This window comes from Pseudomonas sp. B21-015, from assembly GCF_024749285.1.
Lineage (GTDB): Bacteria > Pseudomonadota > Gammaproteobacteria > Pseudomonadales > Pseudomonadaceae > Aquipseudomonas.
Genome location: NZ_CP087196.1, coordinates 2,745,565 through 2,803,235 on the forward strand (window position 1 = coordinate 2,745,565; position 57,671 = coordinate 2,803,235).

Consider the following 57,671-nt stretch of genomic DNA (forward strand, 5'->3'; position numbering starts at 1 on the left):
AGAAGGCCTGAACCGCGGCGCGCCCATCGCGGGCAAGCCACGCTCCCACAGGGATTGATGATGTGCCTGCAATCTGTGGCAGCACATAGAACCCTGTGGGAGCGGGCTTGCCCTCGAAGGCGGCCTAACGGTCGCCACCGCACTCTGGGTAAACTCCCGGCACTTTGAATGGGAACCTGAAGACATGACCGAAGACACCATCAAGCGCCGGGCTCGCGGTCTGGATCGGGCGTTCGACATCCTCGATTTCCTCAAGGAAATCGGCCAGCCCCTGCGCCCGAATGAGATCGCCAGCGGCATCGGCAGCCCGAAATCCACGGTCTATGAACTGGTCGCGTCCTTATTGGAGCGGCGCATCCTCGAGCCCGTGGGCAAGGACGGTCACGTTTACCTCGGTCGTCAGCTGTACTTCCTCGGGCAGGCGCACTTGCGTCATTTCGACCTGGCCCGCGAGGCGGATCATGCCTTGCAGGAAATCGTCAGCCAGACCCGCGAAACCGCGCAGATGTGCCTGCTCAACGGGCGCAAATACACCGTGGCGTTGATGAAAGAGGGCGAGCGGCATTTCCGTATTTCCTCGGACATCGGCGAGAACGCGCCAATCCCCTGGACCGCGTCCGGGCGCCTGCTGCTGGCGCACCTGAGCGATCAGGAAATCGTCGATTTGATCGACCCCGACGACTTCATCCTGCCCGACGGCGAACGCCTGCCGCTGGAGCGGTTTCTCGAGGAAATCCGCCAGGCCGGTATCGATGGGTTCTTTTCCTTCGACAGCGTCGCCGACACCTTTACCCATTGCTTCGCCGCCCCGGTCAAAGACCCGAACGGCGTGGCCATCGCGACCCTGTGCATCGTCGCCCCACGGGCCGATGCGAAGAACAATTACAACGACTATCGTCGGGTGTTGATCGACAGCGCCAACAGTCTCGCCCGGCGTATCAACGAATAACGGCGGCTGCCTGCGGCCGCGTGTGTGAGGAGATCGACCATGTCTACTGCCATCAATACCGCCGCCGTGGAGAAGGGCGACGCCCAAACCGGCGCCAATCTGGTGCGGGACGTCAGCCTGCCGGCGCTGGTGCTGCACCGCGACGCGCTGGAACACAACATTCGCTGGATGCAGGACTTCGTCAGCAACAGCGGCGCGGAACTGGCGCCCCACGGCAAAACCAGCATGACCCCGGCGCTGTTTCGTCGCCAACTGGACGCCGGTGCCTGGGGCATCACCCTGGCCAGTGCCACGCAAACCCGCGCGGCTTACGCCCATGGCGTGCGCCGGGTATTGATGGCAAACCAGTTGGTCGGCACGCCGAACATGGCGCTGATCGCCGATCTGCTGGCCGATCCGACCTTCGATTTCTACTGCATGGTCGATCACCCGGATAACGTCGCGGACCTCGGCGCGTATTTCGCTTCGCGCGGCGTGCGCCTGAACGTGATGATCGAGTATGGCGTAGTCGGCGGTCGTTGCGGTTGCCGCACCGAAGCCGAAGTGCTGGCGCTGGCCAAGGCTATCGTCGCTCAACCGGCATTGGCGCTGACCGGCATCGAGGGCTACGAAGGGGTGATTCATGGCGATCACGCGGTGAGCGGCATCCGCGAATTCGCCGCCTCCCTGGTGCGTCTGGCGGTGCAGTTGCAGGACAGCGGCGCGTTCGCCATTGCCAAGCCGATCATCACGGCGTCGGGTTCGGCCTGGTACGACCTGATCGCCGAGTCGTTCGAAGCGCAGAATGCCGGCGGGCGTTTTCTCAGCGTGTTGCGCCCCGGCAGTTACGTGGCCCACGACCATGGCATTTACAAAGAAGCGCAATGTTGTGTGCTCGACCGTCGTAGCGACCTGCACGAAGGTTTGCGCCCGGCGCTGGAAGTCTGGGCTCACGTGCAGTCGTTGCCGGAGCCGGGTTTTGCGGTGATCGCCCTGGGCAAACGCGACGTCGCCTACGACGCCGGTTTGCCGGTGCCGTTGCTGCGTTACAAGGCTGGTGTGGTGCCGGCAACCGGCGATGATGTGAGTGCCTGCAAGGTGACGGCAGTGATGGACCAGCATGCGTTCATGACCGTGGCGCCGGGGATTGAGTTACGGGTGGGCGATATCATTTCGTTCGGTACTTCGCACCCGTGCCTGACGTTCGACAAGTGGCGTATTGGGTGTCTGGTGGATGAGCAACTGAATGTCATCGAAACCATGGAAACCTGTTTTTAAGGTTCCGGACCGAGGTGCGGCCATCGCGGGCAAGCCCGCTCTCACAGGTTTTTTGGTGTGGTTGCAATTTGTGGCAATTCACAAATCCCTGTGGGAGCGGGCTTGCCCGCGATGACGGCCTACCAAACAACATCGCAATACCAGAGCCCCCACAACCATGAACAATATCAGCCCCCTCGGCCCCAACTCCCCGCGCATCGCCCTGATTGGCGAGTGCATGATCGAATTGCAGCAGCGCGCCGATGGCACGCTGCAACAAAGCTTCGGCGGCGATACCCTGAACACCGCGGTCTATCTGGCCCGTGAGCTGGGCGATGGCGGCACGGTGGATTACGTCACCGCCCTGGGCGATGACAGTTTCAGCGATGCGATGTGCCAGAGTTGGGCCAGCGAAAACATTGGCCTGGGCATGGTCCAGCGTTTGCCCGGTCGCTTGCCCGGCCTGTATTGCATCCAGACCGACGCGGCCGGCGAGCGGCGTTTTCTCTACTGGCGCAATGAAGCGGCAGTGCGCGATTGCTTCACCACCCCGGCGGCCGCGCCGATCCTGGCGGCGCTACCGGATTACGACGTGTTGTATTTCAGCGGCATCACCTTGGCGGTGCTCGGTGTGCAGGGGCGGGAAAAACTTCTGGAAACCCTGATCGAAGCCCGGCAGCGGGATGCGCGGATCGTGTTCGACAACAATTATCGACCACGCCTGTGGGCCTCGATCGAGGACGCGCGGGCGGCTTATCGCAGCGTTTTGCCCTATATCGATTTGGCGTTGCTGACGGTTGACGACGAGCAAGCGCTGTTCCACTTTTCCGATTGCGCGGCAGTGTTTGCCGCTTACGAACAGATGGGCACGCCCGAAGTGGTGCTCAAGCGCGGTGCCGAGGCGTGTCTGATTCGCTGTGACGGTGAGTCGTTCGAAGTGCCGGCGCAGGTGGTCGAACGGGTGGTGGACACCACGGCGGCGGGGGATTCGTTCAGCGCGGCGTATCTGGCGTGTCGGCTTGAGGGTGGAAGCCCGGTCGAGGCTGCCGAGGCCGGGCATCGGTTGGCGAGTCGGGTGATTCAAGTGCCGGGGGCGTTGATCCCGAGATAAGCGGTGGATGGCCGCTTGCTGCGCAACCGGATCGCGGGCAAGCCCGCTCCCACAGGGATTTGTGAGTTACCCACGATTGCAGTCACATCACCGCACCCTGTGGGAGCGGGCTTGCCCGCGATGAGGCCCTGAAGCCAACCCCTCAATCTCGGTAAAACACCTGCACCAGGTGATACCCGAACTTGCTCTTGATCGGCCCATGCACCACCCGCAGCGGTTTTTTGAAGATCACCGCATCGATCGCCCCGACCATCTGCCCGGGCCGTACTTCGCCAAGATCCCCGCCGCGTTTGCCGGACGGGCACGTGGAGTATTTCTTGGCCAGCACATCGAAGGCTTCGCCCTTGGCGATGCGTTGTTTGAGCTGCTCGGCTTCTTCCGAGGTCTTCACCAGAATATGGCGGGCTTGGGCTTTCATTGGCAGTACCTTGCAACGGTGGTGGCTATGTTGGTGCCAGCGTGGGCGCGCGATTATGCCTTAACTCAGCTGGCTTGGCCGATCATCGTGCGAATCTTGTTGGCCAACAGGTCAATGGAAAAGGGTTTGGCCACCATGTCCATGCCTTCCTCCAGAAAACCCTGGCGTTCGGTGGCCTTCTCCGCATAAGCGGTCATGAACAGCACCTTGAGGTCCGGGCGGTGCTGACGAGCGATTTCCGCCAGTTGCCGACCGTTCATGCCCGGCAGCCCGACATCGGTCACCAGCAGATCGACCCGCAGGTCGGATTCCAGCAAGGGCAGGGCGCTCTTCGCGTCTTCGGCTTCATGGGCGTGATAACCCAGTTCATTGAGCAGGTCGAGCACCAGCATGCGCACCGCCGGATCGTCTTCCACCAACACCACGGTTTCACCGGCAACCGCTGCCGGTGTTTCGCCGGTGACCGGCACCAACGTGGGTTCCGGCACCGCGACGTGCAACCGTGGCAAATACAGGCGAACGCAGGTGCCCTGGCCCGGCAGGCTGTGCAGGCTGACGTGCCCGCCCGACTGCTGGGCGAAACCATAGATCATCGACAGTCCAAGGCCGGTGCCCTGGCCGATAGGTTTGGTGGTGAAGAACGGGTCGAAGGCCTTGGCCAATACCGACGGGGTCATGCCGGCGCCATTGTCGCTGACGGCAATCATCAGGTAATCCCCGGCCCTGACCGGTTCCAGGGGAGTGATGTCGCTGCCGTCGAGGTGAACGTTGGCGGTTTCGATCAACAACTCGCCGCCATCGGGCATCGCATCCCGGGCATTGATGACGAGGTTGAGCAAGGCGTTTTCCAGTTGACTGACGTCAGTGCTGACCGGCCAGACCTCATCGGCCAGCTTCAGTCTGAGTTCGATGTGATCGCCCTTGGTCCGGCTGAGCAAGTCTTCCAGAGAATGCACCAGATGATTGGCATTCAGCGGCTTGCGATCCAGCGACTGACGCCGGGAGAACGCCAGCAGGCGATGGGTCAAGGCGGCGGCGCGGTGGGCCGAGGACACCGCGGCCTCGGTGAAGCGACCGACCTCGGCGGCACGCCCGTCGGCGATGTAGCGTTGCATCAAATCGAGACTGCCGATGATCCCGGTGAGCATGTTGTTGAAGTCATGGGCGATGCCGCCGGTGAGCTGTCCGACCGCTTCCATTTTCTGCGCATGCCGCAAGGCATCTTCGGCACGCTCGCGCTCGAACATCTCGTTCTGCAGCCGCTGGTTGGCTTCGGCCAGTTGCCGGGTGCGGGCGCTCACACGTTCTTCAAGGGTTTCGTTGAGGTTGCGCAGGGCTTCTTCAGTCTGTTTGCGCTCGGTCTCGTCGATCACGAAGATGTAGAAACCATTCACCGCGCCGTCCGCGCCATGGCGTGGCAGGTAGTTCATCAAGGCCTGGCGGGTGCTGCCATCGCGGTGCGCGGCGCTGATGCTGAAACTGCAGGCCTTGCCTTTCAACGCCTCGGCAATGTATTCGGCGCGCAGGGCATAGGCTTCGTCGCCCAGCACTTCACGGACGGTGCGGCCGTAAAGCTCCTGGGGCGTCAGGCCGTACCATTCCAGGTAGGCGGCATTATTGAGGCGAAAGCGCTCCTCGCTGTCCACATAACTGATCAGGATCGGCATGGCGTTGATGATCAGTTGCAGCTCGGTCTGGCTCTGGCGCAAGGCCTGTTCGATGTGTTTGCGTTCGGTCAGGTCCAGCGCCGCGCCGAGGAAACGGATCGGCCGGCCATGGTGGTCCTTGTAGCAACGGCCTCGGGCAAACACCCAGCGCAACTGGCCGTCGGCTTGCAGCAAGCGATATTCCTCGGCGTATTCGCTGCCATGGGTGATGCAGTGCTTGATGCTGCGGGCAATCATCGCGCGGTCTTGCGGGTGTACGCCGTGGAGGTAATCGCTGATGGGCAACTGGCTGGCCAGGCCTGCGTCGATGCCATGCAATTGGGCGAAATGGGCGTCGGCGATGAAACGGTCTTCGCCGATGTCCCAGTCCCAAGTGCCGACGGCATCGGTGGCGGCCAGCGCCAGTTGTAGGCGCTGCTCGGTTTCCTGCTGGGCCTTGAGGCTGGCGGCGGAGCGTTGCTCAAGTTCCAGAGCGATGCGGCGGCGTTCGTTGGTTTCGATGGCCGTGACCAGAATCCCGGCGACCTCAGCGTTTTCATTGCGAATGGGACTGTAGGTCAAATCCAGCCAGAAGTCGGAATCTCGCCCGTCGCGCTGCAAGGTAAAGCGCTGTTCGCTGTAGGTTCGCACCTGGCCCTGTAGGACGGCGCTGTAAATCGGGTCGGTAAAGTCTTTGAGTTCAGGCCAGATCAGGTGTGTCGGCTGTCCGAAAGCGTGAGGGTGTTTGCTGCCGGCGAGGAAGGCGAAGCCGTCGTTGTAGATCTGGGTGAGCTGCGGGCCCCACAGTAACAGCATCGGCATCGGTGAATGAATAACGATATCCACGGCGGTGCGCAGGCTCTGCGGCCAGTGATCGGCGGCGCCCAGCGGGTTGCTTGTCCAGTCCAGTCGGGCAATCAGGGCCTGGGCATCGCTGGCGGTTGGTGGTGCGTTCATCAACATGTCCTGCGCGTGAGTCAGTGTGGCGGCGTCTACTATCCTTGCAGGGCGGTAGACGCTGGATGACCCGTTTTGGGTCATTTTTTCAATTGAATGCTTCGCGGGTGTTTTTTGCCATGGAAATCGATGCACTGTTGCAAATTCTGGCCAGCCGCAATGGCTCCGATCTTTACCTGTCCACGGGCGCGCCACCCAGCGCGAAATTTGACGGTGTGCTCAAACCCCTGGCCGAGCAACCGTTCAAGCCGGGAGAAGTGGCAGCCATCGCCGCGTCCATCATGGACGCCGAACAGCGCCTGGAGTTCGATCGGGACCTGGAAATGAACCTGGCGCTTTCCCTGCCCGGGGTCGGGCGTTTCCGGCTCAGTATCTTCAAGCAGCGCAATGATGTGTCGATTGTGGCGCGCAACATCAAACTCGACATTCCACGTTTTGAAGACCTCAAGCTGCCGCCAGTGCTGCTCGAAACCGTGATGCTCAAACAGGGGCTGATACTGTTCGTCGGTTCGACCGGTTCGGGTAAGTCGACTTCGCTGGCGGCGCTGATCGATTACCGCAATCGCCACAGCAGCGGCCATATCATCACCATCGAAGACCCGGTCGAGTTCATCCATCGGCACAAGAAGTCTATCGTCAATCAGCGTGAGGTTGGCGTCGATACCCGCAGTTTTCATGCCGCGTTGAAAAATACCCTGCGCCAGGCACCGGACGTGGTGCTGATCGGCGAGATCCGAGACCGCGAAACCATGGAGCACGCGCTGGCGTTTGCCGATACCGGTCATCTGGTGATTTCCACCTTGCATGCGCATAACGCCAATCAGGCGTTGGATCGGGTGATCAATTTCTTTCCCGAAGAGCGCCGTGGGCAGTTGCTCAACGACCTGGGTAACAACCTCAAGGCGTTTGTTTCCCAGCGTTTGGTGCGCACCCGCGATGGGCAACGCCGGGCAGCGGTGGAAGTGATGGTGGGCACGCCGACTATCGGCGACCTGATCCGGCGCAACGAGTTTGGCGAGCTCAAGGGGATCATGGAGAAGTCTTCGGAGGCGGGGATGCAGACGTTTGACGGGGCACTGTTCGCGCTGTTTGCCGAGGGCGCGATCGATGAGGCAGAGGCGCTGAAACATGCGGACTCGGTGAACAACTTGCGCCTGCGCCTGAAAATGCACGCCGAGGCCACGCCCGGGCCCCATACACCGCCGGGTGAATGGGGTTTGGTGGACTAATGCCGGCAACGACGATCAAATGTGGGAGCGGGCTTGCTCGCGAAAGCGGTCTATCAGCCAACATCAATGTTGAATGTGAAATCGTCTTCGCGAGCAAGCCCGCTCCCACAGGGGGTCTACGTTTCAATCGTTCAATTCGGGGCGGTCGCGAAACTGCTCCAGCGCTTCGGGATTGGCCAGTGCATCGGTGTTCTTCACCTTCTGGCCATGCACCAAATTCCTCACCGCCAGCTCGACCACCTTGCCGCTGATGGTCCGCGGAATGTCCGTCACCGCGACAATCTTCGCCGGTACATGCCGTGGTGTGGTGTTGGCGCGGATGACCTGGCGAATCTGTTGTTGCAGGGCTTCGTCCAGCTCGACGCCATCACGCAACTTCACAAACAGCACCACTCGCACGTCATCCTGCCATTGCTGACCGATGGCCACGCTGTCCAGCACCTGCGGGACTTTCTCCACCTGACGGTAGATTTCCGCCGTGCCGATGCGTACGCCGCCGGGGTTGAGCACCGCGTCGGAGCGGCCGTGGATCAGCATGCCGCCGTGAGGCAGTTGCTCGGCGTAATCGCCCTGGGCCCAGACGCCGGGGAACAGGCTGAAATAGGATTTTCGTAGCTTCTCCCCGTCAGCGTCATGCCATAAGCCGATGGGCATCGCCGGAAAATGTCGGGTGCACACCAGCTCACCTTTTTCGCCGATCACAGGTTGCCCGGCGTCGTTCCACACTTCGACCGCCATGCCCAGGCTCTTGCACTGCATCTCGCCACGGCGTACCGGCAGCACCGGATTGCCGATCACAAAGCACGAAACGATGTCGGTGCCGCCGGACATCGAAGACAGGCACAGGTCGGACTTGAACGCGCGATAGACGTAATCGAAGCTTTGCGGCGACAGCGCGGAACCGGTGGACAGCACGGTTTTCAGGCTGCTCAGGTCATGACTTTCGCACGGCTTCACGCCGTTGCTTTCCAGTGCGGTGAGGAACTTGGGGCTGGTGCCGAAGACGTTGATGCGTTCGTCGTCGATCAGGTCAATCAAGCGCTCCGGACCTGGATGAAATGGCGAGCCGTCGTACAGCACCACAGCGCTGCCGACAGCGAGGGCCGAAACCAGCCAGTTCCACATCATCCAGCCGCAGGTGGTGTAGTAGAACAAACGGTCGCCGGCGCCGAGATCGGTGTGCAGACCATGTTCTTTGACATGTTGCAGCAGCACGCCGCCGGTACTGTGAACAATGCATTTCGGCACGCCGGTGGTGCCGCTGGAATAGAGGATGTACAGCGGATGGGCAAAGGGCACGGACACGAATTGCGGCTCGCCGCCCGGGTCGTAAAAATCGTCCCACAGCGTGACGTTGGCCTGGCTATGGAAGTCCTCGATGCGCGCCTCGGGTCGTGCGTAAGGCACGACGATCAACTGCTGCAAGGACGGCAGTTGTCCCAGGATTTCATTGACCTTGGTGGTCTGGTCGATCTCTTTGCCGGTGTAGCGGTACCCGGCGCAGGTGATCAGCACTTTCGGCTCGATCTGGCCGAAGCGGTCGATCACCCCGTGGGTACCGAAGTCGGGTGAAGAACAGGACCAGATCGCGCCCAGACTGGTGGTGCCAAGCATCGCCACCAGGGTTTGCCAGGTGTTCGGCATGCACGCGGCCACGCGGTCGCCAAGGCCGACACCGGCGGCTTTCAGGCCGTTTTGAAAACCGGCGACATGGCTCGCGAGTTCGGCCCAGGTCAGTTGTTCCCGTTGGCCGTTTTCGCCGATGGCCACCACTGCCACGGCATCGTCGCGACGGCGCAGCAAGTGCTCGGCGAAATTCAGCGTGGCGCCGGGGAACCACTGGGCGCCGGGCATTTGTGCGCCCTCTATCAGCACCGCGTCTGGCTGATCGTGAAAACGGATGTCGAAGAAATCGACGATCGCCTGCCAGAAAGCTGCCCTCTGATCGATGCTCCATTGGTGCAAGGCAGGGTAGCCGGCGATCTCAAGGGTATGGCGCTGATTGACGAAGCGCCGGAAGGCCTCCATGCGGGTCTTGCCGATGCGCTCGGTGCCGGGTTGCCAGAGAATGTCGGACATGGCTTGGCCTCTCTCGTTCCCACGCTCTGCGTGGGAATGCCTCAATGGACGCTCCGCGTCCGCTTTGGGACGCGGAGCGTCCCGGGCTGCATTCCCACGCAGAGCGTGGGAATGATCATGCAGGCTGGCGACTGGTTACTGCGCCAACCACCCACCATCAATATTCCACGCAGCGCCCCGCACTTGGCTACCGGCTTCGCTGCATAAAAACAGCACCAACTCACCCAGCTGCGGCGGGGTCACGAACTCCAGCGACGGCTGCTTCTCGGCCAGCAAATCATGTTGCGCCTGCTGCGGCTCGATCCCGGTCGCGGCGCGATCATCGATCTGCTTCTGCACCAGCGGCGTCAGCACCCAACCCGGGCAGATGGCGTTGCAAGTGACGTTCGTCGTAGCGGTTTCCAGACCGACCACCTTGGTCAGGCCGATCACACCATGCTTGGCCGCGACGTACGCCGCCTTACCCACCGAACCGACCTGGCCATGCACCGAAGCGATGTTGATGATCCGTCCCCAGCCCTTGGTGCGCATGCCCGGCAAGCTCAAACGGGTGCTGTGAAACACCGACGACAGGTTGATCGCAATGATCGAGTCCCAGCGCTCCACCGGAAAATCTTCCACCGACGCCACGTGCTGGATGCCCGCGTTGTTGACCAGGATATCCACGCCGCCGAACTCACGCTCGGCGTACTCGATCATGTCGGCGATCTGCGCCGCGTCGCTGACGTCGGCTGGATGATGGCCGACCTTGCCGCCGAATTGCTCCACTTCGGCAATCACCCTGGAGGCATCGCCGAAACCGTTGAGAATCAAGTTGGCGCCGGCCTTGGCCAGGCTCAGGGCGATCCCCAGGCCAATGCCGCTGGTGGAACCGGTGACCAGTGCGGTCTTGCCCGAAAGAGTCGTCATGAATACCTCACACAATGCCAGTGGCGTAGAAAGTACCGATCACCACAAAAACAGCGAGTGTCTTGATCAGCGTAATACAGAAAATGTCTTTGTAGGCCTCGCGGTGGGTCAAGCCGGTGACGGCCAGCAAGGTAATCACCGCGCCGTTGTGCGGCAGGGTGTCCATGCCGCCACTGGCCATCGCGGCAACCCGGTGCAGCACTTCCAGCGGAATATTGGCAGCGTGGGCGGCACTGATGAAGCTCTCGGACATCGCCGCCAGGGCGATGCTCATGCCGCCCGACGCCGAACCGGTGATACCGGCCAGCAGAGTCACGGTAATCGCTTCGTTGACCAGCGGGTTGGGAATGCTCTTGAGCCAGCCGGACAGCACCAGAAAGCCGGGCAACGAGGCGATCACCGCACCGAAACCGTATTCCGACGCGGTGTTCATCGCCGCCAGCAACGCGCCGCTGACCGCACTTTTACTGCCTTCGGCCAACTTGCCGCGAATCGCCTGAAAGCCGAACACCAGCACCATGATGATGCCCACCAGCAAGGCCGCCTGGACCGCCCAGATCGCCGTCAGCTTGGCGATATCGGTGGTCACGGGAGCGGCCATGCCCGGCAGTGAGAGGCTGTGAGTCTTGCCATACCACACTGGAATCCAGCGGGTGAACAGCAGGTTCATCAGGCCCACCATCAACAGTGGCGACAGCGCGATCCACGGGTTGGGCAGTTGGATGTCCGGCGCGGTTTCCGGCTCGTTGCGCAGCTCTGAACCATAACCTTCACCGCTGTGCTGGGCCTTGTTGCGCTGGCGTTGAAGAAACAGCATGCCGGCGCAGAACACGAAAATCGTGCCGATCACCCCCAGCCACGGCGCCGCCCAGGCGGTGGTGTTGAAGAAGGTGCTGGGGATGATGTTCTGGATCTGCGGCGTGCCGGGCAGGGCATCCATGGTGAACGAGAATGCGCCGAGGGCGATGGTCGCCGGGATCAGGCGCTTGGGGATATTGCTCTGACGGAACATCTCGGCGGCAAACGGGTAGACCGCAAACACCACCACAAACAGCGATACGCCGCCGTAAGTGAGCAGGGCACAGACCAATACGATCACCAGCATCGCCTGGCGAGTGCCGAGCAAGCGAATCGCCGCCGCGACGATGGAGCGGGAGAAACCCGACAGCTCGATCAGTTTGCCGAACACGGCACCGAGCAGGAATACCGGGAAATACAGTTTGACGAAGCCGACCATTTTTTCCATGAACACCCCGGTGAAGACAGGGGCAACGGCGGAAGGGTCGGTAAGCAGGACGGCGCCGAGGGCGGCGATCGGGGCAAAGAGGATAACGCTGTAGCCACGGTAAGCAGCCACCATCAGCAGCGTGAGGGCTGCCAAGGCAATGATCACACTCATGGTGTGTCTCCTTCGATTGTTATTTTTGTAGGGTGAAGCTTTGTGGGAGAGGGCTTTAGCGAGTTTCGTGCCAGTCTGTTAACGCGTTGAAATATAAGGAGATTATCTATTTTCAGGGTGGGATTTGAATTAATTATCTCTATTTTGAGACTTCTATTGACTGGTCTGCCCCTTTCGCGAGCAAGCCCGCTCCTGCAGTTTGACCGAGTCGCTCAATGGAATGCGGTCGAATGTGGGAGCGGGCTTGCTCGCGAAGAGCGCGCAGCGCTCACGAGGCTATGTCTAATAATTGAGATTAATGTCTCTTCATTGAGACTCGGCAATCCCCAACGCCACCATTTTCTTGTACAAGGTCGATCGCCCCAACCCCAACCGCGCCGCCGCTTCGATCACCTTCCCGCCGCATTGCACGAGGGTGGATTCAATCAACTGCCGATCAAACCGCTCGCGAGCCTCACTGAAGGTTTCATGGGCAATCGGCTCAAGGGGCAGAGGCGCTGCACGCTCTACCGGCGTAAAGCTACCAATCGCCGCACGGATATCCGTCGCGTTCAGCATCAAATCATCACTGAGCAACGCCGCGCGTTCCAGCACGTTGCGCAGTTCCCGAATGTTCCCCGGCCAGGCGTGTTGCCCCAACAAATCCAGGGCTTCGCGGTTCAGTTCATGCTGACTGCGCAGTTCCTCGAGAATGGCTTCACTGAGGGCCGGCAGGTCGTCGAGGCGATCACGCAGGGGCGGGACCTGGATCGGCAGCACGTTGAGGCGGTAATACAAATCGGCGCGAAACTCGCCGCGTTTGATCGCTGCTTCCAGATCGGTGGAGGTGGCTGCGATCACCCGTACATCGCTCTGAATCACTTCGTTGGAGCCCACCGGCTCGAACTCCTTTTCCTGCAGTACACGCAGCAGCTTGCTTTGCAGTGGCAGCGGCATGTCGCCGATTTCGTCGAGAAACAGTGTGCCACCCTGGGCGATTTGCAACTTGCCGGTGCGACCCTTGCGATCGGCCCCGGTGAACGCGCCGGGTGCTGTGCCGAAGAACTCGGCTTCCAGCAGCGATTCGGGAATCGCCGCGCTGTTGATGCTGACGAAGGCTTTGTGGGCTCGAGGCGATGCACCGTGGATCGCCTGGGCCAGCAGCTCCTTGCCGGTACCGGTTTCGCCGAGCAACAACACCGGTGACTCGGCACTGGCACTGCGCCGGGCGCGGCGTTTGACTTCCAGGCTGGCGGCACTGGTGCCAATGAAATGGGCGAAGTTGTACTTGGTTTGTCGTGCACGCAGCAACGAACGGGTCGATGCCAGTTCTTCCTGCATGCTCAGGTAGCGCTTAAGCATTGGCGAAAGGCTGCGCAATTCGTCGAACAGGGCAAAACCGATGGCGCCGATCACCGCGCCTGCGTCGTCGTGAATCGGCAGGCGCATCACCACCAGCGGTTCCTTGGGGGTGTCCTGCATGTCCAGCAGGATCGGTCGTCCGGTGCGCACCACCTCACGCAACAGGCTGCCGGGGATCACGCTTTCACAGGCCCTGCCGATGGCACCTGAGGCCGACTCCAGACCGAACCGCCGGGCATAACGCTCGTTCATCCAGACGATGTTCGCGTCACGGTCGACAATCACCGTGCCTTCGCTCGATTGCTCGATGATTTCGAACAGCGAACGGATCGCCAGGGTGCGAACGCGCTGGTAGTCCTTGAGGCTTTCGGTGGTGTTCATGGGTGTCCTATCCAGAAAGTGTGGTGTCTGTGCGGGCCTCATCGCGAGCAGGCTCGCTCCCACAAGGGATTTGTGAACGACATAGATCGACTGTGGGAGCGAGCCTGCTCGCGAAGGCCGCAATAGGGTGTGACCGTTCGTCGTAAGCAATCGCTGACCTGTTATTTCTGACAGTTGTGCCTGCACTGAACCAGGTGTCGAATGAGTTCATCCAACGGCGATGTTTGTTCCTCGCTTGTGCGCCTCATTTAAAGACAGGAGACTGCAGATGACCACTGAAGAGTTGTTGCCGGAATTACTTTCAGAACAAAGCTCGGGAGTTCTGGCGCTGGCGCCGATTTACATTCCGGGCCAGATTCCGGAAATCCACGATGCCGACGGTACACCCAACCCAAACCGGTTTGGCGTCAACCGCAGCATGATCACCTCCAATGCCAATGGCTTGTTGGTGAACGTGGACCCTTACACCGATTCCAAACCGGGTGACAACATCCAGATATTCTCCAGCCTCGATCCAACGCCCTTGTTGTCGTTCTACCTGATGGCCGGTCAGGAAAATGAAATCTCCCACGTGTTCTTACCAGGGCATTTGCTCGTAGCGGGTTTTCAGACCTTCTGGTACGTCATCACTCGCAATAGCCAAAACTACGGAACATCTCCACCGCTGGAGGTATTCATCAGAACGCTGCTACCCGGCGGTACGGATCCACAGCCGGATCGCCCCGGTCACTACCGGCTTCTGGCGCCTGTGTTACTCAATGTTCCGGCTGGCGGAGTGACCAAGGAACTGGCGGAGTCCGCAGAAGGGGTGAGGTTCGCTATTCGACCTTATCCGAACATGCGGCAATTCGACGTCATTACCTGCAGTTGGGGCGGGTACGAGTTTCACATCACGGTGGGGCTTGATCAGGTCGGTCAGGAAATCCAGGAAAAGGTACCGTTGGACGTCATTCAGAAGGCCGGCAACGGTGACCAGATTTTCATCTGGCGTCCGCTTGACGAGGTGCATAACCGTGCCAGCGACTGGTCGCTGCGCACTACCGTGTATGTCGAGGTGATTGGTGATCTATTGCGTCCGGTCATCCTGGAAGCAGTGCAGGTCGACCCGGACACCGGTGAGTTGTTTTATGATCTTGCAGCGTTGGGTAACAAGGACATCCAGGTCGACGTTGTCACCCGGCCGGTGACCTTCGAACTGCAGGACACCGTCAAGCTGTCGGTCTCGCAGATCAAGGACGGCGTTGAGTCTGTGGTGTTCACCGAGACCAAAACCGTTACGCAAATTGATAGTACGGTGAGATTTTTCCTGCCCAGTGCCACGGTTCAGCAACTGGCTCGGGAACACATTTACTTTCGCTATGAACTGACCAAGAGAAGCAGCGGCAAGACTCGACGCTCCAGTCGAACCACTGTATGGATCAAAGGGACGGCAGTGAATCTGCCAGCGCCAAAGATCCTGCCGATCAATGGTGTCGTGGTGGACCCCACTAAAGCGGCCACCGGGATTGTCTCCCCTCATGCGGCGATTGCACCTCAGGTCTGGTTGCACTTCTATGCCATTGGTACGGCCCCTGGCGGAGTTGTGCATCTGTATGACAGCGGGCGGCGCATCAGCAGTTCTCAGGCCACACGCGACATGACCTTTCCAATGCAGGCGAGTTTTATTGGCAAGATCGATGGCGGGCCGCTGGACGTGTATTACAAGGTGGGTTCCAGTCAGGACGATCCACTGGCCGTCGAATCATTGCGTCACAGCGTGCGGGTGGGCGAACCCAAGCCCGATCTGGAGGCCGTTTTCGTGGTGGATGCTGTGGATGGGGTGCTGGATCCCGAACAGCTGCCTCCCTTCGCGGATGCTGAGGTTCAGGTCCTGCCGTTCAAGGATATGAAGGGCCATACCGTCTATCTGTGGTATCAGTCGGATAACCCGGTGGACTCGCAACGCTATGAAGACTCGGTTGATATCGACGACCGCGATATTGACATCCCGGTATCGTTTTACCTGGCTCAGGATTTCCTCAACGAACACAAAGGCTACAGGTTGGCGATTGGTTACTCGGCTGAACCCACAAACGGCTCGGGCACGGAACGTTTTGGTGCCACTACCACCGTGAGCATCGGCAACGCCGAGCTGCCGCTTCTACCCAAACCGAAGGTATTGGAGGCCGATGCGAACGGTGTGGTCAAACCGAGCGATACCATTGTCAATGGAGCCTCTATCCGGATCAATGATGCAGACTTGAAGTTTGGCGACTTTATAAAGCTTTGGTGGGATGGTGCTGCCGGCAACGATGCGAACACGGACTATTACTACGAACAGCCCATTTCATTCAATGATGACGGGAAACCTTTCGTGCATCAGGTGCCCTACAAGCATGTGCAGGCAAATCAAAATGTTGGTGTGCAGGTTTGGTATGAGGTCGAGCGCGAAGCAGGGGGCGTACAGGAATCAGAAGTGCTGCTCCTGAACATACAGGAGGCGGCTCTACCTCTGCCGGCAATCAGCGAGGCGAAAGGGCCCAATCAGGATCAGATCAATCCTGATGATGTTCTTGCTGATGGCGCAAGCGCGTTAATTGGCGTGACCGCACAGCTTAAAGAAGGGGATGTGGTCACGCTCATACCCAGTGGTGGTTCTCCGATTGTTTACACCGTACTCAAGAGTGACGAAGGTCAGGAACTGACCCGAAAGATTTCCCGGACATTCATCGAGCAGAATAACGGCGGCAGTTTTACGTTGGGATACACCATCAAACGTAAAGTCGGCGGCCCCATTGAAGCATCGGAGTTCAAAAACTTCGATGTACGTCGGGTGATCGGATCGGGAACTTTGAAAGTCATGGGAGCCCGCCATAACTCCAACACCTATCGATCTTCAAGTTTGCCTTGCCTGATGTGGGCGTTCAATGCACAGACGCTTCAGCCGATGTTGGCAGAGTGGCGCTATGTCGGCGATACCGCGTGGATAGCAGGCACTCGATTCATCGATACGGACTCCGAACGGGCGTTGCAGGTGCGCTCTTCGACTGATCAGGTGACGCTCAATCCCGTCAACATCTGTGGCAATGGTGTGGACGCCAACATCAGCGGCGCTGCAGCGGTCGCCGTGCTGCGCGATTCCCGGAGGTCGGGTAGTGGGGCCGTTGGTGGTCGTGATCTTGTCGGATTCGGTAACGCCTCATATGGCGGCAACATTCCACCGGTGTATTTGATTCAGGAGAATCTGCGCGCAGTTTTTTGCTCCGGTGGTGCTTTCGTCGCATTGACCCGGGAAGGCGCCGCGTTGCCGTGGGGGGAAGCAGGCAGTGGCGGCAATATGGGTGCCATCAATCCTGACGGGTTCAAAACGATCGCCAGCAACAGTTACGCCTTTGCCGGGCTGACCACTACCGGTGACGTACGATGCTGGGGCAGAGCCGCAAACGGTGGGACGCTGCCAGCGGGGGGGCTGAGCAATATCAAGCGTATTTTCAATGGTGGCCTGGCGTTCGCGGCAGAACGGATGGACGGCAGTATCACTGCCTGGGGCGCTGCTGCTGCGGGCGGTGTGGCTAACCCGGTCCCTGGCATCAATAACGTGGAAAAGCTCATCTGTTCCTACCAGGCGTTTGCCGGCATTACCCAGACAAAGCGTCTGTTTGCCTTCGGTGGCGCAGCTTATGGCGGCAGTATTCCGGCGGCAATCGCCAATCGTACGGACATCCAGCGACTGTGCTGCGCTAACGCCCGTGCTTTTGTTGCGCTAACCAGCGGAAAAAATGTCGTCGCCTGGGGAGATAACGCTTATGGCGGCAATCTCACCAGCTATCCGGGTATCGCAGCGTTGCGATTCGTGGATGTCGCTTCTACCTGGCAGGCATTTGCCGGTATCACAGAAAACAATCGCGTCGCCGCGTGGGGAGCCGCCCCGGCCGGGGTTGTCCCCGCCCAAATTGCCAGCCTGACCAATGCGATTCAGGTTGTAGGGTCGGCCCATGCCTTTGCAGTGCTGTGTGCCGATGGTCGTGTCTTTGCGTGGGGCAACGCAACATTGGGCGGCAATACCGCACCGGTGGCCGCGCAATTGGTGAACGTTGTGGCCATTTACACCAACTCGCACGGGTTCATTGCGCTGACTTCCGACAACCGTGTAGTCACCTGGGGACATGCAACGGCCATCGGGGGCGCCACCGGTCTCAATGGCTTTGTTTCCTACATCGACAGCACAGCCACGGGTATGGAAATGGCCAGTACCCAGGCCGATGGGATCACCGAGTCTCAATAGAACCCCCCAATCAACTCCTTTGTCACTCGTCGCCTCGTGAGGGCGCCGGGTGCCTGACCGACTTTGAGGTATCCGAAAATGCTTGAAGAAATCAATGGTGTCATGACAACCCTGATTGCCCCGACTGTTGACGGTTCCAGTCCCGAGGGAACGCTGGATCCGCAGTCGCTGCCAGAGAGAACGGCTGTCCGTCTGGCCTCGTACATCGGGATGAAATTCAATGATGAGGTGCATCTTTACTTCACCCCGGACGGCGCCTCTAGGGTGCTGATCGACAAGATCAAAATCAGGGCGAACCAGGGTGAGACACCTCCGTGGTTCAGTGTTCTCTCTGATGAATTCGCCAAGCACTTGGGGAGCGTGATTGGGGTGAGTTATGAAGTCTGGTTTGGCAACCAGCGACTGCACACATCCCGGGAGTTGCAGCTTGAGATCAAGACCGGTTTCGAAGGTGAGCACACGCTGGATCTACAGACTTACAACTATGTGGTAGTGACCGGTAAACCGCCACTCACCTCGCCTGCGTTCTCCCGTTTCACCCGAGAGGCCACATGGGGTGTCGCACCATATGAATACACCAGCAGCGATACCACGGTTGCCAGCGTTGAACGACAAGGGGAGGTGACTGCCACGGGTAACGGCATCTGCACCCTCCGCGCGACCGATAGTGTCGGCCAAGCCAAGAGCTACAACCTGACTGTTACCGGAATAGGTCAACTGCACTTCCTGACGGCTACCGCCAATTGGTCCGGCATGCGCAACGCCTGCACGGCAGCCGGGTTGGAACCGGCCACACTGGCCCAGCTGCGACAACTGATGAGTATCTACAGTGCCAATGCAGGCTCGCTGACCGATTACTTCGAACTGTTGCCTTATCCGTTCTGGACCGGTGAACTCAACGGTGCCAACACCGCCTGGATCGTCGATCTGGATAAACGCGAAAACGATCCGCTGGATCCCCACTTCACCTCGGCCGACCTGAGTGAGTTGCATCAGGTATTGGGTATTTCCATTCGCTGAGAAAAGCTCATGGCGTAGCGCCAGGGGGAGATTACATGAACGTCTATCGTTTGCTGATTCACAGCACGCTATTGCTTTACCTGCAATTTGGTGGAATTGCCCAGGCTGTCACTGGCCCGCAACATGATTACTTTCGGGCGACGGGGACGTGGCAGCCCGCTCTGCGTCTTGATCTGGGTGATACCGGGCAACGGATATTTGGTTTCAATCAACAAGATCAGTTGTATTTCGGATACCAGGTGGCGTCCCGCCTCAATGCACGGTTTCGCGATACCGCCATCACCTGTCGCGACGGCAGTGCGGCCTTCCATTGCAACGGTGTATTGATACGTGGCACTGCCGCTTCGACCCAGTTTCATGCATGGAACCCCAGCCCCAACTCGGTGGGGCGTAATGGTGTTTCGTTCTCTTGGGCAAGAGCCACTGTGGGAATGCTACAGATCGCCGGCAACCAGGGGTTGATCTTCAAGGAATCGGCTGCCGCCACCCGGACGGTGCCGATCGTTCGGGTCGCGCTCAACTCACCCGGCGCGAATGTATTTTTCTACGAGCCATCGGACCAGAGCACGTAGTGAGCAGCCGTCGCAATCGGAATGTACTTTCAGGAGGAGGGTTCGTTATGGAACGAGGGAAAGGATACATGAGGTGGTTTGTCGGGCTTTTTCTGAGTCTGTTCTTTACCCACGGTGTCTGGGCGGTCACAGGACCTGAAGTTGCGCAGTTGCTCAATGCCCGTTATCGGCTGTCCGTCAGTGAATGTGTCGGTGCCACTGCGATTCATTATTGCAGTGGCGTGTTGGCACGTCGCTCGCAGAATGCGCCGACAGTGGGATTCTGGAAACTCAGCGCGGAAGCGGTTTCCTCCGGCGTTGAACGGTTTGACTATTGGCGGGTTGATCGTGCCCCGGTACTTGCAAATCGACCTAACGGTTTCGTGTTTACCGATGTGTTCACAGCGATCGGCCTGGGCAAGCAGCTTGATGTATTGCCGGCAGCGTCGAATTCCGAGGCCTCGGTCAAGAATTGGGATGATGGGGCCCCGGCCCGAGCTCCATTGCAGGCGCTGTTCTATGACTTGGGCACCGCAGGTGCGCTGCGTGGAGCACAGAGGGATCAACTGGCGTATTTTCGGGCAACCGGTGAGTGGCTGCCGATCCTGCGGATGCAGCGCGATGATGCACAACAGAGCCTCTTTGGTTTCAATCAGGCTGATCAATTGTATGTGGGTTATCAAGTAGCCGCCCGATTGAATGCACGGTATGCCGATACGTCACCGACCTGCCGGGATGGTCGGGCAGCGTTTTATTGCAATGGGGTACTGATCCGCACGACTGACCAATCGACGGCGTTTCATTCGTGGAATCCCAGTCCTGGATCGGTGCGCGGCAACGGTGCCTCTTTCAGTTATCTGCGAGCCGACGCCGGTGTCATCAGGCTTTACAAGGTCCAGGGATTCGTCATCCGTGAACAGGCTGCACCGGTAGGCAACCCCATGAGCTTGCGATGTGCTTATCCATTTGATGGCGGTACCAGTGGTTCAGCGGACGCTTGTAGAGTCCGCGGCGGAATGTGCGGTGAATTGGGGGTTACCAGTGTCCAGGCATGGACTGCGCGGTATGCTGCCCGTCCGAACTCCTCATGTGCATTCAACCTTGATCCACAGCAGTTCCAGCTCAGCATCGACGTGCGTTTGAATCGCAGTGATTATTACGGCTGGAACGAGTTTATGGTCGCTGCCTGGCCTCAGGACAATCCATCACAACTGCCCATCGAAGCGTTCATCTACACCACTCAAGCGCTTGGCGGTGGAAATGGATTGGCTGGCGCGCAATATGACCAAAAGGACTATTTTCAGGTGTCCGGACGATACATACCGATCATGCGAGTGACATTGAACGCGGCACCCGGTCAGGTATTTGTTTTTGACCCTCAAGAGCAGGGCGTTCAGTAAGCCCACCCCGGATGCGCCGCCGCCAACAGTTCTTTGGTGTAGGGATGCTGCGGCGAGTCGAACACGTCGTGGCTGGCGCCGCTTTCCACCACTTTGCCGTCCTTGATCACGATCATGTCGTGGGCCAGGGCGCGCACCACCGCCAGGTCGTGACTGATGAACAGGTAGGTCAGGCCATGTTTCTCCTGAAGCTGGCGGAGCAGGGCGACCACTTGTTTTTGCACCGTGCGGTCGAGGGCCGAGGTCGGTTCGTCGAGCAGGATCAGCGCCGGTTTCAGCACCAGCGCGCGGGCAATGGCGATGCGCTGGCGTTGGCCGCCGGAGAATTCGTGCGGGTAGCGATGACGGCTTTGCGGGTCGAGGCCGACTTCTTCCAGCACCCGGATCACCTGGGCCTCGCATTCGTCAGGGGTGGACTGGCTGTGAACCTCAAGGCCTTCACTGATGATCTGCGCCACGGACATCCGCGGGCTGAGGCTGCCGTAAGGGTCCTGGAACACCACCTGCATCTTCTTGCGCCATGGCCGAAGTTGCTTTTGCGTCAGGCCATCGAGGGCCTCACCCTGAAAGCGAATGCTGCCTTCCGAGTCGAGCAAGCGCAGGATCGCCTGACCGAGGGTGGATTTGCCCGAACCGGATTCACCGACAATGCCCAGGGTCTTGCCGCGTTGAACGTTCAGGCTGATGCCGTCCACCGCGCGCAGGTAAGTTTTACGCTGAAACAGTCCGCCACCGATGGCGAACTGCACCTGTAGATTATCCACTTCCAGGACTTTTTCACGTTCGTCCCGTGGCAGGGCTTCACCTTCTGGCTCGGCATTCAACAGCACACAGCTGTAAGGATGTTTCGGCTCGGTGAACAGTGTCTCGCAGGGCGCCTGCTCGACGATTTCCCCGGCGCGCATCACGCACACCCGCTGGGCGATGCTGCGCACCAGATTGAGGTCGTGGCTGATCAGCAGCAGTGACATGCCGAGCCGCTGTTGCAGGGATTTGAGCAGCAGCAGGATCTTGCGCTGCACCGTCACATCCAGCGCGGTGGTCGGCTCGTCGGCGATCAGCAGCTCCGGCTCGCAGGCCAGGGCCATGGCGATCATTACCCGTTGCCGTTGGCCGCCGGACAGTTGATGGGGATAGGCCTTGAGCCGCTCTTCGGGCTTCTGGATGCCCACCAGTTGCAGTAACTCGAGAATCCGCGCTTGCGCCGCTTTGCCCCCCAGCCCTCTGTGCAACAGCAGGGTTTCGCCGATCTGCTTTTCGATACTGTGCAGCGGGTTGAGGGAGGTCATCGGCTCCTGGAAGATCATCGCGATCCGGTTGCCGCGCAGCTCGCGCAAGGCCTTGGTGTCGGCGCCAATCAATTCCTGGCCGCGATAGCAAATGCTGCCGGTGGTTTGCGTGCCATTTTCGGGCAGCAGTTGCAGGATCGAGTGGGCGGTCACTGATTTACCGGAGCCCGACTCACCGACCAACGCCAGGCATTCGCCGGGGCGGATGTCCAGGCACAGGTTGCACACCACGGTCTGGCCACTGAAGGCTACGTTGAGGTCACGGATTTCGATCAGGTTGTCACTCATATCAACAGTCCGCTTCAAGAACGAGGGTCAAAGGCATCACGCAACGCCTCGCCAATGAACACCAATAAAGAAAGAATCAGCGCCAGGGTGAAAAACGCCGTCAGCCCCAGCCATGGTGCTTGCAGGTTCTGCTTGCCTTGACCGATCAATTCGCCCAGGGACGCGCTGCCGGCTGGCATGCCGAAGCCGAGGAAGTCCAATGCGGTGAGGGTGGAAATCGCCCCGGTCAGGATGAACGGCAGATAACTCAGGGTGGCGTTCATCGCATTGGGCAGAATGTGCCGCACGATCACCTTGCGGTCGGTCAGGCCCAGCGCGCGGGCGGCCTTGACGTATTCGAGGTTTCGCCCGCGCAGGAACTCGGCGCGCACCACGTCCACCAGGGCCAGCCAGGAAAACAGCGCCATGATCCCCAGCAGCCACCAGAAATTCGGCTCGACGAAGCCCGACAGAATGATCAGCAGGTACAGCACCGGCAACCCGGACCAGACCTCCAGCAAGCGCTGACCGAGCAGGTCGACCCAGCCGCCGTAATAGCCTTGCAGGGCACCGGCGGCGATGCCGATCAACGCGCTGATAAAGGTCAGTGCCAGCGCGAACAGGATCGACACCCGCGCCCCGAAAATCACCCGGGCCAGCACGTCCCGGGCCTGATCGTCGGTACCCAGCCAGTTGACCTTCGACGGCGGGCTCGGCGCCGGTTGATTGAGGTCGTAGTTGGGCGTGTCGTCGCTGAACGGGATCGGCGCAAACAGCATCCAGCCGCCATCCTTGTGAATCAGCTTCTGCACGTAATCGCTGCGGTAGTCGGCCTGAAAGGGCAGTTGCCCGCCAAACTCCTGCTCGGTGTGGCGTTTGAGCGCCGGGAAGTACAACGAGCCCTGGTAGCTGACCATCAGCGGTTTGTCGTTGGCGATCAGCTCGCCGCCCAGGGTCAGCAGGAACAGGCCGACAAACAACCACAGCGACCACCAGCCCCGGCGGTTTTTCTTGAAGCGTTCGAAGCGGCGACGGCCCAGTGGCGAGAGCTTGAACATCAGGCATTCCTCGCGGCGAAGTCGATACGCGGATCGACCAGGGTGTAGCAGAGGTCACCGATGATTTTTATCAGCAGGCCGAACAAGGTGAAGATGAACAGCGAGCCGAATACCACCGGATAGTCCCGTGATACAGCGGCTTCGTAACTCATGCGGCCCAGGCCATCGAGGGAAAAAATCACTTCGATCAGCAGCGACCCGGCGAAAAATACGCTGATGAAGGCCTGCGGAATTCCCGACACCACCAGCAGCATCGCGTTGCGAAACACATGGCCGTAAAGCACTCGGCGTTCACTCAACCCCTTGGCGCGGGCAGTGACCACGTACTGGCAAGTGATTTCATTGAGGAAGGAGTTTTTGGTGAGGATGGTCAGGGTGGCGAAACCGCCGATCACCAGCGCCGTCACCGGCAACACCAGGTGCCAGAAGTAATCGGCGATTTTGCCCACCGTCGACAGCGACTCGAAGTTGTCCGAGACCAGGCCGCGCACCGGGAACCAGTTCAATGAGGTGCCACCAGCGAAAACCACGATCAGGAACATCGCGAACAGGAACGCCGGCATGGCGTAACCGATGATGATCGCGGTGCTGCTCCAGATGTCGAAATGACTGCCGTGGTGCACGGCCTTGCGGATGCCCAGCGGAATCGACACCAAATAAGTGATCAACGTCGCCCAGAGCCCGAGGGAAATGGTCACCGGCATTTTTTCCAGGATCAGGTCGGTGACCGTGGCGCCGCGGAAAAAGCTCTTGCCGAAATCGAGATGGGCGTAGCTCTTGAGCATCAGCCACAGGCGTTCCGGCGCCGGCTTGTCGAAGCCGTATTGCTTTTCGATCTCCTTGATCAGCTGCGGATCAAGCCCGCGGCTGGCCCGTGAGCTGCCGTGCATTGTCTCGCTGGAACCGCCGCCGACCCCCGCGCCGCCGATGCCTTGCAGCTTCGCGATAGCCTGTTCCACCGGGCCACCGGGCGCCGCCTGGACAATGACGAAATTGACCAGAAGAATGATCACCAGCGTCGGAATGATCAGCAGCAAACGCCGCAGTATGTAAGCCCACATCAGTGCGGCCCTCCGGGTTTGCCGCGCTTGATGAGTTCGGCGGTCATCTGTTCGTTGGTCAGGGGTGTGGAACTGACTTCCCACCAACTCTCGATGGCTTCGTCATTGCTCGCTTGCACAGCGGGAATGCCGAAGCGGTTCCACCACAGGGTCGAACTGCCTGGCGGGTAATAGTTGGGAATCCAATAGAAGTTCCATTGCAGAACACGGTCCAGGGCATGTGCGTAGCGCAGCATGTCGGCCTGGGTGTTGGCCCGAACCAGGCCGTTGATCAACGTATCGACCGCCGGATTCTTCAGCGCCATGTAGTTGTTGGAACCCGGATCGTTGGCCGCCGCCGAGCCAAAGTAGTTGTACAGCTCGTTACCCGGCGAGTTGGTGACCGGGTAGCCGGTGACGATCATGTCGTAATCCCGGGACATCAGGCGGTTGACGTACTGGGAGGCGTCGATGTGGCGAATGTTCAGGTCGATGCCGATTTGTTTCAGGGTGCGCTTATAAGGCAGCAGCAATCGGTCCATGCCGTTCTGGCTGATCAGGAAGGTGAAGCTCAGCGGTTGACCTTCGGCATTGACCAGTTGATCGCCATCGGGTTTCCAGCCCGCCTGTTCGAGCAAGTCCAGGGCTTGCAACTGTTTGTCGCGAATCACGCCGCTACCGTCGGTTTTCGGTGCTTCGAAGACCTGGGTGAAGACTTCGTCGGGGATCTGCCCGCGCAGCGGTTCGAGAATCGCCCGTTCACCCGCGTCGGGCAGTTGTCGGGCGGCGAGGTCGGTGTTGGAAAAGAAGCTCTGCTGGCGGATGTACAGGTTGCGCATCATTTGCCGGTTGCTCCACTCGAAATCCCAGAGCATGGCCAGGGCCTGGCGCACACGGCGGTCCTGAAACATCGGGTTTTGCAGGTTGAACACAAAGCCCTGAGACGATTGCGGTGCCTCTTTGGCCAGGTGGGCCTTTTGCAGGCGACCGTCGCTCAGGGCCGGGCTCTCGTAACCAATGGAGTAGGCGGTGGCGGAGAATTCGCGGTTGTAGTCATAGGCACCGCCACGCAGCACCTGACGGGCGACGTCGGTGTCGCCGAAGTACTCGATGCTGAAATGATCGAAGTTGTAGAGGCCACGGCTGACCGGTAAATCCCTGGCCCACCAGTCGGCGTTACGCTCGAAGGTGATGCTGCGCCCGGAGTCGACCTTGCTCACCCTGTATGGCCCGCTGCCCAGTGGCGGTTCGTAACCGCCACCATTGGCGAAGTCGCGGGTCTTCCACCAGTGTTCGGGAAATACCGGCAAGGTGGCGATGTCGAGGGGCAGGGTGCGGTTTTCATTGCTTTTGAAGTCGAAGCGAATGGTTCGCGGCGACTCCACTTCGACGCCTTTGACGTCGGCGAATTGCGTGCGATAACGCAGGCTGCCCTGGGTCATCAGCAAGTTGAAGGTGTAGCGCACGTCTTCGGCCGTGATGGGCTTGCCGTCGGCGAAACGGGCGTTCGGGTTCAGGTAGAAACGCAGAGACAAACCGTCGTCGGAACGCTCCATCTGTTGCGCCACCAGGCCGTACACGGTGTAGGGTTCGTCCAGCGAACGCAGGGCCAGGGGCGAGTAGATCAAGCCGTCGATCTGCGTGACACCAATGCCTTTGTCGATGTACGGCAGGACATGGTCGAAATGACCGATTTCCAGCGCTGAGCGACGCATCGTGCCACCCTTCGGCGCTTGCGGGTTGGTGTAGGCGAAATGACTGAAGCCGGCGGGATACTTCGCCGGTTCACCGTATACGGTCAACGCCTGTTGCGGTGCAGCATTCACACCGGCGGCGCCCAACAACAGGGCCGCGGCAGTGAACAACCAAGTGGGGAAAGCCAGTCGCATTGTCAGCCTTATAGCCGGATGATCGATAAGCACAATTTGTACGCTAGCGGCGCGTCCCTCGCCAGCCGTATCACGTAACGAAAACACAACGGCCCACCAAAAGGCGGGCCGTTGTGTAGAAAACTCAAGGGTCGATCAGTCCTGACGGCTGGTCACTTCCAGCAGGTGGTAACCGAACTGGGTCTTGACCGGGCCTTGCACCACGTTGATCGGTGCGCTGAAGACCACGGTGTCGAATTCCTTGACCATCTGGCCTGGGCCGAACGAACCCAGGTCACCGCCCTGGCGGCTGGACGGGCAGGTGGAGTTGGCTTTGGCGATTTCGGCGAAATCGGCGCCGGCTTCGATCTGGGCCTTGAGTTCGTTGCACTTGGCTTCGGTGGCAACCAGGATGTGACGGGCAGTGGCTTTGGCCATGGGAAAATACTCCATTCAATGTTCAGTAAAGTGCGGAGCCTACCGGATTCAGTGGGCTATTTCTCTCTCAAAGTTTCGTCCGGCTTTTATGGCATGGCTTAAAGGCCGGCATTCCTCAAGCGTTCGGCATGCTGCACATACAGGGCGATCGGGTCGATACCCTTGCGCACCTGACCGGTTGTCTGGCAGAGGCTCTCCAGATGGTCGAGTGGATAGTCCGAACGGATCACTTTACCCAGATGGGAGCTGAACCGGCCGACCATGCCGTCATTCTGCTCGGCTTCGGTGGTGAAATAGTGGGAAAAGGCCCGGAGGAACCCGTGCAGCGGATGGAGTGCATTGAGCCCCTCGTCGAGGATGTTTCCCGGCAGGGTGCCGCTCCAGGAATAGTAGCGCACGCCGTTAACCAGTTCGCGACCCTTGCCCCCCCAGGTTTTCGGCAACCCTTGAGGGTATTTGTCGTTGAATGCGCCGACGCCTTCGGTAGTCATTGTATTGAGCGCGGCGATGGCGTTCTGCGGCAGGTGCCGGTTGCCACTGAGCAACGACAGGAAGTCGGCGAACAAAGTAGCCACCGCTCCGGCGACATGTTCTGGCAGGCGTCCGGGGGTCAGTGCCTTGCGCAGGAAGTCGGCCAGTTCCGAGCCATGATTCGGCCCGCTGACCGATGTCACTGAAGCGACCGCCTCTGGCGCCAGCGCCCCCGCATAACGTGCAGCCAGTGCGCCCTGGCTGTGACCGATCAGGTTGACTTTTTCTGCACCGGTTCCTTGCAGTACCCGCTCGATCTGCGCCAACAGTTGTTCGCCGCGGGTTTCATTGCTGTGGGTAGCCGACAGGTGCGGGATGAAAACCCTTGCACCAGCGTTTCTCAGGGCCAGTTTGACGTCATGGAACAGTTCCAGATTACCAATGCGATCGAAGCCGAAGAGCCCGTGGACCAGCAGGATCGGATAGTGAGTGTTTGCATTCCGTAGCATGTGCATTCCTTTTTCGCAGTAGGTCAGGTGTGTGCTTAAGGGCGCACTCTAAAGCACACCAGCCGCCCGGTGATGTATGAAAAAGCCGCTGTAACCTGATGAAAACGGAATAGAAATGGTGCGAAAGTTCGGATGAACATGAGGTCTTGGTCGGAATATCTGGACATCTTTTTAGCGATGACTGGACGCTTCTTCGTAATGACCTACTTATGAAACGTCTTTTTTCCGTACAAACCGACGCGATTGTCCGGCATCGCGGATTAACGCCGTGGGTTTCAATGGGCTTTGTTCGATGCCGACCTTCAAGGCGGCATTTATTCCAGGGACTGGAGCGTGTGAATGACTTTTTATGAAGCGGATAGCCTCAATGTTGTAGAGCAATGCATGGCGGCACCACAGCTGGAGCAGGCGGATAACTCGGTGCTCGATCCGTCGGAAAGTAAAGCCATCGTCACCGTTGCGCCTTACCCGTATATGGCCTGCGGAGACAAACTGGAAATGTTCTGGTCAGGTATTGATGCAGAGGGGGTTGCGTATTGGCACGACGTGTCGCGTTTCGTCAGCGAAACTCAGGTGGGCAGGGCGGTGGTCTTTCGCGTATCGGGTGAACACATTGCCGCACTGGATGGAGGATCGCTCGAGGTTTACTACAGGCTCTACAGTGCGCTCCTTTGTGAGCCAGTGGAGTCCGAGCGTTTACACCTGTATGTCGGTGATGCACGGCCAGATTTGCTGCCTGCGATTGTGGACGATGCAGTGGGCGGCACGCTCGACCCGGGCAGGGTCGCCGAGGGCGCGAGCATAACGATCAGACGGTATGCCCGGATGGCGGCTGGAGATCGGGTCTTGCTGTCTTGGGCAGGGGGTACGCCACAAGCGAGCTTCAATGACGCATTGACAGTCGAATCCTTTGCAATAGAAGGCGAACTGTCGTTCTGGATACCTCCCGACTGTATTGCACCCAATCTCGGGGCAGTTGTTACGGTCAGCTATTGCGTCGAGCAGAAGGGGCAAACATCACGTTTCTCTGAACCTGCGAAGCTGTTGATCGGCCCTCTGGAACGAGGACCGCTTTTGCCACCCTCCGTGCTGGAAGCCGATGAGGGTTGGCTGGAGCTGCAAGATGCGATCGATGGTGTCCCCGTCGTGATCGACAATGTCCAGGCCGAAGAGGGCGAACTGGTCTACCTGAAGTGTGACGGCGAGCATTTCAGTCACCGCGATGAACGTGAGGTTTTCAGGGAAATGGCCGGCCAACCGTTGGTGTTTGTCGTTCCCTACAGGTTCTGGCGCGAGCATCGGGACTTGACGGTCCGAATAGCCTATTCAGTCGAACGTCTCGACGATGTGAGCCAGCAGTCCGAAGTCACGTTAGTGCGAGTGCAGTCGTAAACTGATTTAACGTCAACAGCCTTCCAGTTTTCTATTGAGAACTGGAAGGCTGTCATTGGTCATTTCGGCTGTTGAGTGCGGCGCTGCACACGGAGTTGTTCGGCGGCCTGCAGCAACAACTGTTCCGTCCCGCTCCAGCCAAGGCAGCCGTCCGTTACCGACACCCCGTAACGCAACGACGGGTTCAACGGCTGGCAGCCTTCGAACAGATGGCTCTCAATCATCATGCCAACCAGCGAGCGATCGCCTTGCAGGCGTTGTTCGAGTACGTCGTTGAACACGGCTGGCTGACGCAGCGGATCTTTACCGCTGTTGGCGTGGCTGCAGTCGACCATGATCCGCGCCGGGATCTTGAGTCTGGTCAAATCGCTTTGCACCTTGGCGACGCTGTCGCGGTCGTAGTTCGGGCCGTGATGGCCGCCACGCAATACCAGGTGGGTGTCGGGGTTGCCCGGCGTCTGAATAATTGCAGGATGCCCCTGGCTATCGACACCGAAATGGCGATGCGGATGGGCGGCCGAGCGCATGGCATCGCTGGCGATAGCCACACCGCCATCGGTGCCGTTCTTGAACCCTACCGGCATGCACAGGCCGCTGGCCATTTCCCGGTGGATTTGTGATTCGGTGGTACGGGCGCCAATCGCGACCCAGCTCAGCAGATCGTCAAAGTAGCCGGCGGCCATCGGTTGCAGCAGCTCGGTGGCAACGGGTAAACCCAATTGGAGCATTTCGCGCATCAATTCGCGGGACAGCGTCAAACCGCCCGCCATGTCATCGCTGCCATCCAGATGCGGGTCGTAGGCCAGGCCTTTCCAGCCGACCGTGGTGCGGGGTTTTTCGACGTAGGCGCGCATCACCAGCAGCATCTCATCGCTGACTTGTGCAGACAGGTGGGCCAGGTTAGCGGCGTATTCGAGGGCTGAGCGGGGATCGTGAATCGAGCAGGGACCAACGATCACCAGCAGACGGGAATCCTCACCGTTGAGGATCGCGCGGACTGCCTGACGGTGGGCGGCGACTTGTTGGGTCAGGGCGTTGCTGAGTGGCAGTTGCTGTTTGAGTTGCAATGAGCTGGGCAGACGCAAGGTCAGCGCTTCATTGGCAGGGCTCAAGGTGGACAGCGGCAGAGCAGAGACGGACGAGTTCATATTCGGGCTTCCTGGGCTGGCGGCGGGTTCGTCCCGCACGCTCGGCCCTACTGGGGTGTTCGACAATTGGCCGGATTGGCTGCGTGTGTGTGCTTGCCACCTGTGGGTGACCGATCGGAGGCGGCAGGCTGTCCCGAGCGGAGGCTGGTAAATCGCCAGGCGGTAAAACTGTCGTAACGGTAATAAGTGGCGTAATTCATGTTCAAAACTCCTGGATGTCTGGTGTGACGCTAAAAATGTTCAGGGCTGAAAAAACAAAACCCCCGGTCGGGAGGCCGACCGGGGGTTGAGAATTCTCTGGTGGCGACCCGTTTAAAGTGGGCGCCGTGTGGGTATCAGGCGCGCCAGTGGCTAAACCAATACCCAAAATAAGAGCTGACCGAAGCACAAACGTCATTCGCCCGGGCAGCCGCAACCGAGCGCGGGGCGCTGGCGGTACGAAGCTGTGAGAGGGCGTTGAACATGGTCTGTCTCCGATGAGTGAACCGAGCTTACTAGAGGCCGGTACGCGGATTCAATCAGAAAATGCTATCGATGATCATGGGCTTTTCTATCGCTTGAGTGCGTCGGGCGTTGTGACACACTTTGCGCTGCGCCCAACCACAACAACGTCACAAGGACGAAACCATGACGACACTGACCATTGCCGCCGCTCAGTCGATCTCCATCGCCGGTGATCTTGCCGCCAATATGGTCTGGCATCAGCGCTTCATGCAGGTTGCCGCGGAGCAGGGCGTGCAATTGCTGGTGTTTCCGGAACTGTCGCTGACCGGCTATGAGCGTGGTTTGGCGCAGGAGCTTGCCATCGCGCCAGACGCCAGGGTGCTGCAACCGCTGCGCGATTTCGCACGGGAAGTCGGTGTGACCAGTGTCGTCGGAATGCCGATTCGTCTGTCGGAAGATTCGCCGGTATTGATCGGTGCTCTGGTATTGGGTGCCGATGGTTCGCTCGGAATTTACAGCAAGCAGCATTTGCACCCGGGCGAGGAGGCGGCGTTTGCCCCGGGAACGGGCGGTTCGACATTGACGATCGGCACCGATACCGTCGCGCTGGCGGTATGCGCCGACTTTTCTCACGCCAGTCATGCGGCAGCAGCGGCACGGCAGGGCGCTGATCTTTATGCCGCGGGCGTGTTGATCACAGAAAACGGCTACGCTCCTGATACCGCACTATTGCAAGGCTATGCCCGCACCCACTCGATGATGGTACTGATGGCCAACCATGGCGGCGCAACGGGTGGCTGGGAGTCGGCAAGGCGCAGTGCAATCTGGGCTGCGGACGGGGCGCTGATTGCGGCAGCGCCGGGTACGGGGAACCTGATGGTCGTTGCTCGCCGCAATGTTGATGGCTGGAAGGGGCAAGTCGTGGCTGTCGCGGAGGCTTGAATGGAGTTCGAATTGCGTCCGGCAACGTCTCGGGACCTGGACTTCGCTCGTAACCTGACTTGTCGAAATATGCTTCGCTACTACATTCAACATGAACTGTTGTGGCTGGACGAAGCTTTCGATGTTGCCTGGGAGGGACGCGAAAACTGGCTGATTGTGCGTGATGACACGCTGATCGGTTATGTCAGCCTGAGTCGTGACGCCAGAGCCTTGTACATCCGCGAATTGCATTTACTTGAAGCGTACCAGGGGCAGGGCGCCGGTTCCTGGGTGATCGATCATGTATTCGTCATGGCATGCAAGGAACGACGCCCGGCATTGCGTCTGACCGTCTTTGAAAATAATCCGGCAAAAATGCTTTACGAGAGAAAAGGCCTGAAGGTGGTCGGCAAAGACGAGTGTTTCCTGAGAATGCAGCGTGATATCAATGAACTGCATCGCTGAAACACATAGGTGGCAAGCCTCGCAAGAAGAATTGACACTTTTTATATGCTGCTTTCCGCTAGGTCTGCCAGTCGCTTTTTGCTAAGGTGTCCGGCAACCCAATAAGACCAAATCGCGAGGTGTCTGCTTGATTAGGGTGCTAGTAGTCGATGACCATGATCTCGTTCGTACAGGCATTACACGAATGCTGGCTGACATCGATGGCCTGCAAGTAGTCGGCCAGGCTGAGTCAGGGGAGGAATCCCTGCTAAAAGCGCGTGAGTTGAAACCCGATGTGGTGCTGATGGACGTCAAGATGCCCGGGATCGGCGGTCTTGAAGCCACGCGCAAATTATTGCGCAGTCATCCGGACATCAAAGTCGTCGCGGTCACCGTGTGCGAAGAAGATCCGTTTCCTACCCGGCTGCTCCAGGCAGGTGCCGCGGGTTATCTGACCAAGGGCGCCGGATTGCCGGAAATGGTCCAGGCCATTCGCCTGGTGTTTGCCGGGCAACGCTACATCAGCCCGCAGATTGCCCAGCAACTGGCGATCAAGTCGTTCCAGCCAACCAACGATTCGCCTTTCGACGCCTTGTCGGAGCGGGAAATCCAGATTGCGTTGATGATTGTCGGCTGTCAGAAGGTGCAGATCATCTCCGACAAGTTGTGTCTGTCGCCAAAAACAGTGAATACCTACCGTTACCGTATTTTCGAAAAGCTTTCGATCAGCAGCGATGTCGAGTTGACGCTGCTGGCGGTTCGTCACGGCATGGTTGATGCCAGCCTCTGAAAATGACTGAAACCTTCGATCCAAGCGCTTTTCTGTCGACGGTCAGTGGACGGCCGGGTGTCTATCGCATGTTCGACAGCGATGCCCGCCTGCTTTATGTCGGCAAAGCCAAAAATCTCAAGAAGCGTTTGGCGAGCTACTTCCGCAAAACCGGTCTTGCCCCCAAGACCGCTGCGCTGGTAGGCCGTATCGCCCAGGTCGAAACCACCATCACGGCCAACGAAACCGAAGCCTTGTTGCTCGAGCAGACGCTGATCAAGGAGTGGCGCCCGCCGTACAACATCCTGCTGCGTGACGACAAATCCTACCCTTATGTCTTTCTCTCGGATGGCCAGTTCCCACGCTTGAGCATCCATCGGGGGGCTAAAAAGGCCAAGGGCAAGTATTTCGGTCCTTACCCCAGCGCAGGTGCGATCCGCGAAAGTCTGAGCCTGCTGCAGAAGGCTTTTTTTGTTCGGCAGTGTGAAGACAGCTATTACAAGAACCGCACGCGGCCTTGCCTGCAATACCAGATCAAACGCTGCAAGGCGCCATGTGTCGGCCTGGTGGAGCCTGAGGTGTACGCCGAAGATGTACGCCACTCGGTGATGTTTCTTGAAGGTCGCAGCAATGCACTGGCGGACGAGTTGTCCGCAGCCATGGAGGAGGCGGCGGTCAACCTCGAGTTCGAGCGCGCCGCCGAGTTGCGTGACCAGATCTCGTTGCTGCGCCGGGTCCAGGACCAGCAGAGCATGGAAGGCGGGACGGGCGATGTCGATGTGATCGCGGCATTCGTCAACCCGGGTGGCGCCTGCGTGCACTTGATCAGCGTGCGCGGCGGCCGGGTGTTGGGGAGCAAGAACTTCTTCCCGCAGGTGGGTATTGAAGAAGACGTTTCCGAAGTCATGGCAGCGTTTCTTGGCCAGTACTTCATCAGCAGTCCCGAACGCGACTTGCCGAGCGAACTGATCGTCAACGTGGTTCACGAAGACTTTCCGACGCTGATCGCAGCCATTGAAGAGCTGCGCGGTCGCGAACTGACCATCAGCCATCGCGTACGTGGCACGCGAGCGCGATGGCAGCAATTGGCGGTCACCAATGCCGAGCAAGCGCTGGGCGCACGTCTGGCTAACCGGCAACACGTCGCGGCACGTTTCGATGCCCTGGCCGAAGTGCTGAGCCTGGACGAGCCGCCGCAACGTCTGGAGTGCTACGACATCAGTCATTCCAGTGGCGAAGCCACGGTCGCATCCTGCGTGGTGTTCGGTCCGGAAGGCCCGATCAAGTCCGACTACCGCCGCTACAACATCGAGGGCGTTACGCCGGGCGACGACTATGCGGCGATGCACCAGGCCCTGACCCGACGCTTCAGCAAATTGAAGGACGGCGAGGGCAAGTTGCCGGATATCCTGCTGGTCGACGGTGGTAAAGGTCAGCTGTCCATGGCCCGTGACGTGCTCAACGAGTTGGCCGTGCCCGACCTGATTCTGCTCGGCGTTGCCAAAGGCGCTACGCGCAAGGCCGGTTTCGAAACCTTGTACCTCAACGACGCTGCCCACGAATTCACCTTGCGCGGTGATTCCCCCGCGCTGCATTTGATTCAGCAGATTCGCGACGAAGCTCACCGTTTTGCCATCACCGGGCACCGTGCACGGCGCGGGAAAACCCGCCGCACCTCGACGCTTGAGGGCGTTGCCGGCGTCGGGCCGACACGTCGACGCGATTTGTTGAAACATTTTGGTGGATTGCAGGAGCTGTCTCGTGCCAGCATCGAAGAGATCGCCAAAGCACCCGGGATCAGTAAAAAGCTCGCAGAGTTGATTTATGCAAATCTGCACAGCGAGTAGAATGCCCAACTCACCTCGTAGCCAGTTGTGCCGATGAATATCCCTAATCTGATTACCGTTCTACGCGTCCTGCTCATTCCGATCTTCATTTTGCTGTTTTACTTGCCTTACCACTGGAGCTATCTGGCGTCGGCTTCGGTCTTTGCCTTTGCCGCCGCGACCGACTGGCTGGATGGGTATCTGGCCCGACGTCTGGAACAAAGCACACCGTTCGGGGCCTTCCTCGACCCTGTTGCGGACAAGCTGATGGTCGCCGTTGCACTGGTTCTGCTGGTGCAAGAGCATGGCAACCTGTGGCTCACGCTGCCGGCCGCCGTCATCATCGGTCGCGAAATTGTCGTCTCGGCACTGCGCGAGTGGATGGCCGAACTCGGCGCCCGCGCCCATGTAGCGGTATCGAACCTGGGCAAATGGAAAACCGCCGCGCAAATGCTGGCGCTGGTTATCCTGTTGGCTAATCCGTCGGACTTCAGCTTCTGGGTCCTGATGGGGTACGCCTTGCTGATGGTGTCTGCTGGCCTGACGTTGTGGTCCATGGTCCAATACTTGCGGGCTGCCTGGCCACATCTGAAGACGGATGTGGAAAAGAAATAAAACTTTTTTGAATCAAGGGGTTGACGGGGGATGTGGATTCTATAGAATGCGCCTCACCAAGACGCGGGAATAGCTCAGTTGGTAGAGCACGACCTTGCCAAGGTCGGGGTCGCGAGTTCGAGTCTCGTTTCCCGCTCCAAATATTGATCTACAGATGTCTACTGAAATCTGTAAGTCATTGAAAATAGAGGCTTCGGCCTCTTTTTTCGTTCCAGTGATTTCTACTGAAAACCACCCCCAGCCACGCTTTTTTTGTACATCAAAACGTACATCGAAATCCGGGCTCAGGATGTGCCAGTTTTCAGATAGATGATGCATTGCTGGAACCCGTACATCTCTCCTCAATCGATCGAGACGAGGAGATGTACATATGCCTTTGACTGATACGGCTGTTCGCCACGCAAAAAACCTCGGAAGAAATTACAGCCTCAAGGATATGGACGGCTTGCACCTATTCGTCAGTTCGACGGGTGCCAAGAGCTGGCATTTTCGTTTCACCTGGTTAGGCAAGCCGGCTCGCATCTCCTTGGGAATGTATCCGGAGTTGAGCCTTAAAGACGCTCGTTTTGCTCGCGACAATGCGCGTACCCAAGTCGCGAAGGGGATCGATCCTCGAGCCGCTCGAAGAGAGGATCGCTGCCTTGGCTGCTGATGAGAATTCTTTTGCTGCAGTCTTTCTTGCCTGGCGAACCTTCAAGGCGGTTACATTGAAGCTCGGACGCCAAACCTCGCTTTCTCAGATTGATCGTATTTTTGCCAAAGACGTTTTGCCTTTGCTTGGGCCTCTACCTATTGCCGAGATTTCTCGTCAGCACTTGATCGAATTGCTGCGCAGAATTGAGAGTCGTCAGGCGTTCACTACCGCGGAAAAATGCCGGACCTGGTTCAACCAATTGTTCCGCTATGCCATGGTTGAAAAGGGACTGATGACCAATCCCTCAGCAGATCTCGATATTGTCGCCATTCCCAAGCCGCCAGTGACAAACAACCCTGGGAGGTATTGCGAACGGAGATAGAGCCATGTGCACCGTTGGTCTAAGGGGTTTCCACTCACCGTTCAAGCAGCAAATCCGGATACCTACCATCGTACTTTGCGATGGCTCATAACGCAGGATGCGATTGGTGTCGTTGAGGTCCGACTCACTAGAGTTGGCGCTGCACCGCGCCGTTGGTTGGCGTTTGGGGCGCCACAACAACAAGAACAAGGTATCGGCAGATGAGTGAGTCCAGATCCGGCACAGCGATCATCCCGTGCGCCAAGGGCAGGCTGTTTCTCCATGACCGTGCGAGGAGTTGGACATGCTCGTATTGAATCGCGTGCTCGGAAATCTGTCGGTTGGGGGTAAGCTATTGTTGGGTTTTGGCCTGGTGCTGCTGGTGACCCTGGGGGGGCGCGCTCACGGCGTTTCGTTCCCTGGGTGTGCTGCAGCAGCGCGGTGAGCAATCGCGTCAGGAATCATCGATCCAGGCCCTGATCCTGCGTGCGCGTATCGACGAGAAAGCATTCGCCCTGGATCTCGCCCCGCAGCGCCTGGAGCAAGTCCGCGAGACGATCGGAAAACTGAATCAGCAACTCGATGATCACCCGACCAACAGCGCAACGCACGCCACCGTTCGCACGGCCGTCAGCGTTTACCTGGAGCAGTTCCTCGGCTATGCCGATTCGTTGCGTCGGGCTCGCGAAGCGCGACTGCGCATGCAGGCACTGGCGCAGACGGCTGGCGACAGTTTTACCCTGCTGTTTCTCGACCAACTGGATGCGCTTAACGCTCGGTTAGGGCAGGGGACGCCGCCGAGCAGCGATCAGATGGTGTTGCTTGAGCAGACGGCCGCGTTGCGGGATAAGCTCGCCAAGCTGCGCGACAGTGAGCTGGTGGCCGAAGTGGCCACGGCCTGGCTGACCCTGGCGCCTGACAACGAGCGCCTGCACCTGGCCCAGGAGACCTTGCGCAGCCAGCAGGCGACCTACGAATTGACCCAACGCAGCCACGCCTTGGGCGGCTCCTCCGGTCTTTCCGTGGCCCAGGCGCAAACCACCGTGGAGTCGGCGCGGGTCGACGCGGCGGCGTATGAAAGCCAGATCCTGCAGGATCGCAACGCATTGCGCCTGCTGGTGGGCAGCGACATTCCCGAAGAGTTGTTACCGGGCGCGTACCTGGAATCGGCCGCGGCGCTGGTGCAGGTGCCGGCAGAGCTGCCTTCCAGTCTGTTGCAACGACGCCCCGATGTGCTGGCCGCCGAGCACACGCTCAAGTCGGCCAATATCGACATCGGCGCCGCCCGTGCGGCGTTCTTTCCCAGCATCAGCCTGACGGCCAATGCCGGTTCCTCAAGTTCGGCCTTGTCCGGTCTCTTCAAGTCCGGCAGTGGTGCCTGGACGTTTGCCCCGAGCATCAGCCTGCCGATCTTCGATGCCGGCAGTATGTGGCAGTGAGTAAGCTCAGTTCCCACAGAGGATTTGTGGTGAACACTGAATCCATGAACCCCTGAGCCACCCTTGTGGGAGCGAGCTTGCTCGCGATAGCGTCAGCACATTCAACATCCCTGCCAGTTGATCCACCGCCATCGCGAGCAAGCTCAGCTCCCACAGGGGAATGGTGAACCATAGGAATTGGAAACTGGCTCAAGCCGCCGTCGATTTTTCCCGACAGTCACTCGCGGTGTCGCGGAATAGCCGAGGTGACATGCCGAACGTCGATTTGAAATGCCGGCTGAAGTGGGAGCTGCTGCCATAGCCCCAGGCGTAGGCGATCTCGGTGAGCGAGCGGTGGGCATGTTCCCGGTTGCGCAGGTCTTCGGCACAACGTGACAGGCGCCGCTGCCAGATGTATTCGCTGACACTGCACCCCAGTTCATCCTGGAAGGCGCGGTGCAGGCTGCGCACCGAGCACTGTTCGGCGTTGGCGATGCGTTCGATGGTCAGGTCGCGGTCGGCCAGGTGGCGCTCGATGTACGCCTTGAGGCGGTTTTGCTTGAAGAAGCGGAAGTCGTGTTCGAGTTGCTTTTCTTCCTGTTTGTTCTTCAGCGCGTTATCCAGCAGCCCGGTGATGCTGTCACCGATCAGCCCGGCCGAATGGTTGTTCAGCAAGGGGTATTGGTTGTAGGCATCGCTGATCAGGTGCATGAGCATCCGCCCCAGTCCATTGCGACCGTTAAGGTGCATGTCGGCGGTTTGCGCGAGCTGCCCGGATGCCCCCTGGAATAGCAGGATGAAGTGTTCGCAACCTTGCGTGCTGGTCACGTTGAAAGGTTTGCCGCAGTCCACCAGGAGCATTTCGTCAGGGGCCAGCACGCTGCTTTGCTGGCCCTGCTCGAAATGACTGACGCCAGCTACCTGCATGATCAACATGCGCGGCGTGTCGAGGGCGTCGATCGCTTTGCTCAGGTGGCGCGAATATCGATGGGCGCTGGCGGTCATTCGACAGAAACGCAACTGGCCCAGGTCCCCGTACTCCAGCCGACCCTGGAAGTTGCTGTCATGCAACGGGTCGATGAACGTCGATTCCAGCCGTTTTATATAGTCCGGCGTACGCCCCAGGTGATCGCTCATGAACTCTTTCCATTTCATCAGGCGGTCGGAGCGAACAACCTGATCGGTGGACACGCAGGCTAAATGGTTCATTTTTCGCCTCTATTTATTATTGTTTTCTGACGGATCGGGCAAAGGGGTCGATTTGCCCGATCCGGGTCTGATCAAGGGTGCCAAAGACTCAGAACGGGTAGTGATGGCCTCCGGGCTGCCAGGTCACCCAATGGGCACGGGTAAACTCATCCAGGGCATAGTGACCGTTGAAGCGACCGAGGCCGGAATTCTTTTCACCACCGAACGGGGCATTGGGTTGGTCATCGACGGTGATGTCGTTGATATGGGTCATGCCCGCCACAATGCCACGGGCGAAATTCAAGCCACGGGCCATGTCCCGAGTGAACACGGCGCTGGACAGGCCATACTCGCTGGCGTTCGCCAACGCCAATGCATGGGTTTCGTTTTCTGCGACCAGCAGCGGCAGCAGAGGGCCGAACGTTTCATCGCGGGCCAGTTCCTGATCGGCTGCTACTTCGCCGAACACGTGGGCCGGTAGTACCAGCCCGGATGCCGGACCGCCGCAAAGCGGCTTGAGGCCGGCACGCTGGGCACCATCGATTTTGCGCAGCAGGCCATCGAGCTGGCTCTGATTGACCACTGGCCCGATCACCGTATCCGCCAGGGCAGGGTCACCGGTCTTGAGGTTGCGCACGCGCTCTACTACCAGCGCCGCGAAATCGGCATACAGCGAGCGGTCGACGATCACCCGGTTGACGCTCATGCAGATTTGGCCCTGGTGCAGGAAACGCCCGACCACCGCAGCGTGCGCCGCAACTTCAATGTCGGCGTCATCCAGCACCACCAGCGGCGCGTTGCCGCCCAGTTCCAGGGCCACGCGCTTGATGTGTTTGCCTCCGGTGGCAATACGGCCGACATTGCGTCCCACATCCGTCGAACCGGTGAAGGAAATCAGGCTCGGCACCGGGTGCTCGACGAAGGCATCGCCGATTTCCGAGCCTGCGCCGACCACGACGTTGAGCGAACCCTCGGGGAAGCCGGCTTCTTCGAACAGGTGGGCAATCAGCAGGCCGCCGGTCACCGCTGTGTCGCTGGCGGGCTTGAGCACGATCGTGTTGCCCAGGGCGAGTGCCGGCACCACCGAGCGCATGCTCAGGTACAGCGGGAAATTCCATGGGCTGATCACGCCCACCACACCCAAGGGCTCACGGAAGACAAAACTCTGTTCGCCGGGCTTGTAGCTGGTCAGGATCCGACCTTCAACCTGCATCGGCATCGTCGTGCATTCGCGCACCAGGTTCAGCGTGAATTGCCATTCCATGCTCGCCTTGATCCGGGTGCTGCCGGACTCGTGGATCAGCCAGTCGATGATCTCTTCACGGCGGTTCTGGATGACTTGGGCGAGCTTTTCAAGTTGTGCGCCGCGCTGGGTGGGGTGCAGCTGTGCCCACGCTGCCTGCGCCTGGTGCGCGGCCTGATAGGCGTCGTCGAGATCGGCAATCGAGGCCAGGGGCATCTCCAGCAATTGTTCGCCATTGAAGGGATTGCGGTCGTCCAGGCGGCGTGCGGAGCGCCCTGCACGCCAGGTGCCGTTGATGTATTGGTCGCCGTTGATGACGTAGGGCGCGAGCGGTTGAGTCGTCATGGTCTTTTACCTTTGGAGGCAGGTGGTCGCCTCGTTTAGAAATTAAGGTGCAAACGCCGATGGGGAAAACTGCTCAGCTCCTGATCCAGGCGCGGCCCCAGGAATTGAGTGTGTATTCCTCCTGTGCCCAGACACCGGGCTGGCGGGAGGCATCGGTGACTTCGAGCTCGGCCGAGAACTCCAGGCGGTTGCGATCGGCATCGACCACCATGAAGAACAGATTGTTGCCCGGCCCATGTCGGCCGGGGCCGAAGAAAATGGTGATGCGCTCCTTGGCGAAGCGATCACCCCAGTCGCGGATGTCATTCCATTCGTTGGTTTCGTAACAGTGGTGGTCCCACTCGTTTTTCGAACCGCGGAAAAACGCCAAGGTGTGGTGTTCGTCGTCCGAGCGCAGGAAGCACGTCGTGAGTTGGCCGGTCTGCTCGTCCACGACATTGTCCGAAACGGTAAAGCCCACCGTGTTGACGTAGAAATCAATCATGGCTTCCAGCTCCGTGGTCTGGAACACCACGTGTTGCAAGCGGCCGGGCATGCCTTGGCCTGAGGCCTGGAGAGCAGGGTGAGCGACGCCAAATATCGTTTGCCGGCCCTGGGGATCACGGATCAGGAAAGCCCCCGTTTCGAGCAGCGGCGAGTCGACCTCTTCGATGACGCAGCCGTTGCCGAGCAGGCGAACCCGCAGTGCTTGCAGTCGAGGCTGACTGCCCAGGTCGAACGCCGCCGCGAGCAGGCCGCTGTGGTCGGCGGGAGACACGAGCATGGCGCGTTGCGGGCCGCTGAGCATCCAGCTGCCATCGGCTTGCGCCTGGCTGTCCATGTCCAGCATCCGTCGATAGAAATCGATTTGCCGTTGCGCGTCCTTGCTCGCCAGGTGCAAGTAGCACAGGCGTGCAGGTGTGGAAGTCTGGAGTGTTTGCATAACCACCTCTGTGCTTGAAGGTTTAATGAAAGACGGGCGCGATGCTCGGCTCGATTGCGCTGCTGTGGGCCACGCTGATGCCGAACAGCGACTGCAACGATTCGGCGGCCCGGGTTTCGGTAGCCTTGTCGAAAATCGCGGCGATATAGCGATCCGGGCGCAGCAGCAGGAACGGGTGCGAATCGCCCAGCAGGGTTTTGAGCTGGCCTTCACGGTCCTGGAGCACCGTGCAGCCCGGGATCGATGGCATGGCCTGGACAGACGCGGGCAGGATCAGGATGCGTCTGGCTTCAAGGTGGCTCCAGAGGCCATGCTTGAGTTCATCGATACGCTGGCGGGTCGGGTCGCCGTATTGAATCAAGGCGAAGCCGGCGCCGATGGCGTCATCGAGCAGGCGTTCCTGGCCGTGGGCGTCGGTGAGCATCGGTTGCGGGAACATCTGTCCGCAGGACAATGTGCCTGCTTGCCCCTCGGTCAGCACCAGGCCCCGGGTGAAGCGGGGTTTGGGCTTGAAGCGCATTTGCAGGAAATAATCGCGCAACGGCGGCAACAGGCCGATCAAGGCGAATGCCCCACTGATCAGGCGAGCGCGCAGGACGGTGGCAGGTGCCATGACCACGCCGAGGTTCAAGGCCAACTTGATCAAGGCCCACGCATGATCACGACGCTCGCTTTCGTAGGACAGCAGTGCGCTTTCCGCCATTTTTCCCTTCAGCACGCCGACCAGCTTCCAGCCCAGGTTGTGGGCATCGCGAACGCCGCTGTTCATGCCTTGCCCGGCATAGGGCGGGGTCAGGTGCGCGGCGTCGCCGGCGAGAAACACCCGCTGCACCTGCCACTGCTCGGCGACCCGGGCGTGGAAGGTGTAGACCGTCTTGCGCACGATGGAAACCGGCGTGTCTCCCTTGAACGGGCGTAGCAATGCTTGCAGGCAGGTTTCGTCGAGCACCTGTTCGTCCGTTTCATCGGGCTTGAGCAGGAACTCGAATCGGCGCGTACGGTGAGGGCCGGGCACTTCCACCACCGGGCGCCTGGCGTCGCAATACACGCGGGTCTGCCAGAAGGGGTCGTCGTCCTGGTCGGTATCGACCACCAGCCAGCGCGAGGAGAAGCTCGAGCCGACCATCTCGATCCCGAGTTGCTTGCGCACCGGGCTACGGCCGCCGTCGCAGGCCACCAGGTAAGCCGCGTGGACTTCCATCAGTTGTCCTTCGGCGTCACGCACCAGTGCGCACACGCCGTGTTGGTCCTGGGTGAATTCCACCAAGTCGTGGCTGAACCGAGCCGTCAGGCTGGCAAAACGTTCGAGACCTGTCCTGAGGGTGTTTTCAAACAGCGGTTGGCGAAAGGCGTTGCGCTTGGGGAACCCATACAGCTTGCCGGTCGGCTCGACCTTGCCGAAGCAGCGACCGCCGGGCCGGGTGAAGTAATGCACGCCGTAGCCGGGCACGACATCACGCAGCACGGCGGCATCGAGCCCGATGGCCTGCATGGTGCGCAAGGATTCGTCATCGATTGAAACCGCCCGTGGCTCGGTCACGGTGCCCGGCTTGCGATCGATGATCAGGGTGTCCACATCGGCTTGGCCGAGCAGGTTGGCCAGGGTCAGCCCGGTAGGGCCGGCGCCGATGATCAGGACCTGGGTGTTGATGCGTTTGAGGGTTGTCATTGTTATTCCCTTCCGGATGGCTCAGTCCAATGGCTTGGCGCGGTTGGCGAGCGCAGCCATGCGTTGCGACAGATCCTGCGCCAGGGCAAGGATCTGCTGCCCTTGTGTCTCTTCCTGGGCACTGTCGCGTTCTCGCACCGGGCGCACGCAACTGATGCTGCCGACGACCTTGCCATCGCCGTCGAAAATCGGCGCGGCCAGACCATAGACGCCCGCGTCGACTTCACCTGCGCTGGCCACATAGCCTTGGCGACGCAGTTGCTGCAGCGAGCGACGAAACGCCTCCCAGGTCTGGCCAAGTTGACTGGCGCGCACTTCATCGGGGTGGTCGAGAAACAGTTGGCTGTGTTGGCGCGAGGTCATGTTGGCGAGGATCGCCTTGGACGTGGCCCCCAGGAACAAGGGCCTGGGCGAGCCACGGGAGTAGCTGACCTCACTGAACAGGTCTCCGTGCTGGTGAATGCACACGACCTGGTCCTTGAACAGCCGGCAGATCAGCCACACCTGATGTTCGCTCCACTGCGGGAAGTTGGGCTCAAGCGATTGTGCGGCGCGTACGAGGGGGTCGCTCAGGCGCAGCTGGCGGTCCCAGGTAATGATCCGCGCGCCGAGGGCATAACGCCCGGCTTCGACCTGGAACAACAGGTTGGCCTCGGCCAATTCGCGCACATAGCGGTAGATCGTCGAACGGGTAAAGCCCAAGGCGCCGCCCATGTCGTCCACCGCCCAGATCGGGCTCTGTTCGGTGAACAGGTCGAGTACCCGCAGCATGCGCTCCAGGCTCGAGCCTTTGCTGTCGCCATCCTGCTCGGGCAGGGCGTCAGGGGTGTGTAGGTTTTCCATGCTTATTGCTCGTCCACGATGCTGTTGCGCAGGGTGCCGATTCGAGCGATTTCGACCTCGACCTGATCGCCCGGTTTCATCCACACCGGCGGCTCGCGGAACGCACCGACGCCGCCGGTGGTGCCGGTGACAATCACGTCACCGGGAGCCAGTTCGGTGAAGGTGGAGCAGTATTCGATCAATTGGCGCACATCGAAAATCATGTCGCTGGTGCGGGTGTGCTGCATCACTTCGCCATTGAGGCGGGTGGTCAATTCCAGGTCCTGTGGATCGCCGATCTCGTCGCCGGTCACCAACCAGGGGCCGAAACCGCCGGTGTTCGGGAAGTTCTTGCCGGGGACGAACTGAATGGTGTGCTTCTGCCAGTCGCGGACACTGCCGTCGTTGTAGCAGGCGTAACCGGCGACGTAGTCCAGTGCGTCGGCATGTTTGACATGGCGGGCCGCTTTACCGATCACCACCGCCAGCTCGCCCTCGAAATCAAGCTTGTGGGACGCCGTTGGGCGAACGATGGGTTGCAGGTGGGCGGTCTGACTGTCAGCGAAGCGAGTAAAGATCATGGGGTAGGTCGGCATCTCACGACCGGTTTCGCGCACGTGGGTGGCGTAGTTGATGCCGATGCACAGCACTTTGCCCGGGTTCGGGATCACCGGCAGGAACGTCACGTCAGCCAAGGGAATACGCGGCAGGCTTACCAGGCGCGCAGCGGTCAGCTCGTTCAGGCGGTTGTGGCCGATGGCCTGTTTGAGATCGCTGCCAAGGGTTGGCTTGAGCGATTCCAGGTCGATGATTTGATCACCTTCGACCACACCGTAGCTGCTACGGCCTTGGACAATAAAGCTTGCGAGTTTCATGGAGGCTCCTGGAGAGAGGGAGGGTGCAATGAGGGTTAATCTAGTCTTGCTATAAAATCCTGTAAAGCAGGATTTATACAAAAATCCTAAAATATGGAATTTATGTACTTTTTGGCGAGGCTGTCCCTTTGGCGGACTTGGGGAGCAAAGGGAGGGGAGGCAGGCAGCCACCGCAGATGGCAGGGGCCGCGAGAGGTGCGCAAAAGGCTCTAAACCTGTGGGAGCGAGCTTGCTCGCGATGAGGTCTGCCAGTTCAATACTCATGTAACTGAACCGCCGCCATCGCGAGCAAGCTCGCTCCCACAGGGATTGTGCTTAATTGACGGGCATCAGGGCCCGATGCCAATCAATTGCTTGGTGCCCAGCAGCCATGCAGCGACATGCGCATCCGGAAGGGAATCCTGATCCGGGCAATGGGACCGCTGGCCATGTCACGGGTGTCCAGCACGACCAGTTCACTGCGCCCTTCGGCAATGAGGTTGAGCAGGGCAACCACGTAGCCATCGGCTTCCTCTGCATCCGCCGAGCGCGGTATGAAGATGGGCTCCTGGAAGCATCCGCTGTCGCCGGGAAACCAGGCGTCGGTGCGGCCTGTCTGCAGGTCCAGGTGCGTCAGCAGGTTGAAAAACTGGAAGGGTATCGGCCCATTCGCCGGGTTGTAAGGACGCTCAGGATCAAAGGCGAGCAGGAAACCATGCTGGTACTTTCGACCGATGTAGCGATCATCACACCGTGGAAACTCGCAGGGATATTCCGTCAGAGGCTGCGGTTGAACGTCCTCCTGCGCGCCATTCAGGTCGAAGGTCCAGCGCATCAGGCTGGCGGCCAGGGTTTCAGGCGGTGGTACGTAGCCGTCGGCCTGGGGGAAGAAGTAGAAGATATTCCCTCCGGTGACCGGCATGTCCACATACACCTTGCCGTCCTCATCGAACGCATTGAGCGTATGCCCCTGGAAACCGTCCTTGGGCCCCTTGAACCAACGCACATCTTCCCCACGCCCGTTGCGCGGCACGATGGCGAACAGCTGGGGCAGGTCGGGTTGCCACTGGAAATGTGGCCCGCCGTTTTTCATGCGCTCGACGTCCACCGTCAACGGAATCAACGGGAACACCACGTACCGTTCGGTCACCGCGAAATCATGCACCATCGCCGCATAAGGCGCCTGGAACCAGATCTCGTTCAGCAGCTTTCCGTCCGGCGAGATTTCGAAATAGGCCAGGTCGGGCGTGCCGTCGCCTTTGGCCTCATAACTGCAGGCCAGCAGGTTGCCTGTCACCGGATCGAGCTTGGGGTGGGCGGTGAACGTCGCAGCTTTGATCTGCCCATCAAAGCTCCATTCGCCGAGGGTTTCCAGGGTTTCGAGATCCATCGCCCAAGGCAGGGCATCTTCCTTGAGCGCCAACAGGACGCCGTTGTGAGGGATAACGGTGGTGTTGGCGGTGGTGTTGTTTTTCGCCGCGAGGGGGTCATTGGTGTAGACGTTTCGATAGACGCCGTTGAGCGAACGCCCTTCACGGCGCTGGGCCAGCAGGCGATCGGTCTTCACGTAGCGGCGTCGCATCGAGACCTTGCCATTGGCAAAGTTGAAGCGGCTGACCACGCCGTCGCCGTTGAAGAAAATATCGTGACCCAGCATGGGGGGGTACTGCGGGTCTGGCGCCACCTGATAAAAAGTCCCACAGATCGAAGCGGGCAGGATGCCTTCGATCTCAAGATCGAACACCTCTGCTTCCACGCGGCTGGGCGTGTAGAGAGCGCCGGAAAATTCAGGGGTTTGAGGGAATGGAATACTCATCAGGCAATCTCGTCAATGTGCGGGTTCGTTCATGTTCAGGCCGTTTGCGGGGACATCGCCGGCCCGGATGGCTTCACGCCGCGGCGAAAGCGTGCAACGACCAGGCACGAGATCACCAAGGCTAGCAGATAGGCTGAGGCGGCCAGCCATCCGACCGCGCGGAAGTGTCCCTCGCCCACGACCAGTGCGGCGCCAAACGGGCCGAGTCCCTGGCCGATGAAAATCGCAGCGTTACCCAGGCCTGCCAGTCGACCGGAAGGGTCCAGTTCCGCCGCCATGGAAAGCAGGTAGGGCAGGCTGAAAAACCAGACCATATGGATCAGGCAGGCCGTGGTGATAAAGGCAACGGGGCTGGTGCCATAGACCATGATCAAGGTCGCCAGCAATGCCGTGCCGAAGCTCAACAGTTGCGGAAACAGCAGGCCCAGGCGCCGTCCGATCAGCCCGGCGAGCCCGGCGCCAAGGGCACCGGCAAGGATGCTGCCGCCGAGGATGCCGCCAATCTGCTGGGGCTCCAGGCCGATGCTCTTGCCGATGCGTTCCTGGTACACCCACAGGGCCGAGTGGCCGAAGAACAGCAGGGCAAACAGCAGGATCAACAGCATGGCGGTGAGACCGAATGGCTGGGTCGAGCCATTGGCCGCGCGATGGGTGTCCGGGTAGCGCTTGGGCACTCTCCAGCAACCCAGCGCCGCTAGCACGCTGGTGATCGCCAACAGGGAAAACGCCCCATTCACGCCAAATGTTTGAAGGACCAGCGGCATGGAGGTCACCAGCAGCATGCCCCACAGCAGGTTGCCGATGTTGATGACGGCGAAGGTCGCATCCTTGGACGTGCGCAGCGCTGCGGTGGCATAGACCACCGCCATGACCGCGCCGCCGCTGGCGCCGCAGATCATCCTGGAAATGACCAGCCCGGTCTGACTGTGCAGTTGTGTACTGGCCAGGTTACCCAATGCCAGGATCAACAAGGCCACCAGGGCGAAGCGGCGCCGGTCGACGCTCGCCATGAACAGGGCGCAGACCCCGCAGGCGATGGCCATCGCCATGAGTTCCGCGGCGAAGATCGCGCCGATTGCATTGAGTGGCAGGCCGAGCTGGTCGATCAAGGCACCGCCCAGGATCGGCTGGATCTGCAGCGTCCCCAGGGAAATGACCATCATCAGGCAGATGGCGCCCAGTGATTTTTTGCTGTCGATGGAGTCGAGTGCGTTCATGAAGCATCACCTCAAGTAAAGAGCCCGCTCATGCGTGAGCCGGCCTACACGTCAATCAGAACTTGTGAACGTAGCGAACCTGCACCTGGTAATCCGCTCGGGAGCGATTCTCGACGCCGGTTTCTTTATAGGTGTTGAGCCAGAAGGCTTTGTCTTCGGTGATTTTCCAGAACAGGCCCGGGCCAAAGCCCAGCACCTTTTCCCGGGAGTCGGTCAGGGTGTTGCCGTTGACCTTGTCATCCGAAATCTGCCGGAAGTAGTAGCCGTTGATGCCGACCGAGACCTTCGGGAACACTTCGTACGAGGCGGTGAAGTTGGCCCATGCCGACTGTCCTGACTGGGTGTCGCGCACCGCTTGCCCTTCAAAGAACTGCTGCGAACTGCTCGCCGGATCGTCGTTCTTGAAGTTGTACAGATAGTTCAGTCTCCAACTCACTTCCCAACGGGGTGCCGGCATCCAGGTCGCTGCCCAGTAGGGGTTCAGGGAGAAGTGGTTGGAGCCAGGGTTCATGTCTTTGTCTTTGTCGTACTTGCCCGTTGGCAGGATGGTGTCGAAGGCCATGCGCTGCACGAAAACCGGCCGGCCGCTGGCGTCGACGATCGGATCGAACTGGACCTGTGGCCCCACCGTGACATCGCTCAGGCCGGTAGCGTTGTCCTTGAGCTTGGCACCGTTGTCACCAAAGTCGCCGTCCAGGGAGACGACGGGGACCAGCAGGCTCCAGCCCAGGTGTGCCCCACCCGCGAAAGTGTCGGGTGAGTAGTAGCTCAGCTGATTGATCATCGTGATGACGTTGATCTTCGGGTCATCGAAGGCGCCGTTTTTCTTGCCGCCGTTGGTCCTGATGCTGCTGGCGGTGCTGAACTTCAGGTAGGTCTGGTGAGTCAGCCCGGGTGGCCCCGCAAACCCGTCGTAGAAGCTGGTGCCGCCCAGGTTGATACCGCTGGGTTGGCTTACGGAAGGTGGAGGAGGGCCGTCGGCTGCATGGGCGGCAAATGACGCGAAGCTGAGTGCCAGGCACGCTGGCAGGGATTTGGTCAGGCTCATTGAAGTGGCTCTATTCTTGGAATTGTGAGCGGGGGAATGTCCCCTGGCACTTCGACTTTAAGTCCCGGTGGTGGGTGATGCTTGAGCGCAACGGCCAGAGTTGACTGAGCGTGCCATGATAGGGGCGATGACGCTCAACGCGCACTATGCTGCGGCCATCGGCGAGTTGAAACTGGCTTGAGGTAGAACCCAGTAGCGTGTCTTGGATTAATCCCTTTCTTTCTCTTGATACAGCCAAAAAACAAGTCCAGAATTAAGTCTTTTCCTGCCTCGGCAAGAAAATAAAACCCTTAAATTTCAATGAGTCGGACACCAGATACGAGTCTCGTTTCCCGCTCCAATTATTGTTCTACAGGCTTCTATTGAAGTCTGCAGAAACTGAAAAAAGAGGCTTCGGCCTCTTTTTTCGTTCCAGTAAGTTCTTCTCGGAAGTACTAGCAGCCACGGTTTTTAGTACATTGTTTAGTACATTAATCCGGCGCTTGGTAGATCACTTTTTCGTGGGACTCGCCTTTCTGGAAACCGTACAAATCTCCTCTATTCAAACGAGACGGAGATTGTCCGATGGCTCTCACCGATACGGCAGTCCGGCACGCCAAACCCCGCGCCAAGGACTACACCCTCCCTGACTACAACAGCCTCGCCCTTTTCGTGAATACGAAAGGCGCCAAGTGCTGGCACTTCCGCTTTTCCTGGGCGGATAAGCAACCCCGTATTTCTCTCGGTACCTATCCTGAAATTGGCTTGCGAGATGCTCGCGCTCTGCGTGATGTTGCGAGGGGTATCGATCCACGCGCTCATCGGCGGCAGGCGTGTAATGCCAGCGCCTGACCGCGCAAAATACCTAAGGAGCAGTCTTTCAGCGTCGACGTGACTCAATACGTCGAGTCTGAGGGTGCGCTGGAGGTGGTGTGCAGACTGAACGTCGTGGTGCGCTGACGGCGGCGGAGAAGTGTCGAATTTGGTTAATCAACTTTCCGGTACGTCATCGTCGAGGGAGGGCTCGAGACCAATCCGGCCGCCGACACTCGATACAAACCATCCGAACTGGATCGTGGGATTTATCCGCCGTGCCAACGATGCGTGCTGGCTTTGGAGTGCATGTGGTAGCAGACGGGGATACTGGGGCAACGCTTGATCAGCGTGGGTCTTGGGTCCTGAGCTTGGCCAAGCCCTGAAAATACGCACGCCAGAACTCGACCGCTTCTTGCGCTGTTTCCCGGTGTTTCACGCATTCGATCTCGAAAACATCCGTGCCTGCAGTGGTGTGGTTTCTCGCCAGACGCGTAATGCCGGGTCAGGTGTTTCCTGTATGCGCTGCAGCAAACTGCTTTCGCGATCCTTGATTTCGTCGAGCACGTAGTCGACGAACAGGCAGTAATTTTTTAGCGTGCAGACGCCAAAAATATGAAAACGATCCGTGTTGGGAGTGCTCACGAATGTCATCCTTTTCCATGGTGATAACGTGCCTTACACCGACTGGCACGTAGATCGTTAGCCTAATACCGATCTGGAAAATTGCGATTGCGAATGTTTTCTTGAGGGGGGGGGGAAGTCAGCTTTTAATCTACGAAACTGGTGGGGCAGAGCCCCGTCGGGGGAAGCCTGTCTGGTCGGTCAGTATCCGGCTGGCCGTCCGTCCTTCATTTGTAAAGTATTCGAATCTGGATTTGACAGGTCATCTCTTCCTACTAGGCTGGTACCGGTATTCTGTAGGAAGAGGTCCAGACCTGCAGGCGCAAGCGAGAAAATACGATCTCAAGTGGTGCGAGTCTACAATGGCGCAAGGCTGCATCATTGTCGCTGGCAAGCCTCAGGCACTCACTGGTAAAGGGAATTACTGTGTTCAGGAACACGGATGTGTTGGTCTTGCTCCTCACTGAATCTACATTGAACAGCCCAAATTCTTGCCACCGCAGCAAGGCCGAGGGCTGCTTTCCGCTTTTCTCTCTCACGGGCAGGCGCCTGTGAGTTTGTCACAAGCGTCCCTTCGAGGACGGTTAGCTTGCGCAGCAACGCGCCCCTCAATCATTAGCTGCACAAAAAACCCGAACAATCCCCCGGTAATCGACTGAAGGCTCGCACGGCAAGACGCTTACGTGAGCGTGCCGCGCTGACGGGTGACACGGATCAAAAGTCGCCGATGACGTCGGCCCAACTTGACAGGGAAGTCGCGCAGTGTCAGACAACCACTCAACGAATGACGGTGCACAGAGCACTACGCCCGCAGCGCAGCTCGGTGATCGTCTCCAGGAACGCGCGATCATTGCCGGCTGGAACGATACCCACCACGAATACCCGCTGGACCAGTGCCTACAGCAGCTGATCGAGCAACAGGTGGAACGCAGCCCTGACGCCGTGGCGGTGCGCTTCGGCGATCAAAGCCTGAGTTTTTGCCAGTTGAATCGCCGAGCCAATCGCTTGGCCCGTTACCTGCGCGAACTCGGCATCGGCCCCGACAGCCTGGTCGGCGTGCAGATGGAGCGTTCGCTTGAGCTGATGATCGCGCTGCTCGCCATCCTCAAGGCCGGTGGCGCCTACCTGCCGCTGGACCCGGGTTACCCCGAGGAACGGCTGGCCCTGATCATCGACGACGCCTCGGTCACCGTGGTGCTGACGCAGCAGCGTTTTGAGCTGCGCCTCAAGGCCCATGACGTTGCAGTGCTATGCCTGGACGATCCCGCGAACAAAGTGCTGCACGAAAACGACGCCAATCCCGCGTCCATCAATCGCCCTGATGATCTCGCCTACGTGATCTACACCTCGGGCTCAACCGGTCGGCCCAAAGGCTGCATGTTGCCGCACAAGGCGATCTGCAACCGGCTGCTGTGGATGCAGCGCCATTACGCCGTGGGGCCAGCTGACCGGATCCTGCAGAAGACGCCTTACACTTTTGATGTGTCGGTCTGGGAGCTGTTTCTGCCGTTGCTCAGCGGTGCCTGTCTGGTCATGGCGAGGCCGGAAGGCCACAAAGACGCCCACTATCTGGTGGACATCATCAAGGCGCAGCGGATCACCATCTGCCACTTCGTGCCGTCCATGTTGCGCTTCTTCCTCAAGCACCCGGCGGTTGGCGAATGCCGGTCACTGAGCAAGGTGTTTGTCAGCGGCGAAGCACTGACCCACGACCTGCTGCTGCAGTGTCGCGCGCTGCTGAGCGCGCAATTGCACAACCTCTATGGCCCGACCGAGGCGGCGGTGGACGTCACCTGGTGGCTCGCCGAACCGCGCGAGGACCAGCGCGTGCCGATCGGCCGGCCCATCGACAATATTCAAATCCACATCCTCGATGCCGGGTCCAATCCGGTGCCGATCGGCCAGACCGGCGAGCTGTGCATTGGCGGCGTCGGCCTGGCCCGGGGTTATCTCAATCGGCCCGAGCTGACGGCTGAGAAATTCGTCCACGATCCGTTCTCCACTGAACCCCACGCCCGGCTTTACCGCACCGGTGATGAGGCACGTTTCCTCGACAATGGCGAGATCGAAGTGCTGGGGCGTTTCGACTCGCAGGTCAAACTGCGGGGTTTTCGCATCGAGCTGGGCGAGATCGAAAACACCCTCAAAAGCCATCCGTTGATCAGCGATGCGGTGGTGCTGGTCAAGGATCCCGGCTCTGAAGATCCCAAACTGGTGGCCTATGTCGTCGCCGAGGGACTGGATAAAAAGGCGATACGCGACTTCGTAAAATCCCGTCTGCCCGAGTACATGACGCCGAATCTGGTTCATTTCGTCGAGCAGATCCCGGTCACGCCCCATGGCAAGGCGGATCGTCAGGCGCTGCTGGCCGGTGACGGTCTCTCGCCAGGCAGTTCCCAGGCTCCAGCCGTGGATCCCCAGGCACTGACCGCCTGGCTGCAACACTATTTTATCGAGGCGCTCGGCATCAATGAGCTGGCGGTTGACGATGATCTTTTTGATCAGGGCGCAACCTCCTTTACCCTAGTGCAAGCGGTCCACAGCATCCATCAGCAGTACCAGGTGACGCTGCCGGTCGAGATGTTCCTTGAGCAACCGACCATTGCCGCCGTCACGGCCTTTATTCTCGAGGCCAAGGGCGTTACGCCCGAGCAGGCGCCGCTGGTGGAGGCCGCGCCGCCGCCACAGCCAACCGCCCATGAGTTGATTCGGCTGGAGACGGTGCGCTTTGATTCGCGCGCTTATCAGCGAACAGACGACGCTTCACCCGCCAGCCTTGAACGGCTGGGTTGCCTGCTCTCGTTATTGCGCGAAGTGACGCTGGAGGGCGAGGGCAAATACCTCTATTCATCGGCTGGCGGCCTCAACGCCATCCAGTGTTATGTGTATGTCGCCGAGGGGCGGATCGGGGGGCTGCCGGGCGGCGCCTGGTACTACCAGCCACGGCTCAACCGTCTGTTACCCGTCAGTGTGCCGGCCATTCTGGACCCGCAGGCCCTGCGTGCGGAGCAGCGCGCGCAACTGGCCGAAGCCGGTTTTGCGCTGTTTCTGGTCGCCGAAACCGCGGCCATCACGCCGCTCTACAACCATGCCGCCCCGTCACTGCTGGTGCTCGAAGCGGGTTATATCGAGCAACTGTTGCTGTCGCGCCAGGCGGACTTCGACATCGCGTTGACACCGGCCTATGGCGTGGACGTCGCGGCGGTGGTCGCGCTGTTCAAGTTGCAGCCGAGCCACCGTTTGCTGCATTGCCTGATCGAGGGCGACTCACCGGCTGTTCTGACTGGGCAGCCCGGCCACTTGTTCGCTGAGTTCCTGGCAGAAAACAACAACGGTTTTGACCTGCCGGGCAAGGAGGCGCTGGAGCAACTGCACCGCCAACAACGCCAGATTCGCCATGATCTGCCGGAGCAGGGTGACAGCGTCATCGAACTGCCCACTGCCCCGGTCAGCGCCGATGCACTGCGACTGCGGGCCGCCAAGCGACAGTACGGAGGCGAGCCACTGAGCGTGGCGCAGTTGAGCCGGTTGTTGAGTCTGTTGAAAGCCGGGCAGGGCAGCGGTTATTTGTACAACGCCGACGCCGCACTGGACCTGAAGATCTACCTGCACCTGGCCGGGCCGACCACCGGGCACGGCGAGGCGCAATGTCCGCCTCCCGGCATTTACCGCTACCACCGCGACAGCCATAGCCTGAGTCGCATCGGCGAAGGCGATCCACTGGCGTTCAATGGCAGCTACACACCGTTCAACCGCAAACACGCGCAGCAGGCCCGGTTGCGGATCTTCATCATCGCCGGTCGCTCACCGGCTTACGGCGGTGAAAGTCGTTATTTCAACCTCCTCCAGGCCGGACGAATCGGCCAGTTGCTGTTGGAGAAACAGGCTGAGTTCGGCATCGGGCTGTGCCCAATCGGCTCGATGTACTTCGACAGAATTCGCGGCGCTTTTGACTTGGATGAGGGCGACGAACTGCTGCACAGTTTCGTTGGCGGCACCGTCACGCAATTGCTTCCGGTGGGCTGGCCACGGCTGGAGCTCCACAGTGGCAGCCGTAGCGCCTCTGTGTATGCGAATGACGGCGCGCTGGCGATCATCGGCATCAGCGGTCGCTATCCCGGAGCCGCCAATCCGCAAGAGTTGTGGCAAAACCTCAGCACTGGCCGCTCGGCGATCAATACCGTCAGCCGCGAATCGCTGCTGTATGGCGACGACGTCAGCGCGGATTCGCCACAATGGGCGGTCGGCGCGCTGGCCGGCAAGCAACTGTTTGATCCGCTGCTGTTCAAGATCACTCCCGCCGAGGCGAAGACCCTGGATCCTCAGGAACGCCTGTTCCTGCAAACGGTCTGGCATTGCCTGGAAAACAGCGGTTATACCGCCGCCGGTTTGCGGCGCATGGCCGAGCGGGTCGGTGTATTTGTCGGCGCGATGTGGGGCGATTACCAGCACCACCAGCCCGGCGAACAAGGCGAGCGAACCACCTCGTTCCTCTCGGCGATTGCCAACCGTGTGTCGTTCTTCAACGACTTCAATGGCCCCAGCGTTGCATTCGACACCTCATGTTCGTCAGCGATGACGGCCCTGCATTTTGCATGCAGCAGTATTCGCCAGGGTGAATGTCAGGCGGCGATTGTCGGCGGCGTGAATCTGATCAGTCATCCTTCACACCTTGAGCTGCTGACGTCGCTTGCGCTGTTGTCCGGCGACGGCCAGTCGCACCCGTTCGGCCTTAACGCCAACGGCTGGGTGGCGGGCGAAGGCGTTGGCGCGTTGTTGATCCGGCCACTTGAAGACGCCAGGCGCGACGGTGATCAGATCCTCGGTGTCATCCGCACCACCGCTATCAGCCATAGCGGCAAGACATTTCGCTACGGCACCCCGAGCGCCGACAGTCAGGCCGCGTCGATGCGCCGGGTGCTGCAACAGGCGGGGCTGCCTGCCGAGGCGATTGGCTACGTGGAAGCCGCAGCGCCTGGCGCCAGTCTGGCGGACGGGGCCGAGTTTGCGGCGATCAACAAAGTCTTCGGCAGCCGCCTCGGTGATCTGCCGCTGAAAGTCGGGTCGATCAAGGCCAATATCGGCCACCTCGAATCGGCGTCGGCATTGTCGCAGATCACCAAGGTATTGATGCAGTTCAAACACCGACAAATAGCGCCGACTCTCGGCTGCAATCCGTTGAGTCCACTTGTGGGACTTGAGAACAGCAACCTTGCCATCGCCGATACGTTGAGTGAGTGGCAAGGGCCGCAACGTGCATTGATCAACGCCTTCGGCGCCAGCGGCTCCGGTGGTCACCTGATCCTTGATGCGCCGCCACCACAGGCCGCAACGACGCAGGCCGTCGGGCCCTGGCTGTTTCCCTTTACCGCCGCTAGCCGCGCGCAGCTTGAACAAGTGGTGACGGCTTTTGCCGACGATCTGCAGGCAGGACGCCTGGGCGACGCCAGCCTCGGCGATATCAGCTACACCCTCTGTGTCGGCCGGGTCCCGCTCGGCCATCGTCTGGTGCTGGTGGCCGACACCGAAGCCGAACTGCTGACGTTACTCAAGGCCGAGCATAGCCAGTCAGCGCTGCGTGGCACCCTCGCCAGAGAGGCGCAACCGGCTGCTCTCGAACTGGACTTGCGCGGCCTCGACCGCCACGCCCTGAACGCTATCGCCAGCCGCTGGGTCGTCGGCGAGAGCGATCTGGCCGAGATTGCCCGGCATGACTCTCGGCGAGTGGCGTTGGCGCCATACCCCTTTGCAGCCGTCGACTGTCATATCGTGGCTTGTGCCGGAGACGAATCTGCACAGCCGCCAGCGCGAGATGACACGCTGCAAACGGCGCTTGAGGGCTATCTCAAGCAGCACTTTTCCAGGGTGTCGGCAATTCCCGAGAACAGCATCGACAGTCTCGAAAGCTTTGATCGCTACGGCTTGACCTCGCTGATGATCACCTCGCTCAACCAGCGGCTGGCAGAAGCGTTTGGCGAGTTGTCCAGCACGCTGTTCTTCGAGCACCAGAGTATCAGCGCACTGGCGACCTGGTTTGCTGCCGAACATCCATCGCGCAGCCGCCAAATACTGGGGATTCAGGCGCCCGCCAAACAATCCGCCCAGTCCGCCAGAGCAGCACAACGTCCTGAAACAAACCGACGCCAGGGGCGCGACGAACCGATTGCGATCATCGGCCTGGCCGGGCGCTTTCCCGGTGCACCGGATGTCGACAGTTTTTGGGACAACCTGAAAAATGCAGTCGACAGCATCAGCGAGATCCCCGCCGAGCGTTGGCAGCACCATCATTACTACAGCCGCGACCGTAGCCTCAAAGGCAAGATCAACACCAAGTGGGGCGGTTTCATCGACGGCGTCGACCGCTTCGATCCACTGTTTTTCAACATTTCGCCGCGCGACGCCGAACGCATGGATCCGCAGGAACGGATCTTCCTCGAAACCGCCTGGCATACCCTCGAAGACGCGGGCTACGATCGGGCCGCACTGCAACGTCATTACCAGGGACGAATGGGCGTGTTTGTCGGCGTGATGCATGGCGAATATTTGCTGTATACGCGCTCTGCTGCCGCCGATTGCGCCGATGACGCGGTGGATTCATCGTTTGGTTCGATTGCCAATCGCGTGTCCTACGTCTTTGACTGCAACGGCCCGAGCATGGCCATCGACACCATCTGCTCGTCCTCACTGACCGCGCTGCACCTGGCCGTCGAGAGTCTGAAACGCGGCGAGTGCCAGGTGGCGCTGGCCGGTGGCGTCAACTTGTCGTTGCACCCCAATAAATACTTTATCCAGTCGCAGCTGACCATGTCCTCGACCGATGGCCGCTGCCGCAGTTTCGGCGAAGGCGGCGATGGTTTTGTGCCCGGCGAAGGTGCTGGTGCGGTGTTGCTCAAACCGCTGGCCCGGGCGCAGGCCGATGGCGACAATATCTACGGCGTCATCCGCGCGACCTCGGTCAACCATAACGGCAAGACCCATGGCTACACCGTGCCGAGCCCCAATGCCCAAGGCGCAATGATCGCCGAGTCGCTGGAAAAGGCCGGCATGAATCCACGCGAGCTGAGCTATATCGAGGCGCACGGCACGGGCACCGCGTTGGGCGATCCGATTGAAATCAGCGGTCTGCAACAGGGCTTTGCCCGACGCAGCGCGGTACTCGGCAGCGAGCCGGCATTGGCGCAACAGTGCGCGCTCGGTTCCGCCAAATCGAACATCGGCCATCTGGAGTCGGCAGCCGGCATCGCCGGGATAGCCAAGGTGCTGTTGCAACTCAAGCATCGCCAATTGGCGCCGTCGCTGCATTCGAGTCGTCTCAACCCTGGAATTTCC

General features: G+C 59.7%; 43 protein-coding genes, 1 tRNA gene and 1 pseudogene (2 of these 45 only partly in view). 22 read left to right on the forward strand and 23 right to left on the reverse strand.

Features of this window, described 5'->3' with window-relative positions; translation table 11 throughout:
- From LOY38_RS12445 to LOY38_RS12460, 4 genes are all read left to right on the forward strand, one after another.
- Nucleotides 1-11, forward strand: the end of a protein-coding gene (locus LOY38_RS12445) for a RidA family protein (RefSeq protein ID WP_018927658.1). It extends 379 nt beyond the left edge of the window; the window shows 11 of its 390 coding nt (coding positions 380-390); its start codon lies beyond the left edge, outside the window; it ends in the stop codon at nucleotides 9-11.
- 173 nt (nucleotides 12-184) lie between these two features.
- Entirely contained in the window at nucleotides 185-949 is a 765-nt protein-coding gene (locus tag LOY38_RS12450) for an IclR family transcriptional regulator (protein WP_258700263.1), read from the forward strand.
- A gap of 39 nt (nucleotides 950-988) precedes the next feature.
- On the forward strand, nucleotides 989-2,206 hold the full coding sequence (locus LOY38_RS12455) for an amino acid deaminase (protein ID WP_258700264.1): 1,218 nt from the start codon (nucleotides 989-991) through the stop codon (nucleotides 2,204-2,206).
- Nucleotides 2,207-2,363: 157 nt separating this feature from the next.
- Nucleotides 2,364-3,296 carry a sugar kinase gene (locus tag LOY38_RS12460; protein ID WP_258700265.1) on the forward strand — a complete coding sequence of 311 codons (933 nt, stop codon included), beginning with the start codon at nucleotides 2,364-2,366 and terminating at the stop codon, nucleotides 3,294-3,296.
- A 142-nt stretch (nucleotides 3,297-3,438) separates the two neighbouring features.
- Here LOY38_RS12460 and LOY38_RS12465 read toward each other — a convergent pair whose 3' ends face one another.
- Nucleotides 3,439-3,714, reverse strand: coding sequence for a peptidylprolyl isomerase (locus tag LOY38_RS12465; protein ID WP_007933743.1), 276 nt, complete (start codon nucleotides 3,712-3,714; stop codon nucleotides 3,439-3,441).
- Between the two features lie 65 nt (nucleotides 3,715-3,779).
- Nucleotides 3,780-6,317, reverse strand: a complete 2,538-nt coding sequence (locus LOY38_RS12470; RefSeq protein ID WP_258700266.1) for a PAS domain S-box protein — start codon at nucleotides 6,315-6,317, stop codon at nucleotides 3,780-3,782.
- A gap of 119 nt (nucleotides 6,318-6,436) precedes the next feature.
- Between LOY38_RS12470 and LOY38_RS12475 the strand changes: the two genes are divergently transcribed.
- The gene (locus tag LOY38_RS12475) at nucleotides 6,437-7,546 is read left to right on the forward strand and encodes a PilT/PilU family type 4a pilus ATPase (RefSeq protein ID WP_258700267.1); all 1,110 of its coding nucleotides are present in this window, start codon (nucleotides 6,437-6,439) and stop codon (nucleotides 7,544-7,546) included.
- Between the two features lie 123 nt (nucleotides 7,547-7,669).
- On the opposite strand, the gene LOY38_RS12480 is transcribed toward LOY38_RS12475, so the two are convergent.
- From LOY38_RS12480 to LOY38_RS12495, 4 genes are all read right to left on the reverse strand, one after another.
- Nucleotides 7,670-9,625, reverse strand: coding sequence for an acetoacetate--CoA ligase (locus LOY38_RS12480; protein WP_258700268.1), 1,956 nt, complete (start codon nucleotides 9,623-9,625; stop codon nucleotides 7,670-7,672).
- A 135-nt stretch (nucleotides 9,626-9,760) separates the two neighbouring features.
- Complete coding sequence (gene hbdH, locus LOY38_RS12485; protein WP_095055191.1) at nucleotides 9,761-10,534, reverse strand: 3-hydroxybutyrate dehydrogenase; 774 nt, start codon at nucleotides 10,532-10,534, stop codon at nucleotides 9,761-9,763.
- 7 nt (nucleotides 10,535-10,541) lie between these two features.
- Complete coding sequence (locus LOY38_RS12490; protein ID WP_258700269.1) at nucleotides 10,542-11,933, reverse strand: GntP family permease; 1,392 nt, start codon at nucleotides 11,931-11,933, stop codon at nucleotides 10,542-10,544.
- A gap of 306 nt (nucleotides 11,934-12,239) precedes the next feature.
- Nucleotides 12,240-13,655: a sigma-54-dependent Fis family transcriptional regulator gene (locus tag LOY38_RS12495; RefSeq protein ID WP_258700270.1), complete on the reverse strand. Its 1,416-nt coding sequence runs from the start codon at nucleotides 13,653-13,655 to the stop codon at nucleotides 12,240-12,242.
- Between the two features lie 268 nt (nucleotides 13,656-13,923).
- Here LOY38_RS12495 and LOY38_RS12500 point away from each other — a divergent pair, with 268 nt between their 5' ends.
- The 4 genes from LOY38_RS12500 (at nucleotide 13,924) to LOY38_RS12515 (ending at nucleotide 20,890) form a co-directional block, all read left to right on the forward strand.
- Complete coding sequence (locus LOY38_RS12500; RefSeq protein ID WP_258700271.1) at nucleotides 13,924-17,919, forward strand: hypothetical protein; 3,996 nt, start codon at nucleotides 13,924-13,926, stop codon at nucleotides 17,917-17,919.
- Nucleotides 17,920-17,997: 78 nt separating this feature from the next.
- The gene (locus LOY38_RS12505; RefSeq protein WP_258700272.1) at nucleotides 17,998-18,939 is read left to right on the forward strand and encodes a hypothetical protein; all 942 of its coding nucleotides are present in this window, start codon (nucleotides 17,998-18,000) and stop codon (nucleotides 18,937-18,939) included.
- 35 nt (nucleotides 18,940-18,974) lie between these two features.
- Nucleotides 18,975-19,511 (forward strand): hypothetical protein, encoded by a 537-nt coding sequence (locus tag LOY38_RS12510; protein ID WP_258700273.1) that lies wholly within the window; start codon nucleotides 18,975-18,977, stop codon nucleotides 19,509-19,511.
- Between the two features lie 47 nt (nucleotides 19,512-19,558).
- Nucleotides 19,559-20,890 (forward strand): hypothetical protein, encoded by a 1,332-nt coding sequence (locus tag LOY38_RS12515; protein ID WP_258700274.1) that lies wholly within the window; start codon nucleotides 19,559-19,561, stop codon nucleotides 20,888-20,890.
- Here the strand turns inward: LOY38_RS12515 and LOY38_RS12520 are convergent.
- The 6 genes from LOY38_RS12520 to LOY38_RS12545 all read right to left on the reverse strand — a co-directional run bounded on the left by LOY38_RS12520 (nucleotide 20,884) and on the right by LOY38_RS12545 (nucleotide 27,830).
- Complete coding sequence (locus LOY38_RS12520; protein ID WP_258700275.1) at nucleotides 20,884-22,467, reverse strand: ABC transporter ATP-binding protein; 1,584 nt, start codon at nucleotides 22,465-22,467, stop codon at nucleotides 20,884-20,886. The genes LOY38_RS12515 and LOY38_RS12520 overlap by 7 nt on opposite strands.
- A gap of 14 nt (nucleotides 22,468-22,481) precedes the next feature.
- Nucleotides 22,482-23,504, reverse strand: a complete 1,023-nt coding sequence (locus LOY38_RS12525) for an ABC transporter permease (RefSeq protein WP_258700276.1) — start codon at nucleotides 23,502-23,504, stop codon at nucleotides 22,482-22,484.
- Nucleotides 23,504-24,565 (reverse strand): microcin C ABC transporter permease YejB, encoded by a 1,062-nt coding sequence (locus tag LOY38_RS12530; RefSeq protein ID WP_258700277.1) that lies wholly within the window; start codon nucleotides 24,563-24,565, stop codon nucleotides 23,504-23,506. Before LOY38_RS12530 ends, LOY38_RS12525 begins: the two co-directional genes overlap by 1 nt.
- Entirely contained in the window at nucleotides 24,565-26,433 is a 1,869-nt protein-coding gene (locus tag LOY38_RS12535; RefSeq protein WP_258700278.1) for an extracellular solute-binding protein, read from the reverse strand. Before LOY38_RS12535 ends, LOY38_RS12530 begins: the two co-directional genes overlap by 1 nt.
- 135 nt (nucleotides 26,434-26,568) lie before the next feature.
- Nucleotides 26,569-26,850: a peptidylprolyl isomerase gene (locus LOY38_RS12540; RefSeq protein WP_258700279.1), complete on the reverse strand. Its 282-nt coding sequence runs from the start codon at nucleotides 26,848-26,850 to the stop codon at nucleotides 26,569-26,571.
- A 98-nt stretch (nucleotides 26,851-26,948) separates the two neighbouring features.
- Nucleotides 26,949-27,830 (reverse strand): triacylglycerol lipase, encoded by an 882-nt coding sequence (locus LOY38_RS12545; protein ID WP_258700280.1) that lies wholly within the window; start codon nucleotides 27,828-27,830, stop codon nucleotides 26,949-26,951.
- A 339-nt stretch (nucleotides 27,831-28,169) separates the two neighbouring features.
- Here LOY38_RS12545 and LOY38_RS12550 point away from each other — a divergent pair, with 339 nt between their 5' ends.
- Nucleotides 28,170-29,222, forward strand: coding sequence for a hypothetical protein (locus LOY38_RS12550; protein ID WP_258700281.1), 1,053 nt, complete (start codon nucleotides 28,170-28,172; stop codon nucleotides 29,220-29,222).
- A gap of 59 nt (nucleotides 29,223-29,281) precedes the next feature.
- On the opposite strand, the gene LOY38_RS12555 is transcribed toward LOY38_RS12550, so the two are convergent.
- Nucleotides 29,282-30,370, reverse strand: coding sequence for a 3-deoxy-7-phosphoheptulonate synthase (locus tag LOY38_RS12555; protein ID WP_258700282.1), 1,089 nt, complete (start codon nucleotides 30,368-30,370; stop codon nucleotides 29,282-29,284).
- A 627-nt stretch (nucleotides 30,371-30,997) separates the two neighbouring features.
- On the opposite strand from LOY38_RS12555, the gene LOY38_RS12560 reads away from it, so the two are divergent.
- From LOY38_RS12560 to LOY38_RS12605, 10 genes and pseudogenes are all read left to right on the forward strand, one after another.
- The gene (locus LOY38_RS12560; RefSeq protein ID WP_258700283.1) at nucleotides 30,998-31,756 is read left to right on the forward strand and encodes a carbon-nitrogen hydrolase family protein; all 759 of its coding nucleotides are present in this window, start codon (nucleotides 30,998-31,000) and stop codon (nucleotides 31,754-31,756) included.
- Entirely contained in the window at nucleotides 31,757-32,200 is a 444-nt protein-coding gene (locus LOY38_RS12565; RefSeq protein WP_258700284.1) for an N-acetyltransferase, read from the forward strand. It begins immediately after the preceding gene.
- 127 nt (nucleotides 32,201-32,327) lie between these two features.
- Complete coding sequence (gene uvrY, locus LOY38_RS12570) at nucleotides 32,328-32,969, forward strand: UvrY/SirA/GacA family response regulator transcription factor (protein WP_008015884.1); 642 nt, start codon at nucleotides 32,328-32,330, stop codon at nucleotides 32,967-32,969.
- Nucleotides 32,970-32,971: 2 nt separating this feature from the next.
- Nucleotides 32,972-34,795, forward strand: a complete 1,824-nt coding sequence (gene uvrC / locus LOY38_RS12575; protein WP_007933764.1) for an excinuclease ABC subunit UvrC — start codon at nucleotides 32,972-32,974, stop codon at nucleotides 34,793-34,795.
- Between the two features lie 33 nt (nucleotides 34,796-34,828).
- A complete protein-coding gene (gene pgsA, locus LOY38_RS12580) occupies nucleotides 34,829-35,389 on the forward strand; it encodes a CDP-diacylglycerol--glycerol-3-phosphate 3-phosphatidyltransferase (RefSeq protein ID WP_007933765.1) in 561 nt (186 codons plus the stop codon).
- A gap of 63 nt (nucleotides 35,390-35,452) precedes the next feature.
- Nucleotides 35,453-35,528: transfer RNA gene (locus tag LOY38_RS12585), tRNA-Gly, on the forward strand.
- A 231-nt stretch (nucleotides 35,529-35,759) separates the two neighbouring features.
- Entirely contained in the window at nucleotides 35,760-36,041 is a 282-nt protein-coding gene (locus LOY38_RS12590; protein WP_258700285.1) for an Arm DNA-binding domain-containing protein, read from the forward strand.
- Nucleotides 36,031-36,405 (forward strand): phage integrase central domain-containing protein, encoded by a 375-nt coding sequence (locus tag LOY38_RS12595; protein ID WP_258700286.1) that lies wholly within the window; start codon nucleotides 36,031-36,033, stop codon nucleotides 36,403-36,405. The genes LOY38_RS12590 and LOY38_RS12595 overlap by 11 nt, the downstream gene beginning before the upstream one ends.
- A 283-nt stretch (nucleotides 36,406-36,688) precedes the next feature.
- Complete coding sequence (locus LOY38_RS12600; RefSeq protein ID WP_258700287.1) at nucleotides 36,689-36,829, forward strand: hypothetical protein; 141 nt, start codon at nucleotides 36,689-36,691, stop codon at nucleotides 36,827-36,829.
- Nucleotides 36,830-37,211: 382 nt separating this feature from the next.
- A pseudogene (locus tag LOY38_RS12605) lies at nucleotides 37,212-37,811 on the forward strand (TolC family protein); the annotation flags it as partial.
- Between the two features lie 201 nt (nucleotides 37,812-38,012).
- Here the strand turns inward: LOY38_RS12605 and LOY38_RS12610 are convergent.
- The 9 genes from LOY38_RS12610 to LOY38_RS12650 form a co-directional block, all read right to left on the reverse strand.
- Nucleotides 38,013-39,011 (reverse strand): helix-turn-helix domain-containing protein, encoded by a 999-nt coding sequence (locus LOY38_RS12610; protein ID WP_258700288.1) that lies wholly within the window; start codon nucleotides 39,009-39,011, stop codon nucleotides 38,013-38,015.
- An 88-nt stretch (nucleotides 39,012-39,099) separates the two neighbouring features.
- Nucleotides 39,100-40,578: an aldehyde dehydrogenase family protein gene (locus tag LOY38_RS12615; RefSeq protein WP_258700289.1), complete on the reverse strand. Its 1,479-nt coding sequence runs from the start codon at nucleotides 40,576-40,578 to the stop codon at nucleotides 39,100-39,102.
- A gap of 73 nt (nucleotides 40,579-40,651) precedes the next feature.
- The gene (locus LOY38_RS12620) at nucleotides 40,652-41,500 is read right to left on the reverse strand and encodes a VOC family protein (RefSeq protein ID WP_258700290.1); all 849 of its coding nucleotides are present in this window, start codon (nucleotides 41,498-41,500) and stop codon (nucleotides 40,652-40,654) included.
- 22 nt (nucleotides 41,501-41,522) lie between these two features.
- Nucleotides 41,523-43,169, reverse strand: a complete 1,647-nt coding sequence (locus LOY38_RS12625) for a bifunctional 3-(3-hydroxy-phenyl)propionate/3-hydroxycinnamic acid hydroxylase (protein WP_258700291.1) — start codon at nucleotides 43,167-43,169, stop codon at nucleotides 41,523-41,525.
- 21 nt (nucleotides 43,170-43,190) lie between these two features.
- Nucleotides 43,191-44,012 (reverse strand): IclR family transcriptional regulator, encoded by an 822-nt coding sequence (locus LOY38_RS12630; protein WP_258700292.1) that lies wholly within the window; start codon nucleotides 44,010-44,012, stop codon nucleotides 43,191-43,193.
- A gap of 2 nt (nucleotides 44,013-44,014) precedes the next feature.
- Complete coding sequence (locus LOY38_RS12635) at nucleotides 44,015-44,866, reverse strand: fumarylacetoacetate hydrolase family protein (protein ID WP_258700293.1); 852 nt, start codon at nucleotides 44,864-44,866, stop codon at nucleotides 44,015-44,017.
- 346 nt (nucleotides 44,867-45,212) lie between these two features.
- Nucleotides 45,213-46,661, reverse strand: a complete 1,449-nt coding sequence (locus tag LOY38_RS12640; protein ID WP_258700294.1) for a carotenoid oxygenase family protein — start codon at nucleotides 46,659-46,661, stop codon at nucleotides 45,213-45,215.
- Between the two features lie 35 nt (nucleotides 46,662-46,696).
- Nucleotides 46,697-47,878, reverse strand: a complete 1,182-nt coding sequence (locus LOY38_RS12645; RefSeq protein WP_258700295.1) for an MFS transporter — start codon at nucleotides 47,876-47,878, stop codon at nucleotides 46,697-46,699.
- Nucleotides 47,879-47,933: 55 nt separating this feature from the next.
- Nucleotides 47,934-48,926, reverse strand: coding sequence for a transporter (locus LOY38_RS12650; protein WP_258700296.1), 993 nt, complete (start codon nucleotides 48,924-48,926; stop codon nucleotides 47,934-47,936).
- A gap of 564 nt (nucleotides 48,927-49,490) precedes the next feature.
- On the opposite strand from LOY38_RS12650, the gene LOY38_RS12655 reads away from it, so the two are divergent.
- Nucleotides 49,491-49,757, forward strand: a complete 267-nt coding sequence (locus LOY38_RS12655) for an Arm DNA-binding domain-containing protein (RefSeq protein ID WP_258700297.1) — start codon at nucleotides 49,491-49,493, stop codon at nucleotides 49,755-49,757.
- 396 nt (nucleotides 49,758-50,153) lie between these two features.
- Here LOY38_RS12655 and LOY38_RS12660 read toward each other — a convergent pair whose 3' ends face one another.
- The gene (locus LOY38_RS12660; RefSeq protein WP_258700298.1) at nucleotides 50,154-50,363 is read right to left on the reverse strand and encodes a hypothetical protein; all 210 of its coding nucleotides are present in this window, start codon (nucleotides 50,361-50,363) and stop codon (nucleotides 50,154-50,156) included.
- 741 nt (nucleotides 50,364-51,104) lie between these two features.
- On the opposite strand from LOY38_RS12660, the gene LOY38_RS12665 reads away from it, so the two are divergent.
- Nucleotides 51,105-57,671, forward strand: partial view of an amino acid adenylation domain-containing protein gene (locus LOY38_RS12665; protein ID WP_258700299.1) — the 5' end (the start) only. The gene runs 13,410 nt beyond the window's last position; only the first 6,567 of its 19,977 coding nucleotides appear in the window; the start codon lies at nucleotides 51,105-51,107; the stop codon falls past the right edge of the window.

Bases quoted from the DNA above. Each gene is read 5' to 3' on its own strand.
- LOY38_RS12480 (WP_258700268.1), bottom strand. From the start codon at position 9,625: ATGTCCGACATTCTCTGGCAACCCGGCACCGAGCGCATCGGCAAGACC.
- LOY38_RS12550 (WP_258700281.1), top strand. From the start codon at position 28,170: ATGACTTTTTATGAAGCGGATAGCCTCAATGTTGTAGAGCAATGCATG.
- LOY38_RS12495 (WP_258700270.1), bottom strand. From the start codon at position 13,655: ATGAACACCACCGAAAGCCTCAAGGACTACCAGCGCGTTCGCACCCTG.
- LOY38_RS12630 (WP_258700292.1), bottom strand. From the start codon at position 44,012: ATGGAAAACCTACACACCCCTGACGCCCTGCCCGAGCAGGATGGCGAC.
- LOY38_RS12615 (WP_258700289.1), bottom strand. From the start codon at position 40,578: ATGACGACTCAACCGCTCGCGCCCTACGTCATCAACGGCGACCAATAC.
- LOY38_RS12505 (WP_258700272.1), top strand. From the start codon at position 17,998: ATGCTTGAAGAAATCAATGGTGTCATGACAACCCTGATTGCCCCGACT.
- LOY38_RS12565 (WP_258700284.1), top strand. From the start codon at position 31,757: ATGGAGTTCGAATTGCGTCCGGCAACGTCTCGGGACCTGGACTTCGCT.
- LOY38_RS12535 (WP_258700278.1), bottom strand. From the start codon at position 26,433: ATGCGACTGGCTTTCCCCACTTGGTTGTTCACTGCCGCGGCCCTGTTG.
- LOY38_RS12475 (WP_258700267.1), top strand. From the start codon at position 6,437: ATGGAAATCGATGCACTGTTGCAAATTCTGGCCAGCCGCAATGGCTCC.
- LOY38_RS12620 (WP_258700290.1), bottom strand. From the start codon at position 41,500: ATGCAAACACTCCAGACTTCCACACCTGCACGCCTGTGCTACTTGCAC.
- LOY38_RS12525 (WP_258700276.1), bottom strand. From the start codon at position 23,504: ATGTTCAAGCTCTCGCCACTGGGCCGTCGCCGCTTCGAACGCTTCAAG.
- uvrC (WP_007933764.1), top strand. From the start codon at position 32,972: ATGACTGAAACCTTCGATCCAAGCGCTTTTCTGTCGACGGTCAGTGGA.
- LOY38_RS12635 (WP_258700293.1), bottom strand. From the start codon at position 44,866: ATGAAACTCGCAAGCTTTATTGTCCAAGGCCGTAGCAGCTACGGTGTG.
- LOY38_RS12520 (WP_258700275.1), bottom strand. From the start codon at position 22,467: ATGAGTGACAACCTGATCGAAATCCGTGACCTCAACGTAGCCTTCAGT.
- LOY38_RS12460 (WP_258700265.1), top strand. From the start codon at position 2,364: ATGAACAATATCAGCCCCCTCGGCCCCAACTCCCCGCGCATCGCCCTG.
- LOY38_RS12515 (WP_258700274.1), top strand. From the start codon at position 19,559: ATGGAACGAGGGAAAGGATACATGAGGTGGTTTGTCGGGCTTTTTCTG.
- LOY38_RS12555 (WP_258700282.1), bottom strand. From the start codon at position 30,370: ATGAACTCGTCCGTCTCTGCTCTGCCGCTGTCCACCTTGAGCCCTGCC.
- LOY38_RS12650 (WP_258700296.1), bottom strand. From the start codon at position 48,926: ATGAGCCTGACCAAATCCCTGCCAGCGTGCCTGGCACTCAGCTTCGCG.
- LOY38_RS12645 (WP_258700295.1), bottom strand. From the start codon at position 47,878: ATGAACGCACTCGACTCCATCGACAGCAAAAAATCACTGGGCGCCATC.
- hbdH (WP_095055191.1), bottom strand. From the start codon at position 10,534: ATGACGACTCTTTCGGGCAAGACCGCACTGGTCACCGGTTCCACCAGC.
- LOY38_RS12465 (WP_007933743.1), bottom strand. From the start codon at position 3,714: ATGAAAGCCCAAGCCCGCCATATTCTGGTGAAGACCTCGGAAGAAGCC.
- LOY38_RS12560 (WP_258700283.1), top strand. From the start codon at position 30,998: ATGACGACACTGACCATTGCCGCCGCTCAGTCGATCTCCATCGCCGGT.
- LOY38_RS12530 (WP_258700277.1), bottom strand. From the start codon at position 24,565: ATGTGGGCTTACATACTGCGGCGTTTGCTGCTGATCATTCCGACGCTG.
- LOY38_RS12590 (WP_258700285.1), top strand. From the start codon at position 35,760: ATGCCTTTGACTGATACGGCTGTTCGCCACGCAAAAAACCTCGGAAGA.
- LOY38_RS12655 (WP_258700297.1), top strand. From the start codon at position 49,491: ATGGCTCTCACCGATACGGCAGTCCGGCACGCCAAACCCCGCGCCAAG.
- pgsA (WP_007933765.1), top strand. From the start codon at position 34,829: ATGAATATCCCTAATCTGATTACCGTTCTACGCGTCCTGCTCATTCCG.
- LOY38_RS12470 (WP_258700266.1), bottom strand. From the start codon at position 6,317: ATGAACGCACCACCAACCGCCAGCGATGCCCAGGCCCTGATTGCCCGA.
- LOY38_RS12500 (WP_258700271.1), top strand. From the start codon at position 13,924: ATGACCACTGAAGAGTTGTTGCCGGAATTACTTTCAGAACAAAGCTCG.
- LOY38_RS12510 (WP_258700273.1), top strand. From the start codon at position 18,975: ATGAACGTCTATCGTTTGCTGATTCACAGCACGCTATTGCTTTACCTG.
- LOY38_RS12490 (WP_258700269.1), bottom strand. From the start codon at position 11,933: ATGAGTGTGATCATTGCCTTGGCAGCCCTCACGCTGCTGATGGTGGCT.
- LOY38_RS12540 (WP_258700279.1), bottom strand. From the start codon at position 26,850: ATGGCCAAAGCCACTGCCCGTCACATCCTGGTTGCCACCGAAGCCAAG.
- LOY38_RS12545 (WP_258700280.1), bottom strand. From the start codon at position 27,830: ATGCTACGGAATGCAAACACTCACTATCCGATCCTGCTGGTCCACGGG.
- LOY38_RS12640 (WP_258700294.1), bottom strand. From the start codon at position 46,661: ATGAGTATTCCATTCCCTCAAACCCCTGAATTTTCCGGCGCTCTCTAC.
- LOY38_RS12450 (WP_258700263.1), top strand. From the start codon at position 185: ATGACCGAAGACACCATCAAGCGCCGGGCTCGCGGTCTGGATCGGGCG.
- LOY38_RS12610 (WP_258700288.1), bottom strand. From the start codon at position 39,011: ATGAACCATTTAGCCTGCGTGTCCACCGATCAGGTTGTTCGCTCCGAC.
- LOY38_RS12625 (WP_258700291.1), bottom strand. From the start codon at position 43,169: ATGACAACCCTCAAACGCATCAACACCCAGGTCCTGATCATCGGCGCC.
- LOY38_RS12455 (WP_258700264.1), top strand. From the start codon at position 989: ATGTCTACTGCCATCAATACCGCCGCCGTGGAGAAGGGCGACGCCCAA.
- LOY38_RS12600 (WP_258700287.1), top strand. From the start codon at position 36,689: ATGCTCGTATTGAATCGCGTGCTCGGAAATCTGTCGGTTGGGGGTAAG.